At 34.4% G+C, this 57,671-nt stretch carries 56 protein-coding genes, 1 tRNA gene, 1 other RNA gene, 1 pseudogene and 2 other annotated features (1 of these 61 running past the window's edge); of the genes and pseudogenes, 11 read left to right on the top strand and 48 right to left on the bottom strand.

Annotated features, from left to right (window positions below; genetic code table 11):
• Together pdhA and gdhA are read right to left on the bottom strand one after the other, a co-directional pair.
• Positions 1 to 25, bottom strand: the beginning of a protein-coding gene (gene pdhA / locus ACKI3H_RS00870; protein WP_407370426.1) for a pyruvate dehydrogenase (acetyl-transferring) E1 component subunit alpha. It extends 1,085 nt beyond the left edge of the window; 25 of the gene's 1,110 nt are visible here — the first part of the coding sequence; the start codon lies at positions 23 to 25; its stop codon lies off the left edge, out of view.
• A 552-nt stretch (positions 26 to 577) separates the two neighbouring features.
• Positions 578 to 1,924, bottom strand: a complete 1,347-nt coding sequence (gdhA, locus tag ACKI3H_RS00865; protein ID WP_407370425.1) for an NADP-specific glutamate dehydrogenase — start codon at positions 1,922 to 1,924, stop codon at positions 578 to 580.
• A gap of 214 nt (positions 1,925 to 2,138) precedes the next feature.
• Between gdhA and def the strand changes: the two genes are divergently transcribed.
• The gene (def, locus tag ACKI3H_RS00860; RefSeq protein WP_407370424.1) at positions 2,139 to 2,702 is read left to right on the top strand and encodes a peptide deformylase; all 564 of its coding nucleotides are present in this window, start codon (positions 2,139 to 2,141) and stop codon (positions 2,700 to 2,702) included.
• Between the two features lie 311 nt (positions 2,703 to 3,013).
• Here the strand turns inward: def and ACKI3H_RS00855 are convergent, their stop codons facing one another.
• Complete coding sequence (locus ACKI3H_RS00855) at positions 3,014 to 4,456, bottom strand: 6-phospho-beta-glucosidase (protein WP_407370423.1); 1,443 nt, start codon at positions 4,454 to 4,456, stop codon at positions 3,014 to 3,016.
• A 139-nt stretch (positions 4,457 to 4,595) separates the two neighbouring features.
• Here ACKI3H_RS00855 and ACKI3H_RS00850 point away from each other — a divergent pair, with 139 nt between their 5' ends.
• The 4 genes and pseudogenes from ACKI3H_RS00850 to ACKI3H_RS00835 all read left to right on the top strand — a co-directional run.
• Complete coding sequence (locus ACKI3H_RS00850; RefSeq protein ID WP_407370422.1) at positions 4,596 to 5,300, top strand: GntR family transcriptional regulator; 705 nt, start codon at positions 4,596 to 4,598, stop codon at positions 5,298 to 5,300.
• Positions 5,301 to 5,342: 42 nt separating this feature from the next.
• Positions 5,343 to 5,837: a hypothetical protein gene (locus tag ACKI3H_RS00845; RefSeq protein ID WP_407370421.1), complete on the top strand. Its 495-nt coding sequence runs from the start codon at positions 5,343 to 5,345 to the stop codon at positions 5,835 to 5,837.
• A 197-nt stretch (positions 5,838 to 6,034) separates the two neighbouring features.
• The gene (locus ACKI3H_RS00840) at positions 6,035 to 6,343 is read left to right on the top strand and encodes a hypothetical protein (protein WP_407370420.1); all 309 of its coding nucleotides are present in this window, start codon (positions 6,035 to 6,037) and stop codon (positions 6,341 to 6,343) included.
• A gap of 124 nt (positions 6,344 to 6,467) precedes the next feature.
• Positions 6,468 to 6,536 (top strand): annotated as a pseudogene (locus ACKI3H_RS00835) (SEC-C metal-binding domain-containing protein); the annotation flags it as partial.
• Positions 6,537 to 6,593: 57 nt separating this feature from the next.
• On the opposite strand, the gene ACKI3H_RS00830 reads toward ACKI3H_RS00835, so the two are convergent.
• From ACKI3H_RS00830 to ACKI3H_RS00790, 9 genes are all read right to left on the bottom strand, one after another.
• A complete protein-coding gene (locus ACKI3H_RS00830; protein ID WP_407370419.1) occupies positions 6,594 to 6,935 on the bottom strand; it encodes a nucleotide pyrophosphohydrolase in 342 nt (113 codons plus the stop codon).
• Between the two features lie 7 nt (positions 6,936 to 6,942).
• Positions 6,943 to 8,706: a DUF2075 domain-containing protein gene (locus tag ACKI3H_RS00825; RefSeq protein ID WP_407370418.1), complete on the bottom strand. Its 1,764-nt coding sequence runs from the start codon at positions 8,704 to 8,706 to the stop codon at positions 6,943 to 6,945.
• A 1,194-nt stretch (positions 8,707 to 9,900) separates the two neighbouring features.
• Positions 9,901 to 11,682, bottom strand: coding sequence for a pyruvate oxidase (gene spxB / locus ACKI3H_RS00820; protein WP_407370417.1), 1,782 nt, complete (start codon positions 11,680 to 11,682; stop codon positions 9,901 to 9,903).
• 281 nt (positions 11,683 to 11,963) lie between these two features.
• The gene (locus tag ACKI3H_RS00815; RefSeq protein ID WP_407370416.1) at positions 11,964 to 12,185 is read right to left on the bottom strand and encodes a glycine zipper family protein; all 222 of its coding nucleotides are present in this window, start codon (positions 12,183 to 12,185) and stop codon (positions 11,964 to 11,966) included.
• Positions 12,186 to 12,328: 143 nt separating this feature from the next.
• Positions 12,329 to 12,508, bottom strand: a complete 180-nt coding sequence (locus ACKI3H_RS00810) for a hypothetical protein (protein ID WP_407370414.1) — start codon at positions 12,506 to 12,508, stop codon at positions 12,329 to 12,331.
• A 349-nt stretch (positions 12,509 to 12,857) separates the two neighbouring features.
• Positions 12,858 to 12,928 (bottom strand) — tRNA-Ala (locus ACKI3H_RS00805).
• A 73-nt stretch (positions 12,929 to 13,001) separates the two neighbouring features.
• A complete protein-coding gene (locus tag ACKI3H_RS00800; RefSeq protein WP_407370412.1) occupies positions 13,002 to 13,781 on the bottom strand; it encodes a Cof-type HAD-IIB family hydrolase in 780 nt (259 codons plus the stop codon).
• A gap of 133 nt (positions 13,782 to 13,914) precedes the next feature.
• On the bottom strand, positions 13,915 to 15,681 hold the full coding sequence (locus ACKI3H_RS00795; RefSeq protein WP_407370641.1) for an ABC transporter ATP-binding protein: 1,767 nt from the start codon (positions 15,679 to 15,681) through the stop codon (positions 13,915 to 13,917).
• A 5-nt stretch (positions 15,682 to 15,686) separates the two neighbouring features.
• Positions 15,687 to 17,417 carry an ABC transporter ATP-binding protein gene (locus ACKI3H_RS00790; protein ID WP_407370411.1) on the bottom strand — a complete coding sequence of 577 codons (1,731 nt, stop codon included), beginning with the start codon at positions 17,415 to 17,417 and terminating at the stop codon, positions 15,687 to 15,689.
• Positions 17,418 to 17,887: 470 nt separating this feature from the next.
• Between ACKI3H_RS00790 and ACKI3H_RS00785 the strand changes: the two genes are divergently transcribed.
• Positions 17,888 to 18,103: a DNA-directed RNA polymerase subunit epsilon gene (locus ACKI3H_RS00785; protein ID WP_350450248.1), complete on the top strand. Its 216-nt coding sequence runs from the start codon at positions 17,888 to 17,890 to the stop codon at positions 18,101 to 18,103.
• The gene (gene rnjA, locus ACKI3H_RS00780; RefSeq protein WP_350450249.1) at positions 18,103 to 19,773 is read left to right on the top strand and encodes a ribonuclease J1; all 1,671 of its coding nucleotides are present in this window, start codon (positions 18,103 to 18,105) and stop codon (positions 19,771 to 19,773) included. Before ACKI3H_RS00785 ends, rnjA begins: the two co-directional genes overlap by 1 nt.
• A gap of 55 nt (positions 19,774 to 19,828) precedes the next feature.
• Here rnjA and ACKI3H_RS00775 read toward each other — a convergent pair whose 3' ends face one another.
• The 13 genes from ACKI3H_RS00775 to ACKI3H_RS00715 form a co-directional block, all read right to left on the bottom strand.
• Entirely contained in the window at positions 19,829 to 20,122 is a 294-nt protein-coding gene (locus ACKI3H_RS00775; protein ID WP_407370640.1) for a HesB/YadR/YfhF family protein, read from the bottom strand.
• A 116-nt stretch (positions 20,123 to 20,238) separates the two neighbouring features.
• Positions 20,239 to 20,898, bottom strand: a complete 660-nt coding sequence (locus ACKI3H_RS00770; protein WP_350466543.1) for a TrkA family potassium uptake protein — start codon at positions 20,896 to 20,898, stop codon at positions 20,239 to 20,241.
• A 72-nt stretch (positions 20,899 to 20,970) separates the two neighbouring features.
• On the bottom strand, positions 20,971 to 21,603 hold the full coding sequence (locus ACKI3H_RS00765; RefSeq protein WP_407370409.1) for a response regulator: 633 nt from the start codon (positions 21,601 to 21,603) through the stop codon (positions 20,971 to 20,973).
• Positions 21,600 to 22,682: a sensor histidine kinase gene (locus tag ACKI3H_RS00760; RefSeq protein WP_407370407.1), complete on the bottom strand. Its 1,083-nt coding sequence runs from the start codon at positions 22,680 to 22,682 to the stop codon at positions 21,600 to 21,602. The genes ACKI3H_RS00765 and ACKI3H_RS00760 overlap by 4 nt, the downstream gene beginning before the upstream one ends.
• The gene (gene liaF / locus ACKI3H_RS00755; protein WP_407370405.1) at positions 22,679 to 23,413 is read right to left on the bottom strand and encodes a cell wall-active antibiotics response protein LiaF; all 735 of its coding nucleotides are present in this window, start codon (positions 23,411 to 23,413) and stop codon (positions 22,679 to 22,681) included. The genes ACKI3H_RS00760 and liaF overlap by 4 nt, the downstream gene beginning before the upstream one ends.
• 164 nt (positions 23,414 to 23,577) lie before the next feature.
• Positions 23,578 to 24,051 (bottom strand): transcription elongation factor GreA, encoded by a 474-nt coding sequence (gene greA, locus ACKI3H_RS00750; protein WP_350450254.1) that lies wholly within the window; start codon positions 24,049 to 24,051, stop codon positions 23,578 to 23,580.
• Positions 24,052 to 24,232: 181 nt separating this feature from the next.
• Positions 24,233 to 24,874, bottom strand: a complete 642-nt coding sequence (gene udk, locus ACKI3H_RS00745) for a uridine kinase (RefSeq protein ID WP_350450255.1) — start codon at positions 24,872 to 24,874, stop codon at positions 24,233 to 24,235.
• A gap of 84 nt (positions 24,875 to 24,958) precedes the next feature.
• The gene (mltG, locus tag ACKI3H_RS00740) at positions 24,959 to 26,110 is read right to left on the bottom strand and encodes an endolytic transglycosylase MltG (protein WP_407370404.1); all 1,152 of its coding nucleotides are present in this window, start codon (positions 26,108 to 26,110) and stop codon (positions 24,959 to 24,961) included.
• 177 nt (positions 26,111 to 26,287) lie between these two features.
• A complete protein-coding gene (locus ACKI3H_RS00735) occupies positions 26,288 to 26,602 on the bottom strand; it encodes a DUF1292 domain-containing protein (RefSeq protein WP_407370402.1) in 315 nt (104 codons plus the stop codon).
• 66 nt (positions 26,603 to 26,668) lie between these two features.
• Complete coding sequence (gene ruvX, locus ACKI3H_RS00730) at positions 26,669 to 27,091, bottom strand: Holliday junction resolvase RuvX (protein ID WP_350450258.1); 423 nt, start codon at positions 27,089 to 27,091, stop codon at positions 26,669 to 26,671.
• Positions 27,091 to 27,357, bottom strand: a complete 267-nt coding sequence (locus ACKI3H_RS00725; RefSeq protein WP_013710505.1) for an IreB family regulatory phosphoprotein — start codon at positions 27,355 to 27,357, stop codon at positions 27,091 to 27,093. Before ACKI3H_RS00725 ends, ruvX begins: the two co-directional genes overlap by 1 nt.
• Positions 27,358 to 27,582: 225 nt before the next feature.
• Positions 27,583 to 30,231: an alanine--tRNA ligase gene (gene alaS, locus ACKI3H_RS00720; protein ID WP_407370400.1), complete on the bottom strand. Its 2,649-nt coding sequence runs from the start codon at positions 30,229 to 30,231 to the stop codon at positions 27,583 to 27,585.
• A 343-nt stretch (positions 30,232 to 30,574) separates the two neighbouring features.
• A complete protein-coding gene (locus ACKI3H_RS00715; RefSeq protein WP_407370398.1) occupies positions 30,575 to 31,450 on the bottom strand; it encodes a YitT family protein in 876 nt (291 codons plus the stop codon).
• A 170-nt stretch (positions 31,451 to 31,620) separates the two neighbouring features.
• Here ACKI3H_RS00715 and ACKI3H_RS00710 point away from each other — a divergent pair, with 170 nt between their 5' ends.
• On the top strand, positions 31,621 to 32,571 hold the full coding sequence (locus ACKI3H_RS00710; RefSeq protein WP_407370396.1) for a diacylglycerol/lipid kinase family protein: 951 nt from the start codon (positions 31,621 to 31,623) through the stop codon (positions 32,569 to 32,571).
• A gap of 60 nt (positions 32,572 to 32,631) precedes the next feature.
• Here the strand turns inward: ACKI3H_RS00710 and ACKI3H_RS00705 are convergent, their stop codons facing one another.
• The 8 genes from ACKI3H_RS00705 to ACKI3H_RS00670 all read right to left on the bottom strand — a co-directional run bounded on the left by ACKI3H_RS00705 (position 32,632) and on the right by ACKI3H_RS00670 (position 43,103).
• On the bottom strand, positions 32,632 to 35,115 hold the full coding sequence (locus ACKI3H_RS00705) for an ATP-dependent RecD-like DNA helicase (RefSeq protein WP_407370639.1): 2,484 nt from the start codon (positions 35,113 to 35,115) through the stop codon (positions 32,632 to 32,634).
• A 47-nt stretch (positions 35,116 to 35,162) separates the two neighbouring features.
• Positions 35,163 to 35,843: a tetratricopeptide repeat protein gene (locus ACKI3H_RS00700; RefSeq protein WP_407370394.1), complete on the bottom strand. Its 681-nt coding sequence runs from the start codon at positions 35,841 to 35,843 to the stop codon at positions 35,163 to 35,165.
• Positions 35,844 to 36,053: 210 nt separating this feature from the next.
• Positions 36,054 to 37,178 carry a tRNA 2-thiouridine(34) synthase MnmA gene (gene mnmA, locus ACKI3H_RS00695; RefSeq protein ID WP_407370393.1) on the bottom strand — a complete coding sequence of 375 codons (1,125 nt, stop codon included), beginning with the start codon at positions 37,176 to 37,178 and terminating at the stop codon, positions 36,054 to 36,056.
• 173 nt (positions 37,179 to 37,351) lie between these two features.
• Entirely contained in the window at positions 37,352 to 37,693 is a 342-nt protein-coding gene (locus ACKI3H_RS00690) for a cysteine desulfurase (RefSeq protein ID WP_407370391.1), read from the bottom strand.
• 153 nt (positions 37,694 to 37,846) lie between these two features.
• Positions 37,847 to 38,995 (bottom strand): cysteine desulfurase family protein, encoded by a 1,149-nt coding sequence (locus tag ACKI3H_RS00685; RefSeq protein WP_407370390.1) that lies wholly within the window; start codon positions 38,993 to 38,995, stop codon positions 37,847 to 37,849.
• A gap of 95 nt (positions 38,996 to 39,090) precedes the next feature.
• Complete coding sequence (gshAB, locus tag ACKI3H_RS00680; RefSeq protein ID WP_407370388.1) at positions 39,091 to 41,382, bottom strand: bifunctional glutamate--cysteine ligase GshA/glutathione synthetase GshB; 2,292 nt, start codon at positions 41,380 to 41,382, stop codon at positions 39,091 to 39,093.
• On the bottom strand, positions 41,379 to 41,909 hold the full coding sequence (locus ACKI3H_RS00675; protein WP_407370387.1) for an HAD family hydrolase: 531 nt from the start codon (positions 41,907 to 41,909) through the stop codon (positions 41,379 to 41,381). The genes gshAB and ACKI3H_RS00675 overlap by 4 nt, the downstream gene beginning before the upstream one ends.
• A 54-nt stretch (positions 41,910 to 41,963) precedes the next feature.
• Positions 41,964 to 43,103, bottom strand: coding sequence for a hypothetical protein (locus ACKI3H_RS00670; protein WP_407370386.1), 1,140 nt, complete (start codon positions 43,101 to 43,103; stop codon positions 41,964 to 41,966).
• A gap of 234 nt (positions 43,104 to 43,337) precedes the next feature.
• Here ACKI3H_RS00670 and ACKI3H_RS00665 point away from each other — a divergent pair, with 234 nt between their 5' ends.
• The 3 genes from ACKI3H_RS00665 to ACKI3H_RS00655 all read left to right on the top strand — a co-directional run bounded on the left by ACKI3H_RS00665 (position 43,338) and on the right by ACKI3H_RS00655 (position 45,904).
• Positions 43,338 to 44,624: a replication-associated recombination protein A gene (locus tag ACKI3H_RS00665; RefSeq protein ID WP_407370384.1), complete on the top strand. Its 1,287-nt coding sequence runs from the start codon at positions 43,338 to 43,340 to the stop codon at positions 44,622 to 44,624.
• Positions 44,625 to 44,714: 90 nt separating this feature from the next.
• Positions 44,715 to 44,902: non-coding RNA, 6S RNA (gene ssrS, locus ACKI3H_RS00660), on the top strand.
• A gap of 543 nt (positions 44,903 to 45,445) precedes the next feature.
• Positions 45,446 to 45,904 carry a universal stress protein gene (locus ACKI3H_RS00655; protein WP_407370383.1) on the top strand — a complete coding sequence of 153 codons (459 nt, stop codon included), beginning with the start codon at positions 45,446 to 45,448 and terminating at the stop codon, positions 45,902 to 45,904.
• A 70-nt stretch (positions 45,905 to 45,974) separates the two neighbouring features.
• Here ACKI3H_RS00655 and ACKI3H_RS00650 read toward each other — a convergent pair whose 3' ends face one another.
• From ACKI3H_RS00650 to ACKI3H_RS00580, 15 genes are all read right to left on the bottom strand, one after another.
• Positions 45,975 to 47,165 (bottom strand): acetate/propionate family kinase, encoded by a 1,191-nt coding sequence (locus ACKI3H_RS00650; RefSeq protein ID WP_407370382.1) that lies wholly within the window; start codon positions 47,163 to 47,165, stop codon positions 45,975 to 45,977.
• 27 nt (positions 47,166 to 47,192) lie between these two features.
• Positions 47,193 to 48,209, bottom strand: a complete 1,017-nt coding sequence (locus ACKI3H_RS00645; RefSeq protein WP_407370379.1) for a class I SAM-dependent methyltransferase — start codon at positions 48,207 to 48,209, stop codon at positions 47,193 to 47,195.
• A gap of 250 nt (positions 48,210 to 48,459) precedes the next feature.
• Positions 48,460 to 48,744: a 50S ribosomal protein L27 gene (rpmA, locus tag ACKI3H_RS00640; protein ID WP_023177465.1), complete on the bottom strand. Its 285-nt coding sequence runs from the start codon at positions 48,742 to 48,744 to the stop codon at positions 48,460 to 48,462.
• Positions 48,745 to 48,772: 28 nt separating this feature from the next.
• Positions 48,773 to 49,108, bottom strand: a complete 336-nt coding sequence (locus tag ACKI3H_RS00635; protein ID WP_407370377.1) for a ribosomal-processing cysteine protease Prp — start codon at positions 49,106 to 49,108, stop codon at positions 48,773 to 48,775.
• A gap of 17 nt (positions 49,109 to 49,125) precedes the next feature.
• Complete coding sequence (gene rplU / locus ACKI3H_RS00630; protein ID WP_013710487.1) at positions 49,126 to 49,434, bottom strand: 50S ribosomal protein L21; 309 nt, start codon at positions 49,432 to 49,434, stop codon at positions 49,126 to 49,128.
• A 15-nt stretch (positions 49,435 to 49,449) separates the two neighbouring features.
• Positions 49,450 to 49,521 (bottom strand) — a sequence feature (ribosomal protein L21 leader region).
• A 107-nt stretch (positions 49,522 to 49,628) separates the two neighbouring features.
• Positions 49,629 to 50,306: an amino acid ABC transporter ATP-binding protein gene (locus tag ACKI3H_RS00625; RefSeq protein WP_407370376.1), complete on the bottom strand. Its 678-nt coding sequence runs from the start codon at positions 50,304 to 50,306 to the stop codon at positions 49,629 to 49,631.
• Between the two features lie 15 nt (positions 50,307 to 50,321).
• Entirely contained in the window at positions 50,322 to 50,957 is a 636-nt protein-coding gene (locus tag ACKI3H_RS00620; protein WP_407370374.1) for an amino acid ABC transporter permease, read from the bottom strand.
• 28 nt (positions 50,958 to 50,985) lie between these two features.
• Entirely contained in the window at positions 50,986 to 51,789 is an 804-nt protein-coding gene (locus ACKI3H_RS00615) for an amino acid ABC transporter substrate-binding protein (protein WP_407370372.1), read from the bottom strand.
• 64 nt (positions 51,790 to 51,853) lie between these two features.
• Positions 51,854 to 52,651, bottom strand: a complete 798-nt coding sequence (locus ACKI3H_RS00610) for an amino acid ABC transporter substrate-binding protein (RefSeq protein ID WP_407370371.1) — start codon at positions 52,649 to 52,651, stop codon at positions 51,854 to 51,856.
• Between the two features lie 90 nt (positions 52,652 to 52,741).
• Positions 52,742 to 52,996: a binding site (T-box leader), on the bottom strand.
• A 24-nt stretch (positions 52,997 to 53,020) separates the two neighbouring features.
• A complete protein-coding gene (gene minD / locus ACKI3H_RS00605; protein ID WP_407370370.1) occupies positions 53,021 to 53,815 on the bottom strand; it encodes a septum site-determining protein MinD in 795 nt (264 codons plus the stop codon).
• The gene (locus ACKI3H_RS00600; RefSeq protein WP_407370368.1) at positions 53,806 to 54,507 is read right to left on the bottom strand and encodes a septum site-determining protein MinC; all 702 of its coding nucleotides are present in this window, start codon (positions 54,505 to 54,507) and stop codon (positions 53,806 to 53,808) included. Before ACKI3H_RS00600 ends, minD begins: the two co-directional genes overlap by 10 nt.
• A gap of 41 nt (positions 54,508 to 54,548) precedes the next feature.
• Positions 54,549 to 55,070 carry a rod shape-determining protein MreD gene (gene mreD, locus ACKI3H_RS00595; RefSeq protein WP_407370366.1) on the bottom strand — a complete coding sequence of 174 codons (522 nt, stop codon included), beginning with the start codon at positions 55,068 to 55,070 and terminating at the stop codon, positions 54,549 to 54,551.
• On the bottom strand, positions 55,071 to 55,922 hold the full coding sequence (mreC, locus tag ACKI3H_RS00590) for a rod shape-determining protein MreC (protein ID WP_407370365.1): 852 nt from the start codon (positions 55,920 to 55,922) through the stop codon (positions 55,071 to 55,073).
• A gap of 144 nt (positions 55,923 to 56,066) precedes the next feature.
• Positions 56,067 to 57,080, bottom strand: coding sequence for a rod shape-determining protein (locus ACKI3H_RS00585; RefSeq protein WP_407370363.1), 1,014 nt, complete (start codon positions 57,078 to 57,080; stop codon positions 56,067 to 56,069).
• Positions 57,081 to 57,431: 351 nt separating this feature from the next.
• Positions 57,432 to 57,632, bottom strand: coding sequence for a cold-shock protein (locus tag ACKI3H_RS00580; protein WP_013710477.1), 201 nt, complete (start codon positions 57,630 to 57,632; stop codon positions 57,432 to 57,434).
• Positions 57,633 to 57,671 lie beyond the last annotated feature (39 nt).

Below are 57,671 nucleotides of genomic sequence, written 5' to 3'. Positions count from 1 at the left end.
CTATTGGTTGTTTCTTGTTCACCATGTATAACCCATTCCTCTCTCGTTTACAATATTGTTTTTCAAAATTCTGTTTTATACTATTAAAGAAACTGTATTACTCAGAACTTTTTACAGTTTAAATTTAACACGCTTTCAACTTAGATGCAAGCAAACTAAATGTTAAACCATATGAATTCTATCTATTCACTTTAATTTAATCTAGTTTTTCAGCCATACTGGAATCCTTATTGTGAAAATTTTCACTATAAAAAATGTTTATTCGTTGTTATATAGCACATTAATTTAAAATTAAACTCTGAAAAAAGCGGATACTTACCTCTTTAAAACTGTTATATAATTTTCATTTAACTGTATTACTTTTTACAAAAATATCTTCATTTTTTTGGATACATCTTTTTTCACAAAAAGATTTTCTCTTGATTAGGAGCCAGTAATTGTTCACTTTTCCGCCTTTTTTTTATTTTTCAACTGTTATTTTTCGTAAATTTTAACTACAAGCACGAATAAAAACACTATTGTTTTTATTCGTGCTAAAAAAAACCCGTTTTTTTAACGGGTTTTCTTTTATTTTTATTTAAATAATTCCTTGACTTAACATTGCTTTTGCAACTTTTGTAAAACCAGCAATATTCGCTCCAGCTACAAAATCTCCATCTAAATTATAAGACTTAGCTGTATCTTTTATTTCTTTATAGATGTTTTTCATAATTTTTTTCAATTCATCGTCTACTTCTTCAAAACTCCAATTTAATCTTTGACTATTTTGGCTCATTTCTAATGCTGAAACTGCTACACCACCAGCATTAGCTGCTTTAGCTGGACCATATACGATTCCAGCCTTTTGAAACTCTTTAACAGCCTCTAAATTACATGGCATGTTCGCTCCTTCGGCAACAGCTCCAACTCCTTGGCTAATCATTTTTTGTGCTGTAGGTCCATCAATCTCATTTTGGGTCGCGCATGGGAGTGCAATCGTATATCTTTCATCTAAGTTCCAGATATTGCCGTTTTCATAAGTTGCATTCGGACGTTCTGTAAGATACTCTGAAATTCTTTCTCTTTTTTCTTCTTTGATTTTTTTAACAAGTGCTAAATCAATTCCTTCTGGATCAAAAATATAACCATCTGAATCCGAACAAGCAATAACTGTTCCACCAAATTCTTGAACCTTTTCAATTGCATAGATGGCTACATTTCCACTTCCGGAAACAACGACCTTTTGATTTTTGAAAGATTTTCCAATATCATCTAACATTTCTTTAGTAAAGTAAACTAATCCGTAGCCTGTAGCCTCTGTTCGTGCTAAACTACCACCTAAGAAAATTGGTTTTCCAGTTAAAATTCCCGCTTGAAAACCATTCAACTTTTTATACTGGCCAAATAAAAATCCGATTTCACGTGCACCCACACCGATATCACCAGCTGGTACATCGATATCCGGTCCTATATGACGTTGCAGTTCTGACATAAAACTTTGACAAAAACGCATAACTTCATTGTCAGATTTCCCTTTTGGATCAAAGTCGCTACCGCCTTTACCGCCACCAATAGGCAATCCAGTTAGACTATTTTTGAAAATTTGTTCAAATCCTAAAAACTTCACAATACTTTGTGTAACAGATGGATGGAAACGTAGCCCTCCTTTATAAGGTCCTATAGCAGAATTGTATTGCACTCTGTATCCACGGTTTACATTTACTGCCCCTTGATCATCAACCCACGGAACTCTAAATTGTAGAATTCTTTCTGGTTCCACTAAGCGTTCTAATATATTTTTTTTAATTAGTTCTGGATGAGCTGCGAAGACTGGTTCGATAGTACCAAAAAATTCTTTGACTGCTTGCAAATATTCCGGTTGATCCGGATCCCGTTCTGAAACTTTAGTATAAACTTCGTTAACATAACTTTTTGCATCTATCATATTCTAATCTCCTCTAACTTTTAATTTGAAAACATTTTCTCTTTTCATGTTCACCATTATCCCATAATCTATTTATGAAAAAAAGTTTTTTTTCAACTTTTTATACATCGTGCAAAAAGTTGAGTTTACTGATAAAATAGATTAGACGAAATTGATAAGGATTTTCCCTATGCGGAAAATGACTATTACGAAACAATATTAGGAGTGAACGGTTATGATTACAATGGAAGACATTATTAGAGAAGGCCATCCTACCTTGAGAATGGTTGCTAAAGAATTAGCATTGCCCCTTAGTGAAGAAGAAAAACAATTAGGTAAAGACATGCTGCAATTTCTAAAGAACAGCCAAGATCCTGAAATTGCCGAAAAGTACAACTTGCGTGCTGGAGTAGGGCTTGCAGCACCTCAGTTAGACATTTCAAAACGTTTAATTGCTGTGCACATCCCTGGAATTGAAGAAGGAATTGACGAGCCAATCATTAGCGCTGTAATGGTCAATCCAAAGATTATCAGTCATTCAGTTCAAAGTGCTTGTTTAACTGAAGGTGAAGGTTGCTTATCTGTGGATCGTGAAGTTCCAGGTTACGTGCCTCGCCACAGCCGTATTACATTAACGTACTTTGACTTAGAAGGAGAACTTCACAAAACGCGTTTAAAAAACTATCCAGCAATTGTTATTCAACACGAAATTGACCATATCAATGGCATCATGTTTTATGATCATATCAATAAAGAACACCCTTTTAAAATAGATGACGATGTAAAAGTTATTTCTTAACACCGAAAAAGCAGAGTCCGGGACCTATCCCCCTAAAGTAAACTACTTTAGGGGGATTTTTTTGCGTTCGAATAGTAAACTACAGTTACAGAAATAGAACAATCTATTCAGCTGTATCTAGATGATGAGTTTAGAAAAAGACATTGAGAGAGATATTAAGTTTTATACTACTAAGAGAGTAACGGTAAAAATGGGTATATCCATTCCAACATAAAAAGCCATGTATGATTTTTATCATACATGGCTTTTTATTTACCTGTCTAATTGACAGGGGCAGTTCAATTTAGGTCTCAAGCTTCCTTTTAACTATCTTATAAGTTTTTTCCATTGGATTCAATGACTTTTTTGTACCAGTCAAAGGAATCTTTCTTACTGCGTTTCATCGTCCCATTACCTTCGTTATCACGGTCGACATAAATCATGCCGTAACGTTTTTTCATTTCTCCAGTAGTGAATGAAACGATATCAATGATTCCCCAAGGTGTATAACCCATCAATTCAACACCGTCGCGATCTATCGCAATGCCCATTTGTTTGATGTGTTCACGCAAATAAGAGATACGAGCTTCATCATGAATGCTGCCGTCTTCTTCAACAGTATCAATCGCACCAAACCCATTTTCCACAATGAATAGCGGAATTTGATAACGATCCCAGAAACGATTCAACGTGTAACGTAAACCTACAGGATCGATTGTCCAACCCCAGTCGCTAGCCTTTAGATATGGGTTATCTACTTGATAAGGAATCTTACCATGCACGTTAGCAGCTTCATCATCGATGTTTTTATCTTTATGATCCACCACATTAGACATATAGTAACTAAACCCTAAATAGTTCACTTTACCTTGTGCTAATATTTCAGCGTCGCCTTCTTGAATAGGAATATTCAAGCCATCGCGTTCAAATTCTTTCAGCGCATAGTTTGGATAATACCCACGTACTTGTATATCTGGGAAGAAATAGCGCAAATGCATCGATTCTTCAGCCAACATAGCATCTTCTGGATGAGCCGTTAATGGATAGATTGGTACATGAGATACCATCGCCCCAATTTGGAAATCAGGATTGATTTGGCGACCGATTTTCACTGATAGAGCACTTGCTAACAACACATGGTGCGCTGCAGTATACATCACTTCTTTAGCGTTTTCGCCTTCTTCAACTTGTACACCCACATTTGTCCATAAGAAAATCGGGTTAGTATAGTCCATCATATTGTTGATTTCGTTAAACGTCATCCAGTACTTCACTTTGTTTTTGTAACGCTCGAAAACTACTTCGGCAAATTTAACAAAGTAATCGACTACTTTACGGTTTCTAAATCCACCATAAGTTTGTGCTAAGTGAAGCGGCATTTCAAAGTGAGTTAGCGTAATAACTGGTTCAATCCCATTTTTCAATAATTCATCAAATAAATCATCGTAGAATTGAAGTCCAGCTTCATTAGGTTCAGCTTCATCACCTTTCGGGAAAATACGTGTCCAGTTGATAGATGTACGTAAACTGTTCAATCCCATTTCAGCGAACAACGCCACATCTTCTTTATAACGATGGTAAAAATCAATGGCTTCGTGATTCGGATAAAATTTACCCTCTTCAACCGTTTTGGTGATTTCGCGTGGCTTACCAGCTGCACCAGCTGTCATCACATCAGCGACGCTCGGACCTTTACCACCTTGGTCCCAGCCACCTTCAAATTGGTGGGCGGCTAAAGCTCCACCCCATAAGAAATCTTTTGGAAATTTAGACATTTGTACATCCTCCTATTTACTCAAAAAGTGTATGGGTATAATTTCATTTCTATGACTACATCATAATTATACCCATACACTTTGTCAATACCCTTACAATTTAAAATATGCTATACTTCTAAATAAAGGAGCTACAGTAATGAACAAATACCATGAAGTCGCCAATAAAATCAATACCTACATTCAAGAAAATAATTTAACACGTGGCCATAAATTGCCTACTCTCACTGAATTAGAAGGTACATATGAAGTCAGTAAAAACACGATTATTAAAGCATTGGAAGTTTTAGAGACGAATGGCGTTATCTATCAAGTTAGAGGCAGCGGTACGTATGTACGTGGACGCCATCGCAAAGGTTTTGTGAATTTAACGGATGTTCAAGGGTTCCATAGCATTTTTAGAGAATTCAATTTATCTTCTAAAGTCATTGAATTAAAAGAAATCGAAGCACCTTCAAATGTCACAGAAATACTTGAACTCACAGACCAAGAAACGATCTATTACATTAAACGCGTTCGCTACATCGAATCACGTCCCTTTTGTGTGGAAGAATCCTATTACCTCAAGTCGATTGTGCCTTATTTGAATAAAGAAATTGCCAGTCATTCTATTTTCAACTATTTAACTGAGGACCTAAAAATAAATATTCGTTTTTCAGATTTATTTATGCGTATTGGAAAATTAAATAAAGAAGAAGCAACATATTTACAGTTGGAAACACACGACCCTTCTTTAACAATTGAAAGTATCTATTATTTAAGCAGTGGTCGTCCATTCAACTATTCCAATATCAAATACCATTACGAAGAGGCTCAATTCTTTGTGCAGGGGAATAATTTTTAGATTATTAAAAGAACAAATACTTTTCTAAAGGAAACAGACTAAATGTCAGAAGAACTCACTCAAGAAACGCATGATGAACTATATGTTCACATCATTATTTTGCACAAACCGGTCTTTTCTTTTACGAAATGTCTAACGACTTGTTCAAAAGAAGATATGATTTCAATAGCTACTGACCTTCGTTATAAAGAACGTCGTAGTAAAACAAAAACCGTTATTGCCGAAGATTTCTTCAAAGAACTATCTCTTAAAAGCCAGCATCAATTATCTTTTCAACCAAAAGATAACATTCAACTATTAAAAGAACTGATGAATGGTCCGAAAGAAATCGATCTCATTCCTTTCTCCCGCAAAAATCCGGACTTATTTGATTTACTTTATTTTCACTGGGTCTTCTTATTTTATTACGAAGATACTTATACCCTAGTACTGCCAAACGAGACAAAAGAAATACTGCAAAACTTTATTGATGATCCTGATTTTAAAGAAGAACATAAAAGAAAAAATCTACTCCATGCATACATAGAGGGCTTATGAACTTGTACGGTGCTTTTGAAACGTACTTTTTCTTAAAAGTATGGACTCAACACAACAAACAATATGCATTAGAACTTAACGAATTATTGTTTGAATAAATTGGGTTAGCTTGGCTTAATGAACGATTAAGATTTACAGATAATCTAGAATGCATTTTTGATAATTCTGATATGGATGAAAATGAAGTGCCCTTTTTCATGTCGAGTTCTTCACACCACGATTATTACCAACCAACAAAAGCTGATATTAACTATTTTGCTAAACATGAATTCGACGAGCGAACTGCTCAATACAAGAAAATGAAGCGATTTTTCTCTAAATTGTTGAGTTCAAAAAAACTTTTAGCTGTCATGGATATGATTATGGTTTATATTAAATTTGATTTAGGCATGCGGGGTTTAGTTGAAGAACTAGACAGTCAATTTGGCATTGTTTTTGATGGTGCAAAAGACTTAGAAGAATTTAGTTATCTATATTCAAATTTAAACAACCACTCACGCAAATGATCAAACCGAGGCCATACGCCATGCGAAATAATTGAAAGTCATAATACATTATCTCCCGTTCCTAATAATGTTGTTCCTTGTATGAATAAGAACGTTGGAAAGCAAGAAACTATCCAAATAAAAAAAAGTTGGCCGAAATGAGCCTTGTCCTTGTGGTAGCGGAAAGAAATACAAACACTGTCACGGAAAATAACTGTCAACAAAAAGCCAACAAGCAATTTTCTGCTTATTGGCTTTTTAAATACTACTCTTACTCAAAGTCAGTATATTTATTATTCTTCCCCTTACTCTTACTTAAAGGGTATTTTTCATTGTTTTTTTGCAGCTTTTCATCAATGATTGAATCGATATTTAAATTAAGGTTATCTGCTAACATATGAGAATAAATCAATACATCTGCTAATTCTTCCTTAATCCGTTCTAAGTTGGTTTCTTTTACTTCTTCTGACGATTTCCACTGAAATAATTCAAGTAATTCTGACGCCTCTAAAGAAATAGATATGGCTAAGTCTTTTTCATTATGAAACTGTCGCCAATCTCTATCATCTCTGAACTTATTTACCTTTTCCATACTGCTTTTCTCATTATTCATCCCTTTTTTACCCCTTTGCTGCATTTATTAGCGCTTTTTGAAGTTCCTCATCTACCGCGTAAATATATAAACCATTTACTCCTCTTGTTAAAAGCACATTTAATTCGTTTTTTAACAACATATCAGAAAACTGTTCTTTTTTTCCGTTCTTTAATGTTCTTTGGCGAGTAGCTTTTTTGTTTTGACTGAAATTTCTATCGAATACGATTTCTCCATTTCTATATTTTACAGAAGGACCTATAATCACACCTGCATAATTTAGATCAAATCCTTGAATAGTAAATGTAGAACCCACTTCATAAATAGTTTGTTCTTGTTCTGCCCAAGAAAGGTTTCTATTCTTTCTCTTTTGCTCCTTCATTTGAGGCAGTTGTAGATTCCAAGGTAGAGACCAATCCCCTATCTTAACTCTCCAATAATCATCTTTTTCTGGTTTTCTCTTATCAACGTACTCCCAATCAAATGTTGCAGTAATTCGGGAAATACCTGAATTTTCATCTTTTGCTTTTTCTCTAATAGCTTCATATAACTCTTTAGGATGATTAAAGATTTTCAAATCATATCCTTTAATATCCTTGAGAATAGGATTAATTTTTCTATCATCAATCATCGACCTTATCCAATTAATAGTGCTCTGACTCGCGTTAATCCTCATTTGATTTTCTAAATGGATAAAATTTCCTTTTAAATTCGCCTCATGTTCTAAAGTAAGCAGTTCTTCTTCTTCCCAATATTGTTCAGTAGTGAGAACTTGATTGATATCAAATACCGCTACCACTACTTTTGCCCTCTCCATTAAATCATACAGTTGATTCTTTCCTCTATAAGATTGCTTACCTTGTGTCCATAACAAATGAGCCTCATCTACAATAACAACATCTGCTTTTTCCTTTGGAGTATGATTATTGATAAACGTAGTTGGTTTGCTGACTAAATTAGGCATTTTCTTAGACATAATACCTAATTTATTTGCAATTTGTTGATAAACTTTCAACTGTTGCTCATGATTTACCAACAAATAACTATTTGCGTCTTGTAAAACAATATTTTCTGACTCTTCTTGAGCTAGCTGTTTTAATTCGTAAAAGAGACTGCTCATTAAAACTGTTTTACCTGAACCAGCTTCTCCTGTTACTAAAATCAATTCTCCTGACTGGTTTCTCGTTAAAGCCTCCATAATTTTTAAGATAACTTTATCCTTAGCTTGGATTTGTTCATCACTTAGTTTATGAAATGGCGAAGCTTTAAATAGAGCAGAGTCTTTGATTATTTTTTCAACAGGGAAAAGAGTTTTATTCTTTTTTCTTAATTTTCTCCAAATCTTAGAAAAAATCTCATCTAATTTATCTACCGTATAATACTCTTTTTGTTGATTGGTTCTTCGATTATACACGGATTGAACCGAATCGATACTAGACATATACATCATTAATTTATTTTCAATATCTAATGTCAATGATTTATTAAAATAATCATGGCCTATTATGTACATTTTTGAATCATCAGACTTTGCGAGGCTTTCCCAATCTTCCCGTTTTTTGGGATCTTCAATAAGATGTTGTTTGGTTCTTTGTCTTATATCAGAAGTTTCTCCGATGTAAACTGAAAATTCGCGACTCTTTTTTTCATCATGAACGATGTAAACCGTGGGATAATCCAATAGGTATTTTGCATTAACACCTTCTTCTTGAAGAATTCCACTTTCTAAACTTTTCACTGCTTCGTAGCTATAATCTGTTTCATAGATGACTGGATTAGAGATTTTACTCATTTCTTCACATTCCTCTCAAAGCACAAACTTATTACTACAATAACTTTTCTCAGTTTATTCCAATTCTATGCTCGCATTTAAATTAATATCACTTTAGAATAAATGGTACCTAAACGTTAGTTGTCATATTACTTCTCTTCAAGCGCAATTTAACAAACAAATTTCATTATCTTATGCTCCAAAATTAATTATCAAACATTAGTTTTGGGTTATATTATTACCATTAAAAGTTGAGGGTACTTTTATGTCAATACTAGAATTAAAATAACTATTAATTTTTTCAGCTAATTCAAAAAGAGCTTCAAAAAGACTTTCTTTACTAGGTAATTAAACTCAATTTCTTGGTCTGAATAAAAAAACTAACTTTATTAACTTATATATTAGGTTTAAACCCCAATAATCCATCATCATAGAGATCTTCACCAAAACTATTAGGAACTTTTTAGAATTACCAGTTAATAACATATGTGCAAGGTCGTTGTAGTTATTCGAAAATCTATAGAATTAATTCTTTGAAGATAGAATTAATCTTTTAAAATCCATTTTCGCAATTTCCTTTCAAGTATGTTGCTACTATTTTACTACAATAATACTAAGAATATATGATTATTTATTTTTTTCTATAAATACTGTATTAATCACACCCTATCTCTACATTGAATCCAATTCTCAAAGATCTCATCTGGATAGTGTGTGCCAATAAAGAAATCACTATCTACTCCTGCAATTTTAAAACTACATGTTTGATACAAGGTTAATTGACCTAAACTAGAATTCCCTGTCCCTACTTCAATTGTTTTACAACCTCTTTGTACAGCTTGCTTAACGGTACCCTGTACTAACTTCTTTATAAAATTGAGTCTATAATTTTAGGGTTGATAGATGAATCAAACTATTCACCAAATATTGCTGGAGGAATAGAGTTGCTTGTAGCCCTGTATAGGATTCAATGAGAATTATAAACCTTTAACCTTCAGCGATTACGGTTTATTTTAAGATTGAAAGTCTATAAGACTACAGGCTTACAGGAGGTCTCATGGCTCCACAAGCAAACCCGTCCATTCCAGAAGAAATTTTATTTTGAAGCATCCACACCATTTGTCATACAATCATAAAATCTGTCTAAAAAAAAGGTGAGTCGCTATAACACAGCGACTCACCTTTTTATTAAACTATAAGTTATCTATCAGAAAATTACTTAGATACTTTAGATTCAAGACCTTCAGCTTTTAAGAATTCACTAAATGGTACCAATTCTTCAGCTTCATATTTTTCTTTGTAAGCTTTAATTTCTTCTGCACTATACAATTTAGAATCTAATTTCAATGTTTCCACTGGAATTGGACGTTCTTTTGTAATTTTAGCATCGATTACTACTGTTTTACCTTCTTTATATGCTTTAACAGCATCAGCCATTACTTGATCCATGTCTTCAATACGGCTTACTGTGAAACCAACCGCACCTTGTGCATCTCCAATTTTAGCATAGTCTACATCAGTAAATTCAGTACCAAAAGTATTTTTGTTTGTATCTTCATATTTGTTCTTGATGAACCCATATTCAGTGTTTGTGAATACTACATTGATAACTGGCATGTTATAACGTACGTTAGTAACAACATCTGGGTAGTTCATTGAAAACGCACCATCACCCATTAAGTTGAAAGCTTGACGATTAGGATATACGTTCTTAGCAGCGATACCACCAGGAAGTGCAATACCCATAGAAGCAAACAATGGAGAAGTTCTCCACATATTCTTAGGAGTCATGTGTAAGTGACGGATAGATGTTTGAGTTGAGTTACCAACATCAATTGAATAGATTGCATCTTCGTCAGCATGTTTGTTGATAGCATTGTATACTTGATAAAGTTGTAACGGACCATTTTCTTTTGTTTCCAACTTAGTCATGTAGTCACGCCAGTTTTGAATGTTTTTCAAGTTAGCATTCCACCAAGCTGATTCTTCAACAGGTGTTACTTTTTCAAGTAATGAATGAACTGCTTCACCAGCATCTCCAAGAATAGCAACATCTGCATTATGACGTTTACCAAGCATTGTTGGGTTGTTGTCGATTTGGATGAAGTTTTCAACATTTGCAAAAGTATTTTCTACTTCAGCAAATGGGAAGTTTGAACCAACGAAAAGAACGGTATCTGCTTCTTTAACAGCTTCGTTAGCTGGTTTCCAACCAACACGGTATGTTGAACCAGTTAATCCTTCAAAGTTGTAATCGAAAGTTTCAAAGTTTTTACCAGTTGTAATAACTGGAGCTTTAAGTTTACGAGATAATTCTTGAACCGCTGGACCATGTCCCATAGTTCCGATACCTGCATAAATAACAGCACGTTTAGAATTATTTAATACTTCAACAGCTGCGTCAATATCTGCTTCGTTGATTGCAGAAGAAACGTAATCACGGAAGCTGTGGCCTGAAGAATAGAATGCATCGTTATCGATTTCATGGTAACCGAAATCACCAGGTACTTCTAATACAGCTACTCCACGTTTAGAGATAGCAGTACGAATTGCGTCGTCTATCAATTTTGGTAATTGTTCAGCATAAGCAACACGACGGTTGTATACTGCGATATGATCAAACATTGGATTTTGGTTTAATTCTTGGAACGCATCCATGTTAAGTTCTCTTTGAGGGCGAGATCCTAAGATAGCTAAAACTGGTGTATTATCCATCGCAGCATCATAAAGACCATTGATTAAGTGAGAAGCACCAGGGCCACCTGATCCAACACAAACACCCAATTTTCCACCGAATTTCCATTGCATTACAGCTGCCATTGCTCCAACTTCTTCATGTTTTACTTGAAGGAATTTGATATCTGTTTCTTGTTGATCACCTAAAGCTTCCATTAAAGGGGCTAAAGTTCCTGAAGGGATTCCATAAATTGTATCTATTCCCCATCCTGCCATCACTTTTAGTGAAGCTGTACTAATGTTAGTTTTACCTTCTGTCATTTTGATAATCCTCCTAGATTAATTTCACAAAATTAAATGCAAATCCAATTTTAACACGTTTAAATTAAGAATCAAGGTTTATTTCCCATTAAATTCCATTTCTGTGAAAAAATGCACAGATTTTTTAATGTAATCTAACTAACCATTCAAAAACTCATCATTTAGTCTACATATATATAAATAAAAATAATAAGTCGCTCTATTTGACTAATAAAGTGATTTTATTATTTACGGGATAGTAAAGTAATAAGCTAGTAGGCTATTCATTAGGGGCGGATTTTTTATTTTGATTTATTTTTAGCTTTTTTACTATCCATACCTGCACCAACTGCAACACCAAGAGCAATACCTATAGCGATTCCTACCGCCAAATTATCAAACACTAGTCCTAAAGCAGCGCCAAATGCAAGACCCAAAGACATGCCTAAAGCAAGATAAGATAGTTCATCCGTCTTTTTTTCATCATTTTTCTGTTTGCTGTCTTTATTATTTAAGTCTGCCATAAGAAAATCCCTCCTTATATTTTTATTTTAGCATACAAGGTAGGAGAGTCTATTAATCTAGTCTATAAGATAAAAATTTTTATGGGGATGCAAAAAAAAGACATAGCAAAACCCTATCTCTTAATTGAGGTAGGGTTTATTTTTTATCCAATGTTAGGATTTACTGGTCCCGTCGATTCTTCAAACCGATCTAAAGTTAATTTAATTTGCTCTAATTCACCTTCAGAAGATGCTGAAGATTCCTCAATTACATCTAATTTTTCTGCAATATAATCAAGCTTATCGTAAATCTTCACTAATATTTCTATTGCTTTATCATCCATGATCAACACTCCTTTATGATTTTACCTATATTGTAACCCTTATCATCAGATAAATATATATAGTTGTTTTAAAACATACCCTTTTTGTGCAGCAGTTTTCTGCCTTTATAAATCTACACCTGCCAATATCTAACAGGTTGTCTATTAATTTTATAATTTTGGATGACTAAATGACCATGAAAAGGACTTTACTACATTACATAAGCTAGATGGCATTCAAGAAATCCTTATGATCTAAGAGAACCAATAACAAACGTGGACTTAATCGTGAAATGAAAAAACAAGCCGTTAAAACGTCTTAAAGATAATGTTGCTTCAACGTTTTAACGACTTCTTATGATTTCTGTGATGGAGTCTACGGGAATTGAACCCGTATTAACTGGCTGCCAGCCAGTCGTAATCCCATTATACCAAGACCCCAAAGTAGAATGCTTCAGCCAATAATCTACTGATTCATCCCCTCAATGTAAATAAACAGGAATTTATTTATTGATTATATCAAACCCAGTTCTTTTAATGCAATAGAAATTCCATCTTCATTACAACTTTTTGTTACTTTATCGGCTCTCAACTTTACACTTTCTAAAGCATTTCCCATAGCTACTCCAGTTCCAACTTTTTCAATCATTTCTAAATCATTTAAGCCGTCACCAAATGCAATGATGTCTTCTACACCATATCCATTTTCTAAAGCTACTCTCAAAACCGTATTTGCTTTTGATCCATCATGCGGCAATACATCTACTCCAGAATCATGCCATCTGACAAAACGGAATTTTGAAAACTGACCACTTTCATAAAATTGTTTTTCGTCTTCGCGGTAAAACAGCAAACATTGTACTAATGAGTTGTGTAAGTAAAAATCTCGATCGTATTTAGGAACACCATAACCTACAGATTTCATAGCTGTTGTAATTTTAACATCAGCTTCCTCATTTCTTCTTCTCAGCTTAGCTGGTGTCTCATATATGATGTCATGGTTATTTGAATCTGCTACTTGAATAAGTTTTTCTAGTTGAGCATGATCCAACGGATTTTCATAAACTTGTTCCTTATGTAAGTATCCTGCTGCTCCATTACAAACAACATAATGGCTGATCTCTAATTCATCGATAATATTTTGAGCCATAAATAAATTTCTTCCAGTAGCTATAGCCACTTCATGTCCGTTATTTTTTAGTTCTTTAATCGCTAATTTGGTGCTCTCTGGTATGTTTTTTTGATCATTGACTAATGTTCCATCGATATCAAAAAAAATCATTTTCTTTTGCATGTTTAAATACTTCCTTTCTATATTGTTGCTTATAAGACAATTGTACCCTTTATTCTCCTAGACTTCTAGACTGAAAAGAATAAAAAACATGGAAGTCCATTCATACTGGACTTCCATGTTTTTCCACTAGCTTTTATTCTTCTTCACTAAATTGGCTATTATATAGATTTGCATAAAAAGTTCCTTTTTCAAGCAATTCTTCATGCGTTCCTTGCTCAATGATTTCACCCTGATCCATGACTAAAATCAAATCAGAGTCTCGGATCGTAGATAGACGATGGGCAATGACAAAGCTTGTTCTGCCTTCCATAACCTTTTTCATCGCTTTTTGAATCAAACTTTCTAAACGTGTATCTACTGAACTAGTCGCTTCATCTAGAATCAATATTTTCGGATTGGAAATCACTGCACGCGCAATGGTCAACAGTTGTTTCTGTCCTAATGAAACATTTGAGGTTTCTTTGTTCAATTTCATATTGTACCCATCAGGCAATGTCCGTATAAAATGATCCACGTTCGCTGTCTTGGCTGCTTCCACCACTTCTTCATCAGTTGCATCAAGTTTACCAAAGCGAATATTTTCAGCAATCGTTCCGCTATAGACCCAAGCATCTTGTAAAACCATGCCAAATAATGAGCGGACATCTTGTCTGGACATTGATTTTGTATCGATACCGTCAATTTTGATAGCCCCTTTATCCACATCGTAGAAACGCATCAATAAATTAATCAACGTTGTTTTCCCTGCTCCTGTAGGCCCAACAACAGCTACCGTTTGCCCTTTTTTCACCGACACATTCAAATCAGTAATCAATGGTTTTTCTTTGTCATAACCAAAAGCAACATGTTCGAAATCTACATTACCTTCTATAGTAGCCGGTAATACATAATCTGTTTCATTAATAATTTCTTCTGGTTCATCTAAAATTTCAAACACACGATTAACCGCTGCTGCTGCACTTTGAATCACACCAGATAGTTGTGTGATTTGAGAAATAGGCTGGTTAACTTGCCAGATGTATTGAGTAAAAGCTTGTAAGTTTCCTAAAGACAAGTTTCCCATAATAACCAAGTACCCACCGCCGACCGCTATACCAAAATAAGCCAGGTTGGATACAAATCCTACTAAAGGACTCATTATCCCAGAAATAAAGGCAGCTTTGAAACCATAGTTGTTCAATGTTGCATTGATTCCTTTAAATTCTTCTAATTTGTCTTTTTCTTTTCCATAAAGTTTGATTTCAGTAAACCCACTAAAACTTTCTTGCACGTGTCCGTTCATCGCCCCTAATGATTCTTGTTGCCCTTTAAAATAAGGTTGTGATTTTTTGATAATGGCTTTTGAAATAATAAACGAAAGTGGAATGGTTACCATGATCACTAACGCTAAGGGAACAGAGATATACAACATCATTGTTATAGCAAACACAATTCCCATAAATGAATTGACCATTTGAATCAGACTTTGTTGCATCGCATTACTGATGGAATCAACATCGTTTGTGACACGACTCAATATATTACCTTGTTGATTTCGGTCAAAGTAAGAGACTGGAAGTCGATTGATCTTTAGCTCAATTTCATTTCTTAAATCACGCATGGTATTTTGAACAACATTCGTCATAATATAAGAAGATAAATACAAAGTAATTTGATAAATAGCTGCCATACCCAAGATAATGATGACAATATTACGAATATAAGGAAAATTAACTCCTGCATTCGGAACATCGTTCAACATATCGGAAACATTTTCACCTAACTCTGTCATAGCTAATCCAATAATGTAAGGTTGTAGAGCATTTACGATCATGCAGACAACGGTTAAAGCAATAGCAGATAGGAAACCAATTTTATAAGGTTTGATATACTGCCAAATTCGGCGTAATGAACCTTTCATATGACTCACTCTAACTCCTCCTTCGACAACTGTGATGAGGCAATATCATAATAGACATCAGATTTTTTTAATAATTCTGCATGCGTTCCTTGAGCAACTACCACACCTTTATTTAATACAATAATGTTATCTGCATGCATAATGGTCCCCACTCGTTGGGCAACAATCAAGACTGCTGCATTTTTAGTTTCCATTTTTAAACGTGCTCTTAATTTTGCATCTGTTTGATAGTCCAGTGCAGAAAAACTATCGTCAAAAATATAAATATCCGGTTTTTTTATGATGGCACGTGCTATTGATAGTCGTTGTTTTTGTCCACCCGACATATTGCTTCCACCTTCAGATAAAAACTCATCAAATTGATCCGGTTTTTTCAAAATAAAATCTTTTGATTGGGAAATATCAGAAGCTTCCTCAATTTCTTTATTGTTGGCATTCCATTTTCCATAACGCATATTGTCAGTAATTGTTCCGGTAAACAACAAAGCTTTTTGAGGAATGTAGCCTATCTTTTGGCGTAAAGCACTTAATTTATAGTCTCTAACATCTACGCCATCGACTAAAATACGGCCTTTCGTAACGTCGTAAAATCGAGGAATCAACTGAATTAAGCTCGATTTCCCACTACCTGTACTTCCAATAAATGCAGCAGTTTCACCAGGTCTCACTGTAAAACTCACATTTTCGATAACCGGTTCTTCGGTATTTCCAGGATAAGCAAACGTCACATCTTCAAAAGTTAAGTAACCATGTGTTTCAGTTTCAGTTACACCATTTTCATTTTCTGTAATAGACGGTACAGTAGTTAATATTTCTTCGATCCGTCTAGCTGAAACGGCTGCTCTTGGGTACATAGTAAAAATATTAGCAAACATCATAAATGAAAAGAGAGCATGAAAAATATATTCTATAAATGCAACTAAACTCCCTACTTGAAGATTTCCAGTATTTATTTCTATAGCCCCTAACCAAATAACAACTACAAAAATACAGTTAAAAATAATTGAGAAAGTCGGCATGGCTAAAGCCATCAATTTAAATAATTTTTTAGAAACATTCATATAATTGTCATTAACTTTATAAAATCTGCTTTCTTGAAACTTTTCTTTTACAAATGCACGAATCACTCTTAAGCCGGTTAAGTTTTCACGTAAGTTTAAGTTAATCTCATCCAAATTAATTTGTTGTCTATTGGATAATGGTGCAGAGTGCTTTCCAATGAAATAAACGATCCCAATTAAAAAAGGGACTGCAATCAACACGACATAAGACAATGACGGGCTGGTCCGAATGATCATGATAAAACTAGAAATGAACATTAGCGGTGTCATCATTCCTACTCGTAAAACCATCTGCATGAACACCATAATTTGAAATGCATCATTTGTTGTGCGTGTCACTAATGATGAGACACCAAATTCGTTGTATTCTTTGTGGGAAAAAGACTGTACTTTTTCAAAAATATCATTACGAATATCACGAACGAGTCTTGTAGTGATTTTACTAACCGTATATGCTAGTCCGATTAACCCAATCAATCCAATAATAGAAATGACAAACATCCATTTCCCATAATAAGTTACAACGTCAAAATCATTAAACATCAACCCTTTATTGATTAGCTGTGCCAATAAAGTGGGCAATCCTAGTTCAATCAAGATGAAACCAAAAACGCACAAAAAATTTAACAAGACTAATTTTTTATACTTCATTGTATATCTCCACATTAAATTCATTTTCTCATCTCCCTTAAAAAATTAGTCTATCTCTGATGATTTTTTATTTTTTACCTTTAAAATTAAAAATATACTTTCAGTCTGTTTATACCCTGCGTCATCAAAAAACATCTATTACAATATAGCATATTTTCTTCTGAGTACGAATAGCCAATTTCTATTATTTTTCGCACCAACTAACTTTCTATACTTAATTAATGAATTATGGTAAAATAAATTTAGCTGTTGTGTACTTACCACAACCACTAGTTCGGGAAAAAACTAAACTGAATAAAAGAAGAATCAGAATTTTTTTCTAGTAGCTTTACATTCATGTTAAGGAATTAAACTGACGTGGTTTTCGTTTATCATCTTTGAATAAACTTCAATAGATTGATTTTTTCGTAATGCAAAACACTTCACCAATTTTTTTATAAAAAAGACTAACGTTCTACCTTTATAGAGAGAACGTATACAGAGGAGAGAAATAAATGATTTTTAAAGTCAATTATCAAGAAACAAAATTAAGAAACCCAAAAAGAGAAGACACTCAAACACTTTATCTAGAAGCCGGAAGTGTTGTTGAAGCACGTGAATTGGTTGAACAAAATACCCCCTACAATATTGAACTTGTTCAACAAATTGATGGAAAGTATCTTGAATACGAACAAAATAGCCCAGATTTCAAGTTAGTGGAGTTTAACTAATGAAACCTTCTATAAAAAATAATGAAGCTGCTGTCTTTGCCATTGGGGGTTTAGGGGAAATTGGTAAAAATACGTATGGTGTTCAATTTCAAGATGAAATCATCATTATTGACGCCGGTATTAAATTTCCTGAAGACGACTTATTAGGAATCGATTATGTTATTCCTGATTACAGTTACATCGTTCAAAATATCCATAAAGTTAAAGCTTTAGTTATCACACATGGACATGAGGATCATATTGGAGGTATTCCTTTCTTATTAAGACAAGCCAATATTCCAATTTATGCCGGACCATTAGCTTCTGCTTTAATTCGTAACAAATTAACTGAACACGGTTTATTGCGTGATACAGTATTGCATGAAATTGGTGAAGATGACGTTATAAAATTCCGTAAAACAAGTGTTAGTTTTTTCAGAACGACACATAGTATTCCCGAAGCTTTTGGTATTGTCGTTAAGACACCACCCGGCAACATCGTTCTAACTGGAGATTACAAATTTGATTTCACTCCAGTGGGCAAACCAGCAAACTTGCACAGAATGGCTAAAATAGGCGATGAAGGTGTACTAGCTCTTTTATCTGATAGTACTAATGCTGAAATCCCTACTTTCACTAAATCTGAACAAGTCGTTGGAGAATCGATCACAAGTATCATGCAAAAAGTAGAAGGCCGTATCATTTTTGCGACTTTTGCTTCTAACATTTCTCGCTTGCAACAAGTTGCAAATGCAGCAATCAAAACAGGACGCAAAATAGCTGTTTTTGGTCGTAGTATGGAATCGTCTGTTACAACTGGTCGTCAATTAGGCTATATCACAGCTCCAGAAGAAACCTTTATAGAACCTAGAGAAATTAATCGCCTTCCTGCAAAGGAAAGCATTATTTTATGTACAGGATCACAAGGTGAGCCAATGGCAGCCTTGAGTCGTATCGCTAATGGTACCCATCGTCAAATTTCTATTCAACCTGGTGATACAGTAATTTTTTCTAGCTCTCCTATCCCAGGAAATACTTCAAGTGTAAATCGTGTTATTAATTTACTCTCTGAAGCTGGTGCAGATGTTATTCATGGAAGAGTAAATAATGTTCATACTTCTGGACATGGTGGTCAACAAGAACAAAAATTGATGCTTCGTTTAATGAAACCTAAATACTTTATCCCTGTTCATGGTGAATATAGAATGCAAAAAATTCATGCGGGTCTTGCTGAATTGGTAGGAATTCCTAAAGAAAATTCTTTCATCTTAGATAATGGAGATGTTATAGCTTTAACGGCTGATTCAGCCAGAGAGGCTGGACACTTCGAAGCTGGAGATGTCTATGTAGATGGTAAAGGAATCGGAGATATCGGAAACGTCGTTTTACGTGACCGTAAGTTGCTGTCTGAAGAAGGATTGGTTGTCGTAGTTGTAACAATCGATTACAAATCTAAAGAAGTACTAGCAGGTCCTGATATCTTGTCTCGCGGATTTATTTATATGCGTGAATCTGGAGAATTAATCAATGATGCACAACAAGTTATGACTAAAAGTTTAAATAAAAGTTTAGCAAACGATAAAGTTACCGAACAATCTTTAAAAAATACTATTATCGAGAGTTTGAAACCATTCTTATTTGAACGTACTGAAAGACACCCTATGATTTTACCGGTTATTATGCCAGTTTAATCCATTAAAAAAAAGGCTTACCCGACATTTTTAAAATGTCTGGTGAGCCTTTTTTTTAGTGTTCAATAAAGTGGTAGATTGGTTCTTCGCGTTCTTTATCATAATTAACTTGTAAGTCGTATCCGCTAAAAAACCATTCATCGTTTTTATCAATAAAGTAAATGACCCCATTAATAATGGTTTCAGCTAAGACATCAGTGGGTTGAGTTACTTCCATTCCGACCGAAAATCCTTCATGGACTTCAGTGCTTCCATATACTTTCCCCAAAAATCGAACACCATTACCCTTTTCGAGACCTACCTCATTTTCAAACCATTCTTTAGCATTATCTGTTATTTCAATTTTCATAGTAAGTTTCACAGAAACGATTCTCTGTGATTCCTCCTCTCATACGACCATATTATCATTATTAATAATACCATAATTAAAGATGCAACAACGTTTGTTTTTCTTGGAACGTATCTCTATGGCATTTGATTTTCCAACCAATCAATTTCTTTAATACCACCAACAATCATAAGCGTATCATTCACCTGAATAACGGCATCAGCTGCAGGAGAAATAATCATCTCTTGTCCTCGTCGAATTCCAATAACATTTAATCCATAACGTTGTCTAAAATTTAATTCTAGAAGTGTTTTATTAAAAAACTTTGGGTTTGTTACTTTTAATTCAACCAATGAATACTTATCTGATAATTCTAAATAATCCACTACGTTTCTTGAAACTAAATGATGCCCGATTCGAATACCCATATCTCTTTCAGGATGGATAACATGATCGGCTCCTATTTTTTCTAGTACTTTTCCATGGTATTCATTTTGGGCTTTCGCTGTAATGTATGGATTACCCATTTCTTTAATCATTAATGTAATTAATATACTTGCTTGAATATCTTCACCAATAGCTATAATGACATGATCAAAATTTCTAATACCTAGTGATCTTAAGACACTTTCATCTTGAGCATTTGCGACAACTGCATGAGTGGCTATATTCATATATTCATTTACTTTATCTTCACTAGAATCAATCGCCAATACATCATGTCCACTTTCTACAAGTGTTCGACAAATACTGCTCCCAAAACGGCCTAAACCAATAACTGCAAAATTTTTCTTCATCTCTTTACCAACTTTCATTTCCCTAATTATATGCTAGTTCCTATCAACTTCATTGTACTTGTTTACCCTACTTTACTCAATAAGGTGATGTTTAAAAGCATAAATAGCTGCTTGTGTCCGATCTTCAACTTCTAACTTAGCTAATATATTTGAAACATGTGTTTTAACTGTTTTTAAAGTTATGAAAAGTGCGTCAGCAATTTCTTGGTTAGAATTACCTTGAGCAATCAACATAAGAATCTCTTGTTCACGATTGGTTAGATCCTCATGCAATTGATGAACATGCTTTTTAGTTAAACGTTCCATCATTTTTCCGGTTACTTCCGGTTCTAGAATCGTTTCACCCTTATATGTAGAGCGAATCGCATTCGCAATTGTACTCGCTGTCGACGTTTTTAAAATATAGCTGGACGCTCCTGCTTCCAGTGCAGGATAGACTTTTTCGTCATCAATAAAACTGGTTACAATAACGATTTTTGCTTCAGGCCATTCTTTCATAATAGCTTTTGTAGACTCGATGCCATCCATTATATCCATCACTAAATCCATCAAAATAACGTCTGGACGCAGCTCCATTGCCTTTTCGAAACCAATTTTCCCGTTCTCTGCTTCTCCTATAACCTCTATATCGCTTTGGATGGATAAATAAGAAGAAACCCCTAATCGAACCATTTCATGATCGTCCACTAATAATACTTTAATCATATCGTCCCTGCCCCTTTTTCGATTTTAGTCATAAGTGGTATTTTTATCTCAACACTTGTTCCCTTATTTTTAAAACTAATAATCTTGCATGTCCCACCCATTCCGATTACTCGTTCATTAATGTTCTGCAACCCATAATTCCCAGCTTTATTTTCAGTCGTATTGAAACCAATTCCATCGTCAATGACTCTCAATAAAACAGATTGATCAATGACGTGCAAGTAAACCTCTAATTCGTTTGCTTTTGAATGGCGCAATGTATTGGAAAGAAGTTCTTGAACGATACGAAAAAGATGATCTTCTATTCCATTTGGTAGTGAAACATCTTCAATATCCCATTTTAATTCAATTTGAATTTTTGTACGGAGCTCATTTAACAGTTGTTCAATCCCTTTTTTCAATGACTTTCCTTCTAAATTAACGGGTCTTAAATGAAGCAATAAAGCCCGCATTTCAGCCTGAGCTTCGTTTACAATAGATTCTATTAATTTTACTTGTTTTTGTAAAGCTCCGCTCGTTTCATACATTTGCTCATTTAAAGCAGACAACATCATCATAGCTGCAAACAATTGTTGACTGACTGAATCGTGTAATTCACGTGCCAAACGACTCCGTTCAGATACCAGAATTTCTTCTTTCGTCTGACCATTAATAGAGTTGGCTGAATTGCTGTTCATTTGTACTTCATTAGCTAAAGTCACCAGTTTTTCACGAATATCTATGAGCGCTCTTTTCAATTCATCAGAAAAAAAATAATCTTCTTCATTTTTAGCAAGCAGTTGATCGAAAGTCTCTTTTGAATAATCTCCCTTTACAAGAGTGTGAAGAGTCTCTTCTATGTGCTGCCACTGGCGTTTGTTCAGATAATAAACACCCAGTGTGACACCTAGACCAATCGCAGCTGAGACAGCCAGTAAATACCCAATAAAAGGAATATAAAAAAAACGTGTTGTAAAAATATCTAAATACCAACTTTCAGGAGAATACGCAAAGCTGTAACTAGCTATAATAACAAAAAACAACATAAATATAATGATACTACTGGAGAAAAAAAGCGATTGAATGGCTTTATGCTTCATATTGCAATCACCTCTAAATCTCCAACTAAAACGTTTGTTATGATTTTTAATGTTCTGGCTTGGTCTTCATAATGCTTACTATACATTTTAACGGATTCATTCTCCAAAATATACTGTTGCCCCTCAAATGCAATTTTTCCTTTAATAGCACTGTGCTCAATCATGATACCAATACCATTGGGAACTAAAATACGTGTTTTCCCAAACCCTTTTCGAATAACAATATAACTTTCATTTTTGGGAAGAATAGTATTTCCCAGATCAATGATCGTGTCTCCCATAAAAATTGAAAAATTAATATCATCCCATTCATATATTGTGTTGCCGATTCTTTCATTTCCCAACCAATTTCGTTTAAAGCGTTTGGCATTCTTTGGCAAACTATCAGTTGTTTCAACAACTACAATATCTTTTTCATTCCATGGAGCTTGCTGGAAATTAAAAGAATCCATTTTTGAAAATACTTTTCCATAATTTAGATAAAGAAAGACAACTCCTACAATTAGTATATACCAAAAACCGGCTAACGACATTAGTGCAAAAGCTGTTAAAAAGATTCCAACAACTAAAGGCATTTTCCTTTTTCTTTTTTGTTGCTTACGGTTTAAAAAAATCAACCAACAGCCAACAGCAAAGAGCCCTAATATAAATAGATTATGAATCAGCTGGTATAAAGCTACTATCAATAAGAGTGATTCAATTAGTAAGAACCATTTCCAATTATTTTTCATACCCTTTAAGTCCCCTTTGCTATGTTTCTTTTATCCAGTATACCGTTTTTAACTCATTATGTAATGTTCTTTAGCATGAGCTCTAACTAAGACTAAAGATGTAGTATATTCCAAAAAAAATAAAAGCTGCTCAATGAGTAGCTTTTATTAAAAAAAACATTAAATCAACTAATTTTTACAATTCTAACGAACATATCTCCACCTGGAGTCCCAAAAGTAACTTCACTACCTACTTTTTTGCCCATTAAAGCTTTAGCAATAGGTGAGTCATTTGAAATTAATCCCTTGAAAGGATCAGCTTCTGCGCTACCAACAATCGTATATTCTTCTTCATCACCATCTGGTAATTCAATAAATGTTACTTTTCTGCCTAATGAAACTTCATCTGATGCAGTATTTGAGTTATCAATAATCTCAGAAAAACGCAACATATTTTCAATAGTTGTTACTCTTCCCTCAACAAAAGCTTGTTCATCTTTCGCCGATTCATACTCAGAATTTTCAGATAAATCTCCAAAACTACGAGCAATCTTAATTCTTTCTACAATATCTTTACGTTTAACCGTTTTAAGATATTCTAATTCTTCTTCTAACTTTTGTTTGCCATCTAATGTCATTGGATATACTTTTTCAATCATTTAATGCGATCTCCTTTATTAGAATCATATCTGATTCTTGCTTTCACTATTTAGTTGAAAGCGTAATTATATTTTCAATATTGACAAGATACCATGTAGAATTCTATTTGTAAACCAAAAATTTTAATTTCTTCAAACTTTTAATTCAACTATCATATTTTTTAAGAACCTACTTTGACTTTTAAATTTTAGACTCTTCAACTAATATACTTCTAATTTTTGTCGTCATAAGATCAATCGCTACTTGATTGGTTCCACCTTCTGGAATAATAATATCTGCATATTTTTTTGAAGGTTCAACAAATTGATGATGCATCGGTTTCACGACAGTCAAGTACTGTTCAATCACTGAATTAAGTGTACGGCCTCGTTCTTCTATATCCCGTTTGATTCGGCGAATAATACGTATATCGTCATCTGTATCTACGTATACTTTTATATCCATTAATTTTCTTAATCGCGGGTCTTCTAAAATTAAGATTCCTTCAAGGATGATAACCTCTTTAGGTTCTTGAATGATGATTTCTTTACTTCTAGTATGCGCAGCATAGTCATAGACTGGCTTTTCAATTGATTTGTAGTGAATCAAATCTTCTAAGTGCTGAATAAGCAAATCTGTATCGAACGCAAATGGGTGGTCATAATTTGTTTTTAAACGCTCTTCAAAGGATAAGTCATCTTGATTTTTATAATAAAAATCTTGTTCCAACATTAAAATGGAATGACCTGTAAACTGATTGTAGATTGCACGACTGACACTAGTTTTTCCACTACCAGATCCTCCAGTTACTCCAATCACTATTGGTCTCTTGTTGTTCGTCATACTTATTCCTCTTCCCTTATGAAAAGCATTGGATCAATTGATCCAATGCTCTTTTATTTCTTTTTTCCAATTTATTAAATCTGATCAATCAACATATTCAGCTTTATATTCTAAATGCTGTTCATATGTTTCAGCGTAGTAGATTTTTCCAGTTTCCATATCAGCTAAAAAGTACATATACTCTGATTCAGTTGGCTGTAAAGTTGCTTTTATAGCATCTGCACTTGGACTGTTAACCGGTCCGGGACCAAATCCAGGGTGCACATATAAATTATAGGGAGAATCTACTGAAACATCTTTATTTGATATATATTCCTTATGCTCATCTAATGCATACAAAACAGCAATATCCGTTTGTAGAGGCATATCGATTGCTAAACGGTTATAAAAAACACCAGCAATCTTTTTCCGGTCTTCTAATGTAAATCCTTCACGTTCGACTAGAGAAGCAATTGTTAAAATATCTTGTACAGTTCTATTGGACTCTTTAATTTCAGGATAAAAACCTGTCATTTCTTCATCCATTCTACTAATCATGTTCTCAATCAGTTCTTCTAATGTCATTTCTTCCGGAAAATCATAAGTAGCAGGAAAAAGATATCCTTCTAATCGATACCGTGTATCCTCTGCTTCAAGAGCTGAAGTTAATAACTCAGGATATTTGGTTTGCATATCCGTTACAAATGACTCATCTTGAATAGCCGTTAAAAAATTTTCTTTAGTATACTCTGAATTTTCAGCAATAGTATCTCCGATTTGATCAATCGAAGTGCCTTCTTTAACTAATACTTTTATTCCTTGATAACTTTCAGCTGTTCCGCCTTCTTGAAGTTGATCGATAATCGAATCAAGAGACATTGACGGAGAAAAGGCATAGTTTCCTGCTTGAAAGTCCGTTTCATTGTTCATACGGACATAATAACTAAACACTATGGCACTTTTTATAATGCCGTTATCTTGTAAAATTTGTGCGATATCTTTTGAACTCGAACCTGTGGGAATTTCTACCACTACTTCAGTTTTATTTTCTGTATCTAATGGTTCTAACGATGTCGTTACATACTGATAACCTATTAAACCAAAAAGAATCAACAGAATAATAAATGCTGCTAAAATGCTAAGTACAATTTTCTTAACCAATGATTTTTCTTTTTGTCTTTCACTTACATTACCAGTTAAATCGGTTTTTACTTCTTTAGTATTTTTTGTTTGGTTGTTCTTATTTCGTTTTGACAAAAAGTGACCCTCCTAAACTATAATAAGGTTTCCATTGATTTTTCACTTTGGCTATGACACTAACTTGTATCATTATACATGATATCTTACTTTATGAGAACAAAAAAAAGCTAACAAATCAAATTTGTCAGCTTTTTCACACGTTTTACTCATAGTTGCATTAATAAAATTAACGAATTATTCTTCTTCGTCTGCTAAGAATGTGTTTAAGACTTCTTCAATCATATCCCATTCTTCTTCAGTTTCAATTGGTTTTAATTCGCCTTGTTCTCCAGTTTCTGTTTCAATGAATGAGTAAACTTCAAGTTCAACTTCTTCTCCTTCACTTGCTCCAGCAGGATATACAAAAACGTAAGATTTGCCATAATCATCTGAGTCAAATGTAAATAAAATTTCGTATAATTGTTCGTTACCTTGTTCATCTACTAAGGTAATATGTTCATGATCGTGGTCATGTTCATGGTCGTGATCGTGGTCATGTTCATGTGACATTGGTCAACACTCCTTTAATTATGAGATAAGTTTCTTTTCTATTTTAGCGCACTATTGACTGAATTACTAGTTTTGATTTTGATTCAAATAATTCTGCAGAATCATTACTGCCGCTAGCTTATCAATAACTTTTTTTCTTTTTGCTCTAGAAGTATTTCCTTCTTCAATCAACATTCTTTCAGCCTGAACAGTCGTTAAACGTTCATCCTGTAAAATTACTGGTAAATTAAATGTTTCTTTAATTAATTCAGCATATCGAAGAGAAGCTTCTGCTCGAGGACCGATAGAATTATTCATATTCTTTGGCAAACCGATCACTACTTTTGTGACTTCATGAATCTTAATCAATTCGCCAACACGCTCTATGCCGTATTCTTCTTGTGCCTCATTAATTTTAATGATCTCAATTCCTTGTGCAGTCCAGCCGAATGGATCACTAACGGCTACACCAACAGTTTTGGAACCGACATCTAATCCCATTGTTCTCATTAAGCTTTAGGTCCACTCTCTTTCAAATAGGTTTTAACAATCTCTTCAACAATTTCATCACGTTCATGGCGTCTAATTAGATTTCGAGCATCATTGTGACGTGGAATATAAGCTGGATCTCCTGAAAGTAAATAGCCAACTATTTGGTTGATCGGATTGTATCCCTTTTCTTCTAATGCATCATGTACTAATTTTAAAGTTTCTTTGACACTTTTTTCGCTGTTGTCACCAACATTAAAACGTACTGTTTCATCTGTTGAACTCATGGTCTACACCTCAATTTCTGTAACGTCTACTCTTATTTTACAAGAAAGCACTTCAAACTACAATGGTTATCAGAAAATGATCATCATAAAATTTGTTTATTTATTTTATAACCAAAGAGGAGTTGAAACTAAAGTCTCAACTCCTCTTCATAGTTAATTATTTATTCTAAAAATCATTCTGGTTACCAGTTTTTTCATACCTTAACATGCGCGACTTAACTAAATTTAGTCTTTATCTTTAACCCATTCTACTACCTTAGCTAAAGCATCTGATAAACCTGCTGGATTCTTTCCACCAGCTTGAGCCATATCCGGACGTCCACCACCGCCGCCGCCAACAAGTGGAGCGATTGTTTTGATGAGATCGCCTGCTTTAAATCCTTTTTTAATTGTTTCTGCATCAACAGCTGTTAACAAATTAACTTTTCCATCATTTGAAAAACCGAGTGCTAAAACATTAGATACAGCATTTTGTTTCCATTGATCAGCCAATTGACGGAGTTGATTCATATCTTTTACATCAACTTCTGCAGCTACAATCGTTACGCCATTCACTTCTTGGATATTTTTAAAAATATCGCCTGCTTGATCATTAGCTAATTTTGCTTGTAACGATTCATTTTCTTTTTGAGCTTCTTTTAATTCTGTTTGTAATTGTTGGACTTTAGTTTTCACATCTTGTGTTTGCTGAGCTTTTACTAAAGCTGCAACTTCAATTAGACGTTTTTGCTCTGTTTGCAATAAAGTATAAGCTGCTTCGCTTGTTACAGCTTCAATTCTGCGAACCCCAGCACCTATTCCTGATTCAGAAACAATTTTGAAGATACCAATTTCGCTCGTATTGCTGACATGAACACCACCACATAGCTCAATAGAATAGTTTCCAACATTAACAACACGGACCAAATCGCCGTATTTTTCGCCAAACAATGCCATTGCTCCCATTTCTTTAGCACTAGCGATATCCGTTTCCACTGTAACTACAGAGATGGATTCCCATATTTTTTCATTTACAATTTGCTCCATTTGATCTAATTCATCTCGTGTAACTTGACCAAAATGAGTAAAGTCAAAACGCAAATGATTTGGTGTAACTAATGAACCAGCTTGGTTAGCGTGTTCACCCAAAATATCTTTTAAGGCTTGATGCAATAAATGAGTAGCCGTGTGGTTTCGAGTGATTTTATTTCTTAAGGATTTATCAACTTCCAATACATAGGTTTCTCCCACGGTCAGAACTTCAAGCACTTCAACTATATGCAGTGGTTGTCCTGCTGGAGCTTTTTTAACCTCTACCACTTTAGCGATAAGTTTACCAGTCGTATCTTTGACAACACCCTTATCGGCAACTTGTCCACCCATTTCAGCATAAAATGGTGTTTGATCAAAAATTAAACGGACACGTTCTCCAGGTTGTGCTGAAGTCACAAGCTCTTCATCAGTTGCAATCACTTCTAAAGTACCCATTTCAGTTGTTTTATCGTACCCTACAAAGATACTATCTTCTTTTAGATCAGAGAATAATTTTGTTTGGACGCCCATCGATTTCTCACCACTTCGAGCAGCTCGCGCACGATTTCTTTGAGCAGTCATTTCTTTTTCGAATCCTTCATGATCTACGTTAAAGCCTTCATCTTGTGCGTATTCTTCGGTCAATTCAACCGGAAATCCATACGTATCATACAATTTGAAAATATCAGATCCTACAATGCTTGTTTCACCTTTTGCTTTTAATTCAGTGATTCGTTCATTTAAAATAGTTAAGCCATCATTAATGGTTTCGTGGAATCGCTCTTCTTCATTTTTGATCACTTTAACGATGAAATCTTCTTGTTCTAATATTTCAGGGTAAAAACTATCCATGATGCTTCCAACAATAGGAACTAATTTATACATAAATGCTTCATCAATACCTAATTTTTTTCCATGCATAACTGCTCGGCGCAATAAGCGACGTAATACATATCCGCGTCCTTCATTTGATGGTAACGCACCATCTCCGATAGCAAAGCTTACTGCACGGACGTGGTCTGCAATGACTTTAAATGAAATATCGTCCGTTGGATTTTTACCGTACTTTTTAGTTTTGCTCAAGGTTTCTACTTTTTTAATAATTGGCATAAATAAATCTGTTTCAAAGTTTGTTGGCGCATCTTGTAAAATGGAAACAACCCGCTCTAACCCCATACCTGTATCAATGTTTTTATTTGGTAGCGGCTCATAGGTGCCGTCTGGTTTATGATTGAATTCTGAAAATACTAAATTCCAAATTTCCAACCAACGTTCATTTTCTCCTCCTGGGTAGTTCTCAGGATCATTTTCAGCTAAATCATTGAAGGCTTCTCCTCGATCATAAAAGATTTCAGAATCTGGACCACTTGGGCCAGCTCCAATGTCCCAAAAATTATCAGCCACATCTACTATATGATCATCTGTTAATCCGATTTTTTCTTTCCAAATCTTTTTAGCTTCTGTATCTTCAGGGTATACCGTGACATACAATTTTTCAGGTTCTAATCCCAACCATTTATCTTCTGTTAAAAACTCCCATGCCCATTCAATAGCTTCTTCTTTAAAGTATTCCCCTATTGAAAAGTTTCCAAGCATTTCAAACAAAGTATGGTGACGAGCTGTTTTCCCAACATTTTCGATATCATTTGTACGAATACTTTTTTGAGCATTTGTAATTCTTGGATTTTCAGGTATCACTGAACCATCAAAATATTTCTTTAATGTTGCTACACCGGAATTAATCCACAATAGCGTTGGGTCTTCAAAAGGAACGAGTGATGCACTAGGTTCCACTTTGTGTCCTTTTGATTCAAAAAAGTCTAAAAATAATTGACGAACTTCATTGCTTGATAATTTTTTCATCGTTTTCTTCCTTTCAAATTTAACTCGTGTATTTATAAAAGAGCACAAAAAAAGTCCAACAACAACATTGCCAGACAAGGACGAACGAATCGCGGTACCACCTTGTTTGCAATGACGTCATTTGACTGTTCATTACCTCTTAAGTCTCGATAACGCGAGAAACGATAGTATTTCTACTATTTTAATAAGGGAGCATTGATTTAATTTTGTTAGTTTTCTTTCAGCCATGGAAAACTTTTCTTTAAACAAGTGATTAAATAAATTTATCCTTAGTACGCTTTAAAGTATAGGAGAAGATGTACAACTTGTCAATAAATAAAAGTACATTTCTCACTACATCCCTTTAGATAATAGTCTTTTCTTTAGCTAGAGTAAACCCACGTCCCCAAACTTCACTCGCACTCATCACCACTACAAATGCATTTTCATCTACATCTAAAACAGCATCTTTTAAGAACGTAAATTCTTGTTCAGCCACAACACACATTAGCATTTGTTTATCTGAATTGCCATATCCGCCTTTAATACCCCAGTTCGTCACTCCACGATTAACCGTATTAAAGATTGCTTGTTTTACTTCTGATGGATATTCAGAAATGATCATGACAGTCTTAGAATGATTAAACCCAACTTGTACAACGTCGATAGTACGACTAATAACAAACAGCGAGATAATGGAATACATAACAACTTCACCATCAAAAACAAGTAGTGCACATACAATTACTAATCCATCAATTAACGCAACACTCATACCTAAAGGCAATTTTATGTACTCATGAATCATTTGAGCGATAATACTTGTCCCACCGGTTGATGCTTTTGCTCTAAATACAATACCTAAACCAATACCGGTTAAAATACCTCCAAATAAAGCTGCTAATAAAGGTGTATTCGTCCATGGTTTGACAAAGTCTAGCATTCCAATGAATGCAGGTAATATTAAACTTCCTAAAATAGTTTTATATCCTGCTTCTTTTCCTAAAAATATAAAACAAATTAACAATAATGGTATATTGAAAGCTAACTGTACGATTGAAGGATCCCAGCTAAAGACGCTTTTCGTAATTGTACTGACCCCACTGATACCGCCCGAAATAATTAAATTTGGCAATAAGAATGCATTAAATGATAAGGCTGCAATAAACGAGCCTACCACAATGTAAAGAATGTCAATTACTCCTAGTGTATATTTGTTTGATAATAGTTTTTTCTTCATATTTGTCCATCCTTCCTAAACGTGAAACAAAATCCTTGTTTATTCTAACACTTTCAATTAGTTTGTAACTGTTTTTTTTGATTTTCTCATAAATTTACTTCGAATTTAATTTTTATTTGTTTTATAATGTAAAGTGGCGCAATTATAAAAGCAAGTCAAAAGGAGTACTCATGTCGACAATTAAACATTATCATCTTATTATTAACGAGCTTTCAGGTTCTGGTAAAGGAAAAAAAGTCAGTCACCAAATTGGTAACTTGCTGATGGCTCAGCAGATAAGTTTTACTGTACATAAGTCTGCTTATCACGGACATACTGTGGAATTAACTAAAGTGTTAGCTCATGAAATAGAGGAAGAACACAATCTGTCTCATTCAATTATCGTTATTGGTGGTGATGGAACCTTGCACGAAGTTCTTACAGGTTTAGGTGAACAATATGCCCACATCCCAGTAGGGTATATCCCCGCAGGCTCTGGTAATGACTTTGCACGAGGAACAGGTATTTCAAAAGATCCAAAAAAAGCTTTAAAACAGATTCTTACCGCTCAACAAGCAACAAAATTAGATATCATTGAATATTACGACCACAATCAACAAAATACGGGTTATGCTGTAAATAATGTTGGTATCGGATTTGATGCGGCTGTCGCAAAAAGAGCAAACCTTTCTCCATCTAAAGTATTTTTAAACAAGTTAGGGCTGAGCTCTTTTGTTTATTTTGCTAGTCTAGTTCAAGTCTTTTTTAAGCAAAGTGCTTTTCCTTTGAGCGTTATAACAAATGGCGACACAACTCAGTTTGACGATGCTTTTTTAGTTATTATCAATAGTCACCCTTATTTTGGCGGCGGCATCCCGGTTTCACCAAAAGCTTCTCAAATAGACGGAAAATTAGATTTGATTATTTTACCTAAACACTCGTTTGCTAACTTATTGTATCTTTTTGTGTTAATGATCTTTGGAGGAAAACATTTAACTCATAAAAATGTGTATTACTATCAAGCACCCTCTATCTCTCTCAAAACAACTTCAAAAATAGATTCAAACGCCGATGGGGAAATATTGGTGGATCAACCAATTGATTTTCAACTCAAAACCAGCTCACGTTATTTTTGGATTTGAATATAACGTCTTCCTTGTGCATAAAAAAAGTTCCAGAAGAAAAATCTTCTGAAACTTTTTTTATACACTTGGTACTATGCCATCCATGCCAATCATCGGATCAATCGCATTGGATTGAATCATTTCGATTGTCAGACGATAATTCTTCGGTTCTTCTTTATTTATCGTTTCACCTTTATTTTCTGTTTCTGATGATAGAGTAGAAATAGAATCGGAAAGTTCTGTTTCTTTTAGCTTATCTTTATTAGCAGGCATTTTCACAACAAGTTCAACATGTTGGTCTTCTCCTAATAAACGTTCCGTCAATGTCGTTAGTCTGGTTGCGGAAGATTTTGCTACACATTCCTCAAAGGCATTAGGTTCACCACATAAAATAAGCAATTCACTGCTTCTTGTAATGCCTGTATACAGTAGATCACGTCTCAACATACGGTGATAATTTTGTACCATAGGTAAGATAACCATTTTAAATTCTGATCCTTGAGACTTATGGATTGAACAACAGTAGGCCAAAGTAATTTTCATCCATTCATTTCGTTTATAGACAACTTCATTAGCATCAAATTGAATGACAATTTCATCTACCTTATCTTCGGTTTCTTTGGACAAATTGATTCCAACAATTTCGCCCATGTCTCCATTAAATACATTCATTTCAGGATAATTTACTAGCTGTAAGACTTTATCTCCAATACGGTAATTCTTATCGTTAAATTTAACTTCTTTTCGTCTGCCAGAAGGATTTGGATTAAAGATTTCTTGCATCATTTTATTCAATGCATCTATCCCCGCTGGACCTCGGTACATGGGGGCCAAAACTTGAATATCTTGGGCAGTGAATCCTTTTTCTTTAGCCTTTTCTACTACTTGACGAATGACAGGTTCAATTTGATAGGTAGTACATTGAAAGAAAGATCGGTCTTTTTTATTTTTCGTGAAATCTGCAGGGAGTTGCCCTTCCTTAATAGCATGTGCTAATGAAATAATGGAAGACCCATCGTCTTGTCGGTAAATTTCAGTTAACTCTCTACTAGGTATCTGTTTTGCACGAATGAGATCGTGCAAAACTTGACCAGGACCCACAGAAGGCAACTGATCTTTATCTCCTACAAAGATGACTTGCATATTTTGTGGGACTGCTCTTAACAATTGATTCGCTAGCCACGTATCCACCATAGACATTTCATCAACGATCAATAATCCGCCTTCTAGTTCTCGATCAGAGAGCTCCGCATTTGGCTTTTCTTGGCCATTTAACCCTAAAAGACGATGAATCGTACTACTTGGTAATCCCGTAGATTCATTCATTCGTTTAGCTGCACGTCCTGTAGGGGCGGCCAAAAGAATCGGAAAGATCTTATCGTGGTAATCATCTATCTCTAAAGACAAGCCATTTAATTCGGCAAACAAAGTCACGATTCCATTTAATACCGTTGTTTTACCAGTACCCGGCCCCCCAGTCAGAATAAATAAAGGCGAGACAACTGCTTCTTCAATTGCTTCGATTTGTGAATTTCCATACTGGATACCTAATTTTTTTTCCATTTTACGAATTTCTTTTTGAACATTATGTGCTGGATACTGAATTTTCTTACTGTTTTCCATTAACCGTTTTACAGAGTTTGCAATTCCCCATTCAGCAGCATATAACGAGTTGATGTACAGCTTGTGCTGATCTTCAATTAATTTATTTTCTTCAATCAAGTTTAATAATTCTTTTGCTACTATATCTGGTTCAATAATGAATGAACGACTTTCTTCAAGTACTCTTATGGTTTCATTCAATAATGGTTCTGCTAAAGTATACGTATTGCCTTCACTGAGACACAATTCATTTAACGAAAATGAAATAGCCGCTTGTATACGTCTAGGAGAATCTGCAGCAAAACCTAAATTTTCAGCAATGGCATCTGCTTTTTTGAACCCGATATTTTCAATATCTTCTATTAATTGATAAGGATTCTCTTGAATGATCTCTAATGTTTCTGCTTGATAGGTTTGATAGATTGTGTATGCTAATCGACTTCCAAACCCAAAGTCATTTAATCCAATAATAATTTTTTCCATTCCGTTACTGGAACGTATCGTGTTAACGATAACTTCTTTCTTTTTTTCATTTAACCCGGGAACTTTAGCTAAAACAGTTTCATCTGCATTAATTTGATCAATCGCATCTTCACCTAAAAGATCCACAATCGTTTCTGCAGTTTTTTTCCCTATTCCTGGAAACTTATCACTAGAGAGATAAGCAACGACCCCTTCGGCCGAAGTTGGTTTTTCTTGCCGATAACGCTCTGCATTAAATTGCATCCCAAATTTAGGATGCTCAATTAATTGGCCAAAAAAACGATACGTTTCATCTTCTTGGATTTGTCCAAAATTTCCCGTGACGACGATTTCTTTTTCTTTGAACGAACTATTGGTATCAACAACGCGTATTAATAATACTTTGTAAAAATTTGTCGGATTTTGATAGAAAATTGCAGCCACTTGTCCTACAAAATAGGGAGGCTCTCCTGCAAATAAATCTAAATTGTCTTGCATAACCACTTTTCTGCCTCCACCCTTTCTATCTTAGCTAATTAACAGAATTAGTCTTTTTGGTTTTTCATCATAACTTCTATGGCTTTTAACTGATCGATACGTTCCTTATATTTTATAGGATCCAATTTTTTTGATTTATTTAAGTACGCATCAACAGAATCCTGATCTTCCTTTAATGCCATTCCTACTACTCCACGTTTGAACCAAGCCTCATCATTTTGCGGAGCTTGATCAATACTTATGTCAAAATACTGTTTGGCTTCTTTAAAGGATCCTAATTGCATTAACGTGTTCCCTATAAATAAAATAACTGTCATATCCAGCTTGTCTTCTTCATAAGCACTTAAAAAGTATACCAATGCTTTTTTAGCTTGATCTAACGCTAAAAAGTTTTGCCCAATCATAACCATGGCATCTTTTTTCAAAGGTGTTTCACTAAATTGAATGACTTGATTAAAATATTCTAACGATGTTTGATAATGTTCAATTTCATAATAGAGATTTCCAAATGCATAAACAAAAATAGGATCTTTAGGGTACTTTTCAATTGCTGTTTCTAAAATGACTTTTGCATCTTCATATTTTTTCCCTAAAATAAACATGGTTGCTAAATTATAATAACTATCGCTATTTGCAGGATGATCGTTGATTTCTTCCATAAGTAATTGAATGGCCTTATTAAATTCGCCTTTTTCCCACAGCTGAAAAGCTTCATGGTTTCGATTCATACTTATTTCCTCCTTCTTGCAACTTTATTTATTTTACACCAAAATTCTATTGGATTCTACTGATGTCTCTGTTTTCTAATTATTTCAGGTTAACTTTTATAAGAAATTTTATTTTGAAGCATACACATCATATGAATTAGAAATTAAGGTAGAAAAGGATAAAAAAAAAAGCTAGGAATTTTCCCTAGCTTTTTTTACTGTATGAAGTTTTTAAACGTATTGTAATTCTTTTTTTTCATTATAAGCTGCGTCGATCGTACCGCCGCCTAAACATTCTAAACCATCATAAAAAACAACTGCCTGACCTGGTGTGATGGCACGTACAGGTTCGTCAAATTCAACTGTAGCTGTAGTTCCATCTTCATTCAAGTGAACCGTCACGCCTGTATCTGCTTGGCGGTAACGGAACTTCGCAGTACATTTAAATGTACGTGGTTTTTCTTCATTTGTTGTAAAATGAAGGTCAGAAGCTTCTAAATGTGTAGCCAGCAACCATTCATGATTAAACCCTTGTCCTACAAATAGTGTATTTGTTTCTAAATCTTTTCCGACGACAAACCATGGATCACTTGATTTTCCTCCGCCACCAATTCCTAATCCTTGGCGTTGTCCAATCGTATAATACATTAATCCATCATGTTGCCCTTTTACTTCGCCATCTACCGTCATCATTTTTCCAGGTTGAGCAGGTAAATAAGTCATTAAGAATTTTTTGAAGTCGCGTTCTCCAATGAAACAAACACCTGTAGAATCTTTTTTCTTAGCTGTCGCTAACCCAGCTTCTTCAGCAAGTTTACGTACTTCAGATTTTTGCATTCCACCTAATGGGAATAACGTTTTAGCAAGTTGTTCTTGAGATAATTGATTCAAAAAGTAAGTTTGATCTTTATTATTATCTAGTCCTCTTAGCATATGTGTAACGCCGTTTTCATCACGTTCCACTTGAGCATAATGTCCAGTAGCTACATAGTCTGCTCCTAGTTCAATAGCATAGTCTAAAAAGGCTTTGAATTTTATTTCTTTATTACACATAACATCTGGGTTAGGTGTGCGTCCTTTTTTATATTCTTCTAAAAAGTAGGTAAATACTTTATCCCAATATTGTTTTTCGAAATTAATCGAATAATATGGAATTCCAATTTGGTTCGCTACCAACGCAACATCATTGTAATCCTCTGTCGCTGTGCAGACACCAAACTCATCTGTATCATCCCAGTTTTTCATAAAAATACCCACCACGTCATAGCCTTGTTGTTTTAAAACTAAAGCTGTAACGGATGAGTCAACGCCTCCACTCATGCCAACTACGACGCGAGTCTTGCTATTGTCTTTCATTACATCACCATCATTTCAAATAGATTCTGAAAAATCTTTTTACGATTTGAAGGTCGCATTTTTTCAGTCTCTATCATTATACTAACTTTTAGTCAGAAATCAAGTTGCTTAATCTAAAATAGGGAGATGCTCATCATAGTGAACAACTCCCTTTAAGCTTTGTAATTAAAATTTTATACTTTTTCTAAAACTCCGCGTTCAACAAGGTCTGATAAAGTGAACGCTACTTTTTCTCGAATTTCTTTATATGCATCGCCATTGTAAATGTTTACTGGACGCAATCCATTGCCAGTAGTTATTGAAATTTTTAATTGTTTTACCTCATCTGAAATCACAATTTTCAATTTTACTCCTTGTTTATTCAATAAATTAGTATCCATCGTACGCATCAATTGAAAATTCCCTTTTTTAGTTTCTTCAAATCCATTGTCTCTTAATGTATATTTTTTTGCGTTAGAATTTACTTTAAACGTTTCTTTTGATCCTAATAAAGTTGCTTCTTTTTCAAATGCCATGCTATTCCCTCACTTTTTCTCTTCACTTAGTCGTAACCCTTTTCATTTCTACTATACCATAGCTTTTATCTTTTTTTCTATAAAAATCAGTAGAAATACTAAAGAGCCTGAATGTTTTCAGGCTCTTTAGTATTTCTATCTCTGTCATTAAAGTTATTTTTTTAATCTTAAACTAATGGTCGCCAGTTGTTCAGCTAGATAACTGATTTGTTTTGACGTTATTCCTAAGCCAAAACTAATTCGAATCGTTTCAGCCACAATTGGATTGTTCTCTCCATACATTGCTATTAAGACATGACTCGGATCAATATTGCCAGCAGTACAAGCTGATCCAGATGATACTGCTATGCCGCTTAAATCTAAACTCATCAACAATTGTTCAGCTGATACATTTTTGAACCACACACTTACGATATGATTTAATTGTTTATCCTCATTTCCGTTGACTTCAAATTCAATCTCTTTTTGAGTCAATTCTTCAATAAGTTGTTTACGCAATTCAAGATGTCTTTCTTTGCGCTGTTCTCTTTGAGGCTGAATAATTTCAACTGCTTTTTGCAATCCTGCAATAGCAGGAATATTCTCTGTGCCAGCACGACGTTTTTTTTCTTGTTCGCCGCCCAGCATGAAGCTTGGTAAAAAAATGGTTTCCTTCACATAAAGAAATCCAATCCCTTTAGGACCGTTAATTTTATGACCTGAAATAGATAATAAATCAATGTGGTCTCTTTTAACATCAATTTCTTCTGTTCCATAAGCTTGTACAGCATCGGTATGAAAATATGCTGTAGATTCACTTGCCTCAATTAGGTTACCAATTTCTGCTATATCCATTACGGTACCAACTTCGTTATTTGCATACATGATTGACACTAAAATGGTATCTGGTCTCAAGGCTTCTTCAACCATTATAGGATCAACTTGACCTTTTTCATTCACTGGTAGATAAGTTACTTCAAATCCTAGTTTTTCTAAATATTCCATCGGTTTCAAAACAGCATGGTGTTCCACAACTGATGTAATAATGTGTTTTCCATCTTGTTGTCTATTTAACGCCGTTTCAATAATTGCGGTATTGTCAGATTCTGTCCCACCACTAGTAATAATGATTTCACTCGGTTTGGCACCAATACTTTCAGCAAAAACTATTCGAGCATTGTCTACAATACGACGACTGTCTCTTCCGAAATTATGGATACTTGATGCATTGCCATAATGATTTTTCATTGCTTCATAAACAACTTCAATAACTTCTGGGTGTACAGGACTAGTTGCAGCATGATCAAAATACATTTTTTCCATCTAAAAAAGTCCTCCCTTATTTATCCAAACTTACAATTCTTAAAGTTTATCACTTTTCTCTATCTACAACAACCACTTATTTTGAGTAAGCATATTTATTTGTTAATTGTTTCTTCTCCCCATAATTCTGGAAATAACATCTTTAGAATACCCATCGTTAATCGGCGACCTTTGCCTTTGTAGACAAAAGCATGCATATGCATAGCAGGATTAAAATTAGCTTCTAATACCGTATAACCTAAATGTTCTTTAGTACTACGTAAATTTGTATCCGGAATAATCAAATCAATCCCACTAACTTTCGCACCAATAATCTCAGACATATCAATAGCAGCTTGTTTATAACTGTCATCAATTTCATCTGTAACATCGATGGAGTCTCCTCCAGTACTGATGTTTGAATTTTCTCTCAAATAAACAATCGTTTTCGATTCGGGGATACTTTCCATAGTATAACCTTGAGCTTTTAACATTAATTGTTCAAGTTCACCTAATTCGATTCTTTCAAGAGGCGAACGATGCTTTTCTTCCCCGCGTAAAGGATCTTCATTTTTTTCGGCAACCAATTCTTTAATTGATTTTTCACCGTCACCGACAACATTTGCAGGAGTCCGTAACAAAATGGCTGGTACCTTTCCATCTAGAACAAAAAATCGGTATTCAGTTCCAGGAACGTATTCTTCAACTAGAACAGCAGTATCTTCTTTGAATGCTATTTCAAGTGCTCTTTCATAATCCATTTTTGTAGGTGCATGTTTAAAGACAGAGATACCTAAGCCATAGTTAGTTGATTTAGGTTTTACAACGATTTGTTTTTGTTCATAACGCCAGAATGCTGTTTTTCCTTCTGCTAGAGTGGTATACTCTTCACCCGCCGGAACACGAAACCCTGCTGAATCAAGAATTTTTTTCGTAACGGTCTTATTTTCCATAATCAGTGGGGCAATATAAGAATCTTTTGATGTCATATTCCCATTTTTAACAAATTCACTATGTTGATCAAACGTTAACTTTAAAAATTGATCTTGTGCATCTAAAATGTCTATTTGTATGCCTTTTTTTAGAGCATCAAATAACAATAGTTGGGTAGACATTTCTAATTGTTCGAAACCTCTTAAATTGTATGGTCTTATAATCGCTTCATGCTTGTAACGTTTAGCTAACTCTAGACTAAAATCAATATAAGACCCTTTCTCTTCTATGGCACGCACCATACGTGCAGCAATGGTTAATGTTGGATCAATCAGGTGCTTCTTCATTTCTTGAATACAGTTTAGGGCAAATTTAGATCCATTTGTAGAGAGAAGCATTTCTTCCATTTGCTTAACTAAGTGCAAACCTTCCTTTTGAAAGCTTGAAATTTTTTCTGGGTGTTCCATTGCCGTCAAACGACTCATTTCTTCCCCAACTGTAATTTCTTCCATAGTAGCTGTTTCATCCATCCAGATCATGTATAAACAAAAAAGATGAACAAATTCCATTGTCTGTTTTGACATACCAAATGGATCAAATGGATTCAAATCAAAGCTTCTCAGTTCAAGATAAGAAATACCTTTTGTCAACAATTCTTCTGCTTTATTTGTACCACGAAAACGAACAGCTGAGTAAAATTCTTTTTCTTCAGATAAAAATCCCTTTTCAACCATATCTTGTAAGCTTTGCACATAATCTTCAATTGATTGGAAAGATACAGCAACTTCTGACGGATTGACGTACCCGTATTGACTGCTTCGAATGCTTCGAACATAATCTTGTGGAATTTCTTGATTCGCAAAAAATGACTCATCCACTATAGGAGAGGCTCCTAGCAGATAAGTTAAAAGCCAACGATAGCGAAGGAAATTTTTTGTCAATTTTAAATAGAGCATCGACTTGAAAGATTCCTTACTTGAGTATTCTGTTTGACAGTCAAATAAACGTGCAATCAATTGGTCGTCTAATTCAAAATTGTAATGCATACCACTAATCATTTGTTTTTTCTTGCCATATTTTTCTGTCAGAATTTTTCGATACGTTACATCATCTTTATTGTCTAACTTTGCAATCGGAATAACCGATTCATCCGGAAGAACCATAGGCATACTTATCGGCCAAATAGCTTCATCAGAAGGGATTGTTTGAAGGACAACATCATGCAATGCGGCCAACCAATCGTAACTTTCTTTTATAGTTCTTAAAGGCGGTGTAATCAATTCCAATTGTGATTCACTATAATCTGTTTGAATATAGGGGTGGAAGCTCCTGTTGCCAAATTCTATTGGGTGAGTTGTTAAAGCAAGCTTACCTGTTGAAGTTACCCTTAAACCTTCTTTTTCAATCCCGAAGATTGCTTGATAAAAAGCTTCGCCTATATCTGTTTCTTGGATCATTTGTTTCACTGTTTTCATTTTACTATTCCCTCATCTACTTTAATTATTTGTCGCTCAATTTCTGCTAGAATTTTTGATTCAGGAGCGAACTCCTTTTCCCAGTTATCAGGATTCATAACTTTTCCATCTGATTTTCTGTAACGCGGCTTACCATCAGAAAAAAGTTTTCCCATATTTGCTTGATGCACGATTGAGAAAATCGGATCTGGATTAATACCCATTAATACAAAAGAACCATAGTTAAAGTAATTTGCATCCGTTAACGCATCTACTTGTGCAATTAACCGGTTAGGGACCTCTTTTGACTGTTCTTTTATCTTGACAATAGATTCTTCAGCTGCTTGCTTCCATTTTAAAACCAAGAATTCAAATTGGTTGATATCTCCTTCTACAGTTGCATAAAGGAATTCTAATAGTTCTTCTGTTGTAAACTTTGCTCGTGTAACAGCTTCTTCAGGAGTTAAAGCTTGTGGCTCTTTTTTTACTGGTTTATCGAATACTTCATGAAACTCTTTGACCTGCTCAAATGGTGATAATTTAGTCATACTTCTGTGCTCCTCCTGATATAAATAAGGTCTTAAGATGATGATTAGAAATTTTTATTCGGTTGCTTCCTCACTAATTAAATGCTTCCTCAATGCCGCATTCTCTGACTCTAATATCCTTCTGTTAATTTCAGATTGTTTCAAATCAGCTTGCATAATTTTTAAAAACTCAATATTATCTTGCGATTGTCGTTTGGTCCTCTCAAGCTGGATTTTTTCATCAATCAATTGCTTGATATCTTTTTCGAGATCTTCTATTGTATCCGTTAATACTTTATTTTTTTCAATTAATGAAGCATTTTGAAAACCAATTCCTTTTATTTTCTTTTCATTTTTACCATCTATTAAATTAATATAAACCACTACAAATGCTAAACAAGCAATAACAAAAGCTAAGCAAGTAATAATAAACGTAAACAACGGTGTTGAATACCTAAGTCCAGCTAATAGCACACTCATTATGACTGTACAGCCAAAAATTACTAGTCCAATACGATAAGAATTTATTTTTCTTTTCGCATTCAATGCTTTTAAATAATCCACTTTATTTTGCAATGCAGCTTTTTCTAAGTGCTCTTGTTCTATTTTTTTTCGAGTTTCATAGAAAAGAACTTTTTCTTTTCTATCCATAGATTCTTGCACTTGTTCTTGATACTGTTCAAACCATTCTTTTTCTTTGACTAACTTTTCTAATTCTCTATCTATTTCCTGATGATAAACTGCCTTTTTCAATGAGATTTCCTCTTCTACTTGTTCAGATTTAAACTGAGCTGAAGCAAGCATCTCTTGAGCATCCAGTTCAGCTTTTCGAGTAATTTTATCTGCTTCCACCTTTTCTTTATCATACTGTTCAATCAATTGCTCTTTTTTTAATTTAATTTCTTTTTTAGCAGTCGCTATGTCTTGTTGAACTTCTTGATACATCTTTTCAGATTGATGAAAAGTCTCGGCCAAAATTCCCTCTGCTTCGTTCTTTGCCTGTTGGAGAAGCTCTTTCTCATTTAAACGCGTTGTTTTTGTCGTTTGTTTAGATGGTTTAAGCTGGCTTAATTGCAAAGATTCTTTTTCTTTTATTGCCCTTCCTAAAACAGAGTTAAAGACAACATTTGCTGTTTTTGAAAATAGACTGCGTTGCTGTTTATTTTCTGTTTTTAATAACCTGTTTAAAAAATCGGACTCGTGTTTTTCATCCATTGAAAAGTTCCTCTCTTTCTCACTTTTATAGTCCCTTTGATTAATCGAATCTACTCATAAAAAATGACTTCTTACACATTATCGCAAATAATCATAGAAAAGCCAAACCAAAAATTCGATTTGCTTTATAAAAGTAAGCTAATTTCAAAAATCAAACAAACGTTCTTTACTGTAGAATCCATTTTGGTAGAATGGTATACTAAAGATAATAATGTTGATAGGAGGATACGCTTTATGAATCAACCTTTAGCTTATCGGATGAGGCCTACTCATATTGATAATATTGTTGGACAGCAACACTTAGTAGGAAAAGGAAAAATCATTCGACGCATGGTAGAAGCTAAAATGCTTTCTTCGATGATTTTATACGGCCCTCCAGGAATTGGAAAAACCAGTATTGCTAGTGCGATTGCTGGGACAACAAAATACGCGTTCCGCATTTTAAACGCTGCTAGTGACACAAAAAAAGATCTCCAAATTGTTGTAGAAGAAGCAAAAATGAGCGGCACTGTGATTTTACTTTTAGATGAGATCCATCGTTTGGATAAACCTAAGCAAGATTTTTTGCTGCCGCATTTGGAAAATGGACGTATTATCTTAATTGGGGCAACAACCGAAAATCCATATATTACAATAAATCCTGCCATCCGAAGCAGAACTCAAATTTTCGAACTCAAAACACTTTCTAATGAAGATATACAACAAGCTATGTGGAACGCTGTTAATGATTCAGAAAAAGGCTTTGGCAAAGAAAAAATAGCCATTACAGATCAAGCCTTACTCCACTTTTCTAGAGCCACAAGCGGAGATTTAAGAAGTTCTTTGAATGGTTTAGAGCTCGCTATTAAATCAACAGCTCCAGATGAACAAGGAATGATCAATATTACTTTAGAGATTGCTGAAGAGTGTGTTCAAAGAAAAGCTTTAACACATGATAAAGATGGCGATGCTCATTATGATGTCATCTCAGCTTTACAAAAATCCATTCGTGGAAGCGATGTGAATGCTGCTTTACATTATCTTGCTAGACTGATTGAAGCTGGCGATTTACCTATTATCTCAAGGCGGTTAATGGTTATTGCTTATGAAGATATCGGATTAGCTAACCCTTCTGCAGCTTCTAGAACCGTTACCGCTATTCAAGCATCTGAAAAATTGGGTTTTCCGGAAGCCCGAATACCTTTAGCTAATGTAGTAGTTGATTTATGTCTTTCTCCAAAATCAAATTCGTCTTACGCAGCGATTGATGCGGCTCTCCAAGATGTACGAGCTGGGAAAAGCGGAGATGTACCTGATCATTTAAAAGATTCTCATTATAGTGGAGCAAAAGAACTTGGTCGCGGTGTAGATTATCTTTATCCGCATAGTTATCCTGGTGCATGGGTAAACCAGCAATACTTACCTGACAAACTAAAAAATGCTTCTTACTATACACCAAATCACACAGGAAAATACGAAGATACTTTGGCAAAGCAGTATGATTCAATCAATCTAAAAAAAGGAAATAAAAACAGTTATTAACCGTTCTCTTTGTTGTTAAAACAGTCTTTCAACAAAAAATATATAGTCAAATAATTGACAATGTGATATACTTATGCTACTATAAGTATAAGATTTCTGAGATGTTCGTCTTGCTCAACATGTGTTGACCGAACAATTAATATTACCTTGGGATCCAACCTGATTCAATCGGATAACAAGCCTTTTCACTTGGTAGTTAGATGGTTGACGGCGGAGCCCACCTGCTTCTTGCGGGTTCAATACTAACTGAGCATATTAACGGCATCATCGGATTTCTCAATTAAAGTTTAAAACTTTTAAAGTCATTCTTAATTGAATGGCTTTTTTCTTTGTTATTGAAGTAAACTTACCCTTAATTTAATAAGAATATATGTTATTCTTATTTTGTACTTAACTATTGAAAGAAGGTCTTATCATGCTATTATCGATATTATTTTTTATTTTTTCAGCGTTGCTACTTTACGCAGCATTCTTTTTTTACACCGGAAAAGCCTCTATTCTACTAACTCGTACGGATAAAACTTGCCCCTCAGAAACAGCGCCTTTTTTTAAATTTTACGGTATTCTATTTTTTATTGGTGGCCTTAGCTCTCTTCTACTTATATTTTTTCATCCTATTTGGCTGGCCTTTACCGTTTTACTCTTTGTTATGATCAGTATGCTTTTTTTTATTATGAGCTTAAATAAGCGAATATGATTTTTCATTAAATTTTAAACGATCTCGTATTTCTTATTTCTATGAAAATGGATACATTTAATGTACAATATGCTTAAGAAGGAATATTTCCTATCGTTTATCATAAGGAATGGAGTGGATGTGTATGTTACAACAATATAATCGAATCTTAGTGGCTGTGGACGGTTCAGCAGAAGCTGAAATTGCTTTTAAAAAAGCTGTACAAGTTGCTGTAAGAAATTCTGCTACGTTAGTTCTTGTACATGTTATTGACACACGAGCATTTCAAAGTATTTCTACTTTTGATGGAGCTATGGCTGATAAAGCAAGTGAACAAGCCAAAAATACACTAGAAGAATATGTACGTTATGCCAAAAATCATCGTGTTCAAGATATTACTTATTCTATTGAATATGGCTCTCCAAAAGTTTTGATTGCAAAACAAATTCCTGAAGATCAAAAAATTGACCTTATTCTATTAGGTGCAACTGGATTAAACGCTGTAGAACGTATCTTTATAGGTTCCGTTTCCGAATATGTTATCCGTCATGCAAATTGTGATGTGTTGATTGTTCGTACCGATTTAGATAATACAAAAAGTTAACATTACCTAAAATAGTAACAAAAAACCCAACCAATTAATTATTGGTTGGGTTTTTTGTTACTATTTAAGCTTAAGCACGCAATCTTTCAACATCACGAGCAATCATGATTTCTTCATCTGTAGGAATCAACAGTACTTTAACTTTTGATTCTGGAGTAGAGATGATTCGTTCTTTTCCTCGGACATTATTTGCTTCAGCATCAATTTCAGCGCCAAACCAGTTCATACCGTCAATAATAATTTGACGTGTTTCAGGAGAATTTTCGCCAATTCCAGCTGTGAAGACAATTGCATCTGCACCATTTAAGATTGCAAAATATTGGCCAATGTATTTTTGAACACGGTTATAGAAAACATCTAGTGCTGTTTGAGCATCTTCATTTCCTTTTTCTGCTTCATCTTCAACATCACGCATATCGCTTGAAACATGTGAAAGACCTAGTAAACCAGATTTATTATTTAAAATATAAATCATGTCATTGATATCCGTAATATTTAATTTATTCATTAGGAATGGTAATAAAGATGCATCGATATCACCAGTACGTGTGCCCATCGTAATACCCGCTAAAGGAGTGAACCCCATTGAAGTATCAAGTGATTTTCCGCCCTTAACAGCTGTGATAGATCCACCGTTACCTAAGTGACACGTAATAATCTTTGTTTCTTCAAGTGGTTTGCCTAACATTTCAGCTGCACGTTCAGAAACATACTTATGTGAAGTACCATGAGCACCATATTTACGTGCTGCAAAGTCTGTATAATATTCCATTGGAAGACTGTATAAATAGTTTTCCTTAGGCATTGTAGTATGGAAAGATGTGTCAAATACAGCTACGCTAGTAATCTCTGGTAATAATTTTTTGAATGCTTTGATTCCTGTGGCATTTGCTGGGTTATGCAAAGGAGCAAATTCAGCCAAACTTTCAATTTGTGCTAATACCTCATCAGTAATTAGTGCTGAATCTTTAAATAATTCTCCACCAGCTACTACACGGTGTCCTACCCCAGTGATTTCTTCGTAGTTTGCAATAACTTTTAGTTCAATTAATTTATCTAATACCATTTGAATAGCAATTTCATGGTTGTTAATATCTTCAACCACTTTGTATTTTTCACCAGCATATTTTGTAGTAAAAATTGAATTATTCAAACCGATTCTTTCGATAATTCCTGAAGCGATCTCTGTCTCAGCTGGCATTTCATATAAGGTAAATTTTAAACTTGAACTACCTGCGTTAATTGCAATTGTTTTTGTCATATTTTTCCATCTCCTAATTCAAATTTTTTAAATATTTTCTTTTTTCCACCTATCCACTTCTTGCATAAATTGAAGCATGGCTTTTTGATTTTTAAAATCTGGAATCTGTGCTAACAAAACTTGTTTAGCTTGTTTAGCTTGTTTGGCATTGCTCCCCTTCTTTTGAACCAAAAGAATTGATTTCCGTGAATTTTTGGTTTTAAATAATTCATTCGGCAGATTTAACATTCCTTGTAAGAACGCTTCTTCTTGAATCATTTTCAATAGTTCAGTGGCCTCATCCGTTTCAAATAATTGAGCTGGAACTAAAAACAGTCCAAATCCACCATCTTTTAGGTAATGCAAGCTTTGTTCAATAAATAAATGATGGGCATAAGAGTGACCTTGTTTTGCAGCCGTTTTATATTTACTAGCTTTTTCATCCAAAGGGTAGTAGCCAACAGGTAAGTCGCTTACTACAACGTCCACAGGGTCCATTAAAAGATCTTGTAGCGCATCTTGATGTGTCAAGGTAACATTTTGCCTTTGCAAGGTTGTATTGACCGATGCAAGAGTTAACAGTAAGTCATCATTATCGATTCCTTCTGCTTCTACCAAAATATCCTTTGAAACTAATCCATTATAAACAGTTGATAATAGATTTCCCATCCCTACAGCAGGATCAAGCAAACGTATTGACTGCTCTTTTCCACTAATTAACTTTTCAATTAAATAGTTTAAGATAAAGCCAATAGCATCTGGTGTCATTTGGTGATTTGGTTGTAATGCATCCGTTTTTGAAGCTTTCAAAAGAGCTAATTGAATAGCTTTTCGAATATCTTCTGGTTCCATACTGTCTATTGAAACCTCTTTGTAAAGTTTCGTCAATTTTTCAACCGATTCATTTGAAGGAAGACCATCAACTTGATGAGGAATCCTATTGGCTAAAATATTCTCTCCCGTTTCTGAAAGAGCCTCTAAATAAGAAATATCTAATTCCTTTTGCAAGAGTTGTACAGAACTATCCAATTTATTAAATAACTGTTCGATTTCTTTTTGAGACAATAATTTTCAACTTCTTTCTATTTTTCTTACAGTACCTTTGTACCAGTCATGTAAGAAATGAAATGAGTCATCTATAAAAAAGCACTACTCTTCCATTTTAACGAATATATTGTAAGGTTTCAAGTATGAGCTTAACTTATTTTCAAAAGTAAATTATGCTTGCTTAACTTAAGTTACATGAAGCAAGCATGTGTTACCATGGCAGTAAAAAAAGCTCTTCTAAGAGTAGAAGAGCTTTTTTTATTTTAAATTATTGAGCTGCTGGATAAACAGAAACTTGTTTTTTGTCGCGGCCTTTGCGTTCGAAACGAACAACTCCGTCACATTTAGCAAACAAAGTATCGTCTCCACCGATTCCAACGTTAACACCTGGATAAATTTTAGTTCCGCGTTGACGGAATAAAATTGAACCACCTGAAACAGTTTGTCCATCTGCACGTTTAGCGCCTAAACGTTTAGAGTTTGAGTCACGTCCGTTAGTTGTAGAACCGCCACCTTTTTTATGGGCGAAGAATTGTAAATTCATTTTTAACATATGAGTTGCACCTCCTATTATAATTTTTTTACTGTGCAAGTTTGACATATTCTGGATACTCTTCAACTATTCCCGTTAAAGATAGAAGTAGACTCTCGAGAAGAATTTGTGAAATTTTCGACTGTTCTTCAGTTAATTCGCTTAGAAGTTCAACATATAAATAGCCGCCTTCAACTTCTTCATTTGTTTCTACTAATGGAGAAACGCCTGATAAAGCAGAAATGCTATTTGTTGTTCCTATAACTAATGCTGAAACAGCTGCACACACGATATCGCTGCCGTAGGGTCCAGACTCTGCATGTCCTGTAACTTCAAAGGAAACGACGTCTTCTTTGTTATTACGTTTAAAGAATGCTTGAATCATATTGGAACACCACTTTCTTATGCGTTGATTGCGTTGATAATAACTTTTGTATATGGTTGACGGTGACCTTGTTTACGGTGACTATGTTTTTTAGGTTTGTAGATAAAAGTTGTAACTTTCTTTTGAAGACCATGTTTTTCAACAGTTCCTTCAACAGTAGCTCCTACAATAGTTGGAGCTCCAACTTTTGTTTCTTCTCCACCAATTAAGACAACTTCTTCAAAGACTACAGTTTCACCAGCTTCAACATTCAATTTCTCAATGTAAATTTCTTGGCCAACCTCAACTTTAATTTGTTTTCCACCTGTTTTGATAATTGCGTACATTCTTTCGCACCTCCTTATTAGACTTAGACTCGCCATCATGAGTGCCGTTATGGACTTAAACTCATTCCAGTGCGGTTGTAGTTGTGGTGCTACACATTTACAACATTAACATCATACCAAATTGTATTGCTTGCGTCAATAAATACTTGTGTAAACAAAAAAATACTAAAACAACCGTGCTTTAACTTTCAATTTCAGCTTAAAAATTCATCTGAAGACACTACTCTTGTCCCAAACGATTCAGCAAACTCAATATCATGAGTGACGATTAAAATCCCTGTACCAGATAAGGCTATTGATTGAATCATCTTGCCGACTTCATTTGAGGAGTCACGGTCTAGGGCAGAAGTTGGCTCGTCAAAACAAAGAATTTTAGGATTGAGCATCATAGACCGAGCAATGGCTGCCCGTTGTTGTTGTCCACCGGATAAAGTACTTGGATAAACATCTTTTTTATCTAAGATTCCCATTTGTGTCAGAAGTTGCTCAGCTTTTTCAACTGCTTGCTCTTTTGTCATCAATTTTTGATCTAGCGGTGCTTCAATACAATTTTTCATAACGGTTAAGTTCGGAAATAGTTGATAATCTTGAAATACCATACCAATTTGATTATTATAGGTCATTCGTTCTTTTTTTGAAACGTATTCTACTTTACCTTCCGGAGTTTCACGACACAAATAATGCTCATCAATTGCAACTGTTCCATTATCAGCTTTTTCAAGTTGATTAAGGACTCTCATTAATGTTGTTTTTCCTGTACCTGATTTGCCAACAAGCGTCACGATTTCTCCCGCTTCAATAGTGAAATCAAAGTTTCTTAAAACATCTATGCCATTGAATTGCTTTGTTAGGTTCGTTGCTTTCAATCCCACTTTCAACCATCTCCTTTAGTAATTTGCCTTCTTCTCAATAGCATTTAATAGCAGCGTGACTAATCCAGTTACTATTAAATAGATTACTCCAACAGCTGCATAAGGAATTAAAGAAGCATACGTATTGGCTGCAATTTGCCCTGCTCGTAATAATTCACCAATTCCTAAAATATAAATTAAAGAGGTATCTTTAACTAGTGCGATTACTTCATTTCCAACTGAAGGTAGTACGACACGTATAACTTGTGGAATAATAATTTTTCTAAATCCGTTTATTTTCCCAATACCCAATACTCTGATGGCTTCAAATTGTCCTTTTGGAATGGACAAGATACCACCACGGAATATCTCTGCATAGTATGCTGCATAGTTTATCGTGAAGGTGAACACGGCCGCTGAAAAACGGTCAAATGTTATTCCGACAAGAGGCAATCCGAAAAACACAACCATTAATTGTAACAATAATGGGGTTCCTCTCATAATATAAATGTAAACTTGTATAATCCAAGATATCCATTTTGGAGCATACACTCTTATACAAGCAATCAAAAATCCTAATGGAATGGTTACAATAACGATAATTAAAAATAGTAATAAGGTCGTTTTTAATCCATCTAACAAATTAGGGGTTATCTCAGCAATCAAATCCATTATTTATTCACTCTTTTCCTTATTTAATTTATTCTGTGATCCATTTATTTTTAATTTCACCTAATGTTCCGTCTTTCTCCATATCAGTTAAGGTAGTATTTAACTTTTCTAAAAACTCAGCATCTGATTTTCTAACACCCACTGCAGTATCCTCTTCAGCAAAACTTTCCTCTAAAACTCGATATTTTCCACTACCTTTTTGTTTCATTGTATACCGAGCATATATTTCGCTGACTGCGATAGCTTGGCTTCTTTTACTGTCTAAGTCATTAAAGACATCGTTGTATGAAGGATATTGAATAATTTCTCCATTTGCAAATGTATCCATAATTCCACTTTCATGATTTGTTAATAAGTCAACTGTGCTCGAAGATTGTTGTGCAGCTACTGTTTTCCCTTTTAGATCATCCCATGTTTCAATTGGGCTATCTGCCAGAACTACAAATATTTGTCCTCCACCAGTATATGGAATACTAAAATCAACTTTTTCTTTACGTTCTTCTGTAATAGAATAGCCATTCCAAATCACATCAATATTACCAGAGTTTAACTCGGTTTCTTTCATTGCCCAGTCTATAGGTTGAAATTCAATGTTCAAATCAAGTCGCTTAGCTACTTCTGCTGCTAAATCAATGTCTAGTCCCACTAGATTTCCCTCACTATCGCGAAAACCCATTGGTACAAAAGTATCATCCAACCCTACTACCAAAGTGTCCCCAGGTTCACCTAAAAACACCTCAGCCTCTTCAGTCTTTAAGTCAGCTGTATTCCCACAAGCCACTAACAGCAGTGAGAATACCCATAAACTCATCACCATACTTATTTTATTCATCCCTTTGCCCCCTAGACTATACAATAATTTACGTACCTTTGAAAAAAACATGCTCTCTTATTTTTTACTCAGCAAACCATTTAGCATAAATCTTATCATAGGTTCCATCTGCTTTCATATCTTCTAAAGCTTGATTGATTGCTTCTGTTAACTTGTCATCTTCTTTACGCATACCAACAGCATATTCTTCTTCTCCAAAATTATCTTCTAGTACACGGTAACTTATGTCTTCATTTTGCTTCATATAATAGCGACCAAGTGTTTCATCTACGACAATAGCGTCACTTCTTTCAGAAGCTAAATCATTAAATACATCATTATTAGAAGGATATAAGACAACTTCTTCATTCGCAAATTCTTCAATGATCTTGGATTCATCAGCATTGATGGCATCCACTGCACTTGAAGATTGTTGTGCTGCAATTACTTTTCCACTTAAATCTTCTTTTGTTTGAATCTCACTGTCTTCCAATACGATAATAATTTGGCTATTTTCTAAATAAGGTGAACTAAAATTAACTTGTTTCTTTCTTTCATCCGTAATCGTATAGCCGTTCCATATCAAATCAATATTTCCATTAGTCAATTCTGTTTCTTTTAAAGCCCAGTCTATTGGCTGAAATTCAACATCTATATCTAATCTTTCACCAACTTCATTTGCTAAATCAATATCAAAACCTACAATTTCTCCGTTACTATCACGAAAACCCATTGGAGCAAAGGTATCATCTAACCCTACTATAAGTTTACCTTCTTCAATAATTTGATCAAATGAATCTGTTCTAGCTTCATTTGTACTACATCCGGCTACCAGTGCTGTAAATCCTAATCCTAAAATCATTGTTGTTAGTGTCTTTTTCATGTGTAACGCCCCTTTTATTTTATTGTATTTGCTTTTAAGCTGCAGTTCTTAAAAACAAAAAAAGCCCTTTGATTTTCTATTATCAGAAAATCAAAGGACGATTGATATCATTTATCGTGGTTCCACCTTTATTCGCAGCTTCTTCACAGAAAGCTGCCTCGTCGTGTTCAAAACTACTAAACACTAGTACTATAACGGGTACTCCCGAATCAATTTACTTGTAGTAAAATCTACGTTCAACTGTCAGCTCAGAGATGTGTTTTCAGTATAGTTCCTTAATTGCTCTCACCACCGCAATCTCTCTAAAAAGTTCCTAAACTTACTTTTTCTCTTCGAAGCTTTTAATCATTTTTTAACACTATAGCACACTTATTTCCGCTTGCCAAATAATTTCTGCCATAAAGTTGGTTTTTCTTTTGTCAACGCCATCAAAGGAACCGTTTCGCCTAAAATTCGACGTGCAATATTTCGATATCCTTGAGAAGCAGGATTCTTTGGATTTAAAACAATAGGGTCGCCTTTATTAGAAGAGCGAACAACATCATCATCATCAAAAACGATTCCTAGTAAATCAACAGATAAATGTCTAGTAATTTCGTCAATGTCCATTACTTCACCATCTTGCATCATCCGTTTACGAATACGATTTATGATTAAACGAGGCGGTTCAAGTTCCGTTTGCTCTAAGAGTCCGATGATTCGATCTGCATCGCGAATAGCAGAGATTTCAGGGGTTGTTACTAAGATTGCTTGATCTGCTGCTGCAATCGAATTTTGGAAACCTTGTTCAATTCCAGCTGGACAATCAATTAAAATATAATCGTATTCTTTTTTTAACTCAGAAACGATTTCAATCATTTGTTCGCCATTTACATCGTTTTTATCTGCATTTTGAGCTGCAGGAAGCAAATACAAATTATCATTAAACCGTTTATCTTTTATAATCGCTTGATGCAATTTCGTACGGCCTTCTACCACATCAACAATGTCATAAATAATGCGATTTTCTAAACCAAGAATAACATCTAAATTTCTTAGGCCAATATCCATATCTATCAAACAAACTCTCTTACCTTGAAGAGCAAGAGCGGTACCTAAATTTGCAGTGGAAGTTGTTTTTCCTACACCGCCTTTTCCAGATGTAATAACGATTGCTATACCCATTCGTTTAATCCCCCGATCACTTTACCTAAATTTGGACGCATTTTTCTTAATTGATCCAATGAATTAAAATCTAAAATATGTAAATCATTGATATAGGCAAATTCATTTTTTCTAATACTGTCTTGATGATTGTTTTTCTTCTCTATGATTTGTATGCTGTCTGCAATTCTAACTTGAGCATCTGTATGAAAATCTGCCACAATTACTGCATTTGTATCTCCTTCAAATCCAGCATGTGCAATTCCCATTAATTCTCCAATAATAAAAATGCTTCCATTAGCTCGAAGCATGCCACCAGGATGGACCTTACCTACAAAAAGGAGGTTACCTGGTGCGGTTAAAACCTGCCCACTTCTAACCGTTTGAACTTCCATTTGAAGGCTTACTGCCTTTTGCCATTCAATCGCTTTTTCATAGGTCACAACATTAGACGTGATTTTTTTAATTAAAAAGGTACTTTTTGATTCAATTTCTTCAATCACTAGTTCTTGTTGTTCTTGAGATAATAAACGGTTTCCAGTTTTTATCTCCAAATAAATATCTTTTTGAACTTCTTTTGACCTTTTTTGTTCACCATGTAGATGTTCAAGTAATTCATTTAATTCTTTCATGATGGATACAAAAGAAGCTGCTTCATCCAAGCTTAACACAAAGCTGCCTTTAGTTCCTTTTAACGTCACACTTTGTTTCACTTTAACAACTCCCTCAGCCAAAATGTTGATACTTATTGTGTTTACTCTTCTTGAATACGTTCAGTTATCCTTTTTAACGGATAAAATACAACAATAAACAAGACTAAATTCAAGAGCAATGTCGGTCCTAATCGGTCCGCCAAAAAGGTTGCCCAATTAATCGTTGTATACCCTAGTACTTGATAAAACAGATAAAGATAAGTTTCTATTAAACTTAGATTTATAATGACCATCATACCAATAACAACGGGATTAGGATTGAGAATTTTTTTTAGTTTTTCTGTTAAGTAGATGATTAAAGGAAATAGAAGAATGTATACTCCTAGGATTCCCACATAATAACTATCATAAATCAAACCAAAAATAACTCCATAAACCAACATTCTACTTCTTGGAATATAAAAAGACATTAGGATAAGTACTAATACAATCAGCCTTGGAGTCATCGTTTTTGTACCTTCAAGAAATTGCGCTGAAAAAATAGCAGTCAATAGCCCATCTAGTAAAAAGAAAAAAGTAATTACTAGTGGGATTAATGTAGTTGTTTTCCAATTCGCCGCCATTTACTCACCACTTTCAGCGGATCGTTTAATAAAGGTTACATAACGAATGTCGTTCGTATCTGAGGCTGGAGTAATATAGGCTTCTTGTGACAATCCAAAAGAATCTAACTTAACTTCTTCAATCGTTCCAATCAGTAAAGCACTAGGCGATACCCCACCTAAGCCAGAGGTCATCACTTGATCGCCTTCTTTTAATTCGGCATCCGTCGTAATTTGCTTCATAACCAATCGATTGGTTTCAGGATCAAATCCATTCACAATCCCATGTACAACTCCCTCATCTGTACTAACTGATGCTGCAACTCGGTTATTATTTTGATCTAGCGTTGTTACTAATTGAACTTTTGAACTAGTAGGATTGACTTCTACAACACGTCCAATCAGACCATTTCCTGACATAACAGACATATCTAATTCAATACCATTTTGACTTCCTTTATCTACAACGATTTGATCAACCCAACTATCAGGATTTCGACTAATGACTGCTCCATTGATTGATTCATAATCAGATAAGGTATCTGTTAAATCCAACTGCTCTTTAAGCTTTTTGTTATTTTGTTTTAAATCTGCAATTTCTACTTCTGTTTCGTACAGTTTATCTATTTTTGATTTCAATAATTGATTTTCTTCATACGTATTTTTCAGACGGTCTACTGATTCTAAAAAATCAACAACTGCATTCGTCGGTTTTGCTACTACACGAGAAACAACAGCCGTAATATCATTAGTAAGTTGTTGCAGAATAGGAATGTTTCCACTTCCTGTAATTGAAAAGGCTATCAGACCTAAAGAGACAATCATACTTACTAATAAAATGATTAGTTTTTTATTTGAAAAGAACTGATTCAAAACATCACCTCATTAATTTTACAGGCTTCCTTTATTTTAACATAAGTTAACCCAAATAACTTGTCTAACTTGTTTCTTTTTTACATGAAAATATGCGGGAAGAAAATAAACTTCCCGCACCTTTTCAACCTTATTTAGGCTTGCTTATTTATTTGCTCTTTTTTTATAGATATCAATGTGTTTTAGCGACTCTCCTGTACCAAGAGCAACACAATCAAGTGGTTCATTTGCCACGAAAACAGGAACATCTGTTTCTTCTGCAATAACATCACCGATATTTTTCAATAAGGCTCCACCACCAGTTAAAACAATTCCATGATCAATGACATCTGCTGAAATTTCAGGAGAAGTTTCTTCAAGAGTTTCTCTAACAGCTACAATGATGCCTTCTACGACTTCTTGAATAGCTTCAGCAATATCAACCGCTGAAATTTCAATCGTTTGTGGCAGTCCTGTCAGCAAGTCACGGCCTCGAATATCCATAACACCATATTCTGATGCTTTTTCGACAGAAGCACACCCAATTTGAATTTTGATTTGTTCAGCTGTACGTTCACCAATAAGCAAATTGAATTTTTTGCGTACATAGTGAATGATAACATCATCCATGCGATCTCCAGCCAAACGAATAGAACGGCTGCTAACAATTCCGCCTAATGCTATCGTAGCTACATCAGTGGTTCCACCACCTATATCCACTACCATACTTCCTGTAGGATCCATCACTGGCAAACCGGCTCCGATTGCTGCTGCGAATGGTTCTTCAATAATGAAAGCATCTTTTGCTCCTGCCATTCTGGTAGCATCAACAACGGCTCTTTTTTCAACTTCTGTAACCCCACTGGGCACACAAATCATGACAAATGGTTTAGATGTTGATTTTCCAATTGCTTTTTCGATGTAATATTTCATCATAGCTGCTGTCGTATCGTAATCCGCGATAACACCATTTTTCATAGGACGAATAGCAATAATGGTTCCTGGTGTTCTCCCAATCATATTTCTTGCATCTTCTCCAACTGCAACAATTTCTCCTGTTACAGTGTCTTTTGCAACTACTGAAGGTTCTCTTAAGACAATCCCTTTTCCAGCTACAAATACATTTGTGTTTGCAGTACCTAAATCAATTCCTATATCTTTATTTCCAAATCTAAACAAATAATTTCATCCTCTCAAGTCTACCTGATCTTTAATATTTATAGTTCTTTTCAGATTGATTGCAATTGTACCTCTTTATTTAATACTGAAAGGTAGACACTTAAACAGTATAGCAAAAAACAGAATAGAATGCTCTAACCGAAACCATCATACTGTATTTTTTTACTTATGGCATCAGTATTTTTTATATTTTAACACAAATTTAAGCAATTCCATATATAAGTAAACAAAATGAAATAGTATTCGAAACAAGACAACTGTTCTTTTTAGAATAACAGTTATTTTATTAGGGTTTTTATTTCATAAAAAAAGAGCCTAGTGAAAAATCACTAGGCTCTTAAAACTTTATAATTAAGCTTTGTTTACGTTTGCTGCTTGAGGTCCACGGTTTCCTTCTTCAACGTCGAAAGTTACTGCTTGTCCTTCTTCTAAAGATTTGAATCCTTCACCTTGGATAGCTGAGAAATGTACGAATACATCGTCTGCTCCTTCACGTTCGATAAATCCAAAACCTTTTTCTGCGTTAAACCATTTTACTGTACCTTGTTCCATAATGAAATTCCTCCTCGTGCCTTATAGCACATATAGTGA

The organism is Carnobacterium sp. (assembly GCF_045617425.1).
GTDB lineage: Bacteria > Bacillota > Bacilli > Lactobacillales > Carnobacteriaceae > Carnobacterium_B.
The sequence above is the reverse complement of the archived record's forward strand: the minus strand, read 5'-3'. Positions and strand labels throughout refer to the sequence as shown.

Coding starts and splice junctions, on each gene's coding strand:
- def (WP_407370424.1), top strand. CDS start 2,139: ATGATTACAATGGAAGACATTATTAGAGAAGGCCATCCTACCTTGAGA.
- ACKI3H_RS00775 (WP_407370640.1), bottom strand. CDS start 20,122: ATGAAAATTGAAATAACAGATAATGCTAAAGAATGGTTTGAAAATGAG.
- ACKI3H_RS00675 (WP_407370387.1), bottom strand. CDS start 41,909: ATGACTAAATTATCACCATTTGAGCAGGTCAAAGAGTTTCATGAAGTA.
- ACKI3H_RS00735 (WP_407370402.1), bottom strand. CDS start 26,602: ATGTCACATGAACATGACCACGATCACGACCATGAACATGACCACGAT.
- ACKI3H_RS00830 (WP_407370419.1), bottom strand. CDS start 6,935: ATGAATAATGAGAAAAGCAGTATGGAAAAGGTAAATAAGTTCAGAGAT.
- ACKI3H_RS00615 (WP_407370372.1), bottom strand. CDS start 51,789: ATGAATAAAATAAGTATGGTGATGAGTTTATGGGTATTCTCACTGCTG.
- ACKI3H_RS00790 (WP_407370411.1), bottom strand. CDS start 17,417: ATGAATTTAATGTGGAGATATACAATGAAGTATAAAAAATTAGTCTTG.
- ACKI3H_RS00765 (WP_407370409.1), bottom strand. CDS start 21,603: ATGATTAAAGTATTATTAGTGGACGATCATGAAATGGTTCGATTAGGG.
- rnjA (WP_350450249.1), top strand. CDS start 18,103: ATGAAACCTTCTATAAAAAATAATGAAGCTGCTGTCTTTGCCATTGGG.
- mnmA (WP_407370393.1), bottom strand. CDS start 37,178: ATGAAAGACAATAGCAAGACTCGCGTCGTAGTTGGCATGAGTGGAGGC.
- gdhA (WP_407370425.1), bottom strand. CDS start 1,924: ATGATAGATGCAAAAAGTTATGTTAACGAAGTTTATACTAAAGTTTCA.
- ACKI3H_RS00825 (WP_407370418.1), bottom strand. CDS start 8,706: ATGAGTAAAATCTCTAATCCAGTCATCTATGAAACAGATTATAGCTAC.
- ACKI3H_RS00725 (WP_013710505.1), bottom strand. CDS start 27,357: ATGAGTTCAACAGATGAAACAGTACGTTTTAATGTTGGTGACAACAGC.
- ACKI3H_RS00855 (WP_407370423.1), bottom strand. CDS start 4,456: ATGTCTAAATTTCCAAAAGATTTCTTATGGGGTGGAGCTTTAGCCGCC.
- ACKI3H_RS00690 (WP_407370391.1), bottom strand. CDS start 37,693: ATGGCATTTGAAAAAGAAGCAACTTTATTAGGATCAAAAGAAACGTTT.
- ACKI3H_RS00635 (WP_407370377.1), bottom strand. CDS start 49,108: ATGATTCAAGCATTCTTTAAACGTAATAACAAAGAAGACGTCGTTTCC.
- ACKI3H_RS00810 (WP_407370414.1), bottom strand. CDS start 12,508: ATGGATGATAAAGCAATAGAAATATTAGTGAAGATTTACGATAAGCTT.
- ACKI3H_RS00715 (WP_407370398.1), bottom strand. CDS start 31,450: ATGAAGAAAAAACTATTATCAAACAAATATACACTAGGAGTAATTGAC.
- ACKI3H_RS00785 (WP_350450248.1), top strand. CDS start 17,888: ATGATTTTTAAAGTCAATTATCAAGAAACAAAATTAAGAAACCCAAAA.
- ACKI3H_RS00610 (WP_407370371.1), bottom strand. CDS start 52,651: ATGAAAAAGACACTAACAACAATGATTTTAGGATTAGGATTTACAGCA.
- ruvX (WP_350450258.1), bottom strand. CDS start 27,091: ATGAGAACAATGGGATTAGATGTCGGTTCCAAAACTGTTGGTGTAGCC.
- ACKI3H_RS00850 (WP_407370422.1), top strand. CDS start 4,596: ATGAACAAATACCATGAAGTCGCCAATAAAATCAATACCTACATTCAA.
- ACKI3H_RS00670 (WP_407370386.1), bottom strand. CDS start 43,103: ATGGATGAAAAACACGAGTCCGATTTTTTAAACAGGTTATTAAAAACA.
- spxB (WP_407370417.1), bottom strand. CDS start 11,682: ATGACAGAAGGTAAAACTAACATTAGTACAGCTTCACTAAAAGTGATG.
- gshAB (WP_407370388.1), bottom strand. CDS start 41,382: ATGAAAACAGTGAAACAAATGATCCAAGAAACAGATATAGGCGAAGCT.
- ACKI3H_RS00710 (WP_407370396.1), top strand. CDS start 31,621: ATGTCGACAATTAAACATTATCATCTTATTATTAACGAGCTTTCAGGT.
- minD (WP_407370370.1), bottom strand. CDS start 53,815: ATGGGTATAGCAATCGTTATTACATCTGGAAAAGGCGGTGTAGGAAAA.
- rplU (WP_013710487.1), bottom strand. CDS start 49,434: ATGTACGCAATTATCAAAACAGGTGGAAAACAAATTAAAGTTGAGGTT.
- ACKI3H_RS00685 (WP_407370390.1), bottom strand. CDS start 38,995: ATGGAAAAAATGTATTTTGATCATGCTGCAACTAGTCCTGTACACCCA.
- liaF (WP_407370405.1), bottom strand. CDS start 23,413: ATGAAAAATAATTGGAAATGGTTCTTACTAATTGAATCACTCTTATTG.
- greA (WP_350450254.1), bottom strand. CDS start 24,051: ATGATTGAAAAAGTATATCCAATGACATTAGATGGCAAACAAAAGTTA.
- ACKI3H_RS00770 (WP_350466543.1), bottom strand. CDS start 20,898: ATGAAGAAAAATTTTGCAGTTATTGGTTTAGGCCGTTTTGGGAGCAGT.
- ACKI3H_RS00760 (WP_407370407.1), bottom strand. CDS start 22,682: ATGAAGCATAAAGCCATTCAATCGCTTTTTTTCTCCAGTAGTATCATT.
- ACKI3H_RS00815 (WP_407370416.1), bottom strand. CDS start 12,185: ATGGCAGACTTAAATAATAAAGACAGCAAACAGAAAAATGATGAAAAA.
- udk (WP_350450255.1), bottom strand. CDS start 24,874: ATGACGAACAACAAGAGACCAATAGTGATTGGAGTAACTGGAGGATCT.
- ACKI3H_RS00845 (WP_407370421.1), top strand. CDS start 5,343: ATGTCAGAAGAACTCACTCAAGAAACGCATGATGAACTATATGTTCAC.
- ACKI3H_RS00620 (WP_407370374.1), bottom strand. CDS start 50,957: ATGGATTTGATTGCTGAGATAACCCCTAATTTGTTAGATGGATTAAAA.
- rpmA (WP_023177465.1), bottom strand. CDS start 48,744: ATGTTAAAAATGAATTTACAATTCTTCGCCCATAAAAAAGGTGGCGGT.
- ACKI3H_RS00700 (WP_407370394.1), bottom strand. CDS start 35,843: ATGAATCGAAACCATGAAGCTTTTCAGCTGTGGGAAAAAGGCGAATTT.
- ACKI3H_RS00795 (WP_407370641.1), bottom strand. CDS start 15,681: ATGAAAGGTTCATTACGCCGAATTTGGCAGTATATCAAACCTTATAAA.
- ACKI3H_RS00650 (WP_407370382.1), bottom strand. CDS start 47,165: ATGACAAAAACAATTGCAATTAACGCAGGTAGTTCAAGTTTAAAATTT.
- ACKI3H_RS00800 (WP_407370412.1), bottom strand. CDS start 13,781: ATGCAAAAGAAAATGATTTTTTTTGATATCGATGGAACATTAGTCAAT.
- ACKI3H_RS00580 (WP_013710477.1), bottom strand. CDS start 57,632: ATGGAACAAGGTACAGTAAAATGGTTTAACGCAGAAAAAGGTTTTGGA.
- ACKI3H_RS00655 (WP_407370383.1), top strand. CDS start 45,446: ATGTTACAACAATATAATCGAATCTTAGTGGCTGTGGACGGTTCAGCA.
- mreD (WP_407370366.1), bottom strand. CDS start 55,070: ATGGCGGCGAATTGGAAAACAACTACATTAATCCCACTAGTAATTACT.
- ACKI3H_RS00840 (WP_407370420.1), top strand. CDS start 6,035: ATGTCGAGTTCTTCACACCACGATTATTACCAACCAACAAAAGCTGAT.
- ACKI3H_RS00705 (WP_407370639.1), bottom strand. CDS start 35,115: ATGCAAGACAATTTAGATTTATTTGCAGGAGAGCCTCCCTATTTTGTA.
- ACKI3H_RS00665 (WP_407370384.1), top strand. CDS start 43,338: ATGAATCAACCTTTAGCTTATCGGATGAGGCCTACTCATATTGATAAT.
- alaS (WP_407370400.1), bottom strand. CDS start 30,231: ATGAAAAAATTATCAAGCAATGAAGTTCGTCAATTATTTTTAGACTTT.